This window comes from Nocardioides sp. Leaf374, from assembly GCF_916862475.1.
Lineage (GTDB): Bacteria > Actinomycetota > Actinomycetes > Propionibacteriales > Nocardioidaceae > Nocardioides > Nocardioides kribbensis.
Genome location: NZ_CAKASO010000008.1, coordinates 1 through 54,479, shown reverse-complemented (window position 1 = coordinate 54,479; position 54,479 = coordinate 1). Strand labels below are relative to the sequence as shown.

Sequence of the window (54,479 nt, the reverse complement as noted above, 5' to 3'; positions counted from 1 at the left end):
ATGCAGCTTGAGGCCGACGCAGTGTCGCCCTTCCTGAAGGTCGGCGGGACCAGCTCAATGTTTGTTTCAATCCTGACAGTCGGCGTATATAACGCGAACGCCACCGCTGTCGCCTACAAGGTGAAGATCGTCCACCCTGAGTGGGGGCCGTTACCAGAAATGCAAGCCGTTGCAGCAGGGCGCCGCGAGTCCTACAACCTCGGGGTCGGGACCCACCCAGTCAAGTCGACGGCGATTCCCGCCGGTTGGCTCCCGCACAGCGATGAGGCACCTGCATTCCTCAAGCGGCAGGCCGAATTCGTGACCATTTCCTTCGTGATGCACGATCGCTCCTGGCGAAAGACCGGGTCTGGCGTCGCAGAGCGAATCGACCTGCTCTAACGGGGTCTCTTAACGGCCGTGCGCTTGCCGTACATTGCTCGATGTGAACCCGGGGGACGCGGACTGGTGGTGGCAGTACGGCTTCGACGGGATAGCAGGAGGCGTCATCGGCGGCGCTGTCACGGCGGGAGCTGTTGTCGCTACGTTGCGACACGAGAGGGAACGGGCTGACCTCGAGGCCGCGAGGGCCGTTGCTGCCCGGCTCCACGGGATGGCGTGGCATAGCCGCGACCTGATTCGCAAAGGGCCGTCCGACGAGGCCGTCGCGGTGCTAAGTGACATGGTGCAGGTTGCCTTCGAACTGTCCTCTCGGTGCAATTCCCGCTGGCCCAAGTTCTCTAGCTTCCCGGTGAGCATGGTCGACGCGATGACCGACCGCATCACCCCGGTGCCTGGTTCGCCAACAGCGGTCGAGACCGCCACAACACTGATGGGCGTTCTTGGAGCGTGGATTGGTGACCCCAAGTTCTACGAATCCGGTTATCGGAAGCGCCTCAAAAAGGCTCGGAATGCTGCGCGCAACGCCCTCCGATGGGTCTTTGACCTCTGTGTCAGGCGCTGAAGTGCACCATGATCATCGCGCCCCACGGCACACCACGGCCTGCTTGACGTCGTAGAGCTGTCGGCCGTGCTGGTCGCGGCCCCGCTTCGCCACCCGGCCGCGGTTGGCCCAGACGCGGACGGTGCCCTCGGCGATGCCGTACTGCTCGCGGAGCTGGGAGGCGGTGAGGGCGCTGGCGTACTGCAGGTAGTCGCCCTTCACGCGGCGGTCGTAGTCGGCCGGGGTCCACCACTGGTGGCAGGCGGGGCAGGTCCAGCGGTCGTCGGCTGGGTTGCTGTCGAGGACGGGCTCGACGACGGGGGACCAGCACCACGGGTCGGGGCAGTGTGTGGCGTCGGTGGGTGCGGGGCCGTGGCAGCGGGCGCAGCGGTGGTCGGTGGTCTCGGTGTCGGCGTAGACGCGGATCAGCTTCGGTCCCTGGCAGGCGGGGCAGGGGGCGCCCTGGTCGTCGCGGTCGCCGTCGGTGAGGACGTTCTCGAGGTGGGCGTGGCAGCGGGCGAGGTCGTCGGCGAGCTCGTCGAAGGCGAAGCCGGGGTCGTGGGCGAGGCGGGTGAGGTGGGGGGCGAGGTAGTCGCGGGCGGTGGTGAGCTGGACGCGGGCGGCGGTGGGTGCGGGCTGGTCGAGGTGGTCGCGCACGTTGTGCTCCCACACGCCGAGGACCCACAGGGGGTGGAGCTCGTCGCGGTTGTCGTCGTGGATGGCCATGACGGTGGGGCAGTAGTCGCGGCGGGCCCAGGCGCAGGACGGGTGGCCGCAGGTGCGGTGTGCGCAGGTGGGGCCGGCGGTGACGAGGGGGGTGTGCATGGGGCAGTCGAGCGGGGTGCGGCAGCCGCGGGTGGTGAAGGCGTGGGCGATGCGTCGGCGGAACCCGTCGACGCGGGCGGCGGGGCCCTCGAGCATCGCGGCCTGGCTGTTGATGCCGGCGACGATGGCCTCGCCGAGGAGTCGGGCGGAGGCGCTGTAGATCCCGGCGAGGGCGGTGCGGGTGTCGCCGATGCAGGAGGCGCAGGTGAGGTCGGGGCCGCGGCCTTCGACGGTGACGTGGGTGTGGCGGCAGACCTGGCAGTGCCGCTCGGGGCAGGGCACGCAGCCGGGGCAGCCGGCGTCGTCGCAGCCGGGCTGGTGGGTGAGGAGCATGCGGGGCTGGTCGCGTCCGGTGGAGTGGCAGCGGTAGTCGCTGAGCTGGCCGGCGGGGTGGGTCAGGTGGGTGGTCGTCATGCGCTGGCGCCCTTCCGGCGGGTCTTGCGGTTGCCCTTGGTCTTGTCCCCGACGTGCCAGTGCTCGGCGTGGCACCAGTAGATGTGCTGGTTCTTCGCCTCGCCCCTGCGGCGCAGGCCTTCGAGGTGGTCCTGGGCGTCGCGCTGGGTGTAGTGCGGGATCTTGTGGGGCCACCGGCAGCCGCCGGGCCCGATCGGGGCGGCCATCAGCGGCCGGCCCGGGCGCGACGGGAGCGGGAGCGGCGGGCGCGTGCCCTGGTGCGGGCCCTGGTGCGGCGTCGGTACGCGTGCCCGTCGATCGGCAGGGGCACGGGGTGGTGGTCGTCGTAGGGGCTGAGGCTCCTGACGAAGGCCTTCCACTCCTGCCAGATGTCGCTATTCACACACCCGGCGAGGGACCACACGCTGGCGCGCTCGGCCCATGCAAGGGCCTGCCGCATCGCGGCCTGAGCGCTGCTGGCCGCGGGGATGTAGACCATCGAGTTGGCGCCGTCGAAGCCGAGCACCACCGGCTCGGCCTCGGCTCGCGCGTCGGCCGGCGGGGGCACAGGGTTGCGCCAGGCCACGGCTGCCGGGTCACGGGGTGTCGAGTCGCTCATCGGGGGTTCCTCTCCAGGGCGTCAGCCCATGGGTCGGTGGTGGGCCGGCGGGGCGGGATTGCCTGCGCCGGCGGGTGGTCGTCGGGTGGGTGAGGTGGGTCCAGGGCCGAGCCGTCGACGCACCGGTCGAGCTCGGCGAGGGTGCCGCCCCAGCGCGCGCCGCGACCGGCGACGGTGTGCAGCCAGCGGCCGAACATCAGCCCGACCAGCTCGCCGCAGCGGCGGCAGCGAAGACCCTCGTGGTCTTCCTGGGGGTCAGTCACGAGGGGCGCCAGGTGAGGGCAGTCCGGGCCGACTGAGGTGATCGAGGAGGGCGCGCACCGCAGCGCGCATCGTCACCTTGTTGGCCTCGGGCACGTCGGCCCAGGGCGCGCGAGATCGCGCCTGCGTTTGCCAGCCGGCCGAAACGGCAGCGGCCTCGTATGCGTCGTGCATGACCATGCAGGCGGCCTCAATCTCGTCCGACTGCGCTGACCGGTCGGCGCTCATCGGACGGTCGCCATCGAGAGCAGGTCGAGCGCCTTCGCGTAGGGCACCTCTAGGCGCAGGATGTGACCGCTCGACAGGCAGATGGCGGTCAGCTCGGGGGAGGTTGGCGTGCCTGGCGGCTTGGGGACCTGCTGCAGGGCGGTGACGTGCTCGGCGTTCACGGAGATGGTCTCGGTCAGTCGGACGAACATCGGGGCTCCTGGGTGTGGGTGGTGGGTCAGGCGGGTGCGGCGGCGATGCGGGTGATGTCGGAGCGGCGCTCCAGGCCGGCGACGGCGTCGTTGAGCGCTCGGTCGCCGACCACGCGGGACTCGTGGGCGACGACGTCCCTCTTCTCCTCGCGGCGGTAGCCGATGAGGACCCAGACACGGGTGGCGGGATCGCTCATCGCGTAGCACCTGACGTCGGGGGCGACGCGTCGTGCTGGCCGGCGGTCACCGCTCGGTCCCGTCGTTGCGGTAGCCGAGCAGGCGGTGCATCTGCGCGAGCAGCCGCCGGTCACCGGAGTGGGTCTCGCAGTAGCGGCCCTCCGAGACCGGGTGCGGGCAGGGGTAGCCGTCGAGGTCGGCCAGGCACGACCAGGGACCGCGGGCCGGAGGGTCCTCGTGCAACTCCTCCGCAGCGTGCTCGGCGTCGGTCATGCGGCTCACAGGTCGTCCCCGCCCCAGAACTCGACCATCTCGCGGCAGCGCGCCACGACCCGCTCGAGGGAGTTGAGGCGCCACCGGCCGAGGGCGTTGTTCGTGATCTCCGAGGCGATGGCGCCGGCAGCGTCGGCGTAGCCGCGGCGGTAGGCCCGGCGGTAGACCTCGACCACCGGGCTGGTGCGGGCGCCGTGCAGCGTCGTTGTGTGGGGCTGGTCGGTGTAGGGCCGCAGCACGCCGTCGAAGCGACGGACGGTGCGGCACCACGATCCCGACCTCACCCCGCAGTAGGCGCAGGCGATGTGGTCGAGGGCGAACTGCTCGGACTCGGTCGGCTGCGTGCGGCTCATGCCGACACCGCCCAGCCGATGAGAGGCTCCGCGACACCGACGGCGAGGAGCTCGGGCCGCTCGGTGGTCAGCTCGACGGCGGCCGCGATGACCGCGGTGGGCATGCTCGCGCCCCTCACTGGTCGACCTCGCCGTCGGTGTCGGCGTCCGTGTCGAGGTCGACGGCGCGGAGCACGACGCCGCTGCTGTGGCGCAGGCAGAGAGTGCCCGCGTCGCAGGCCGCGCAGCCGGTCGACCCGGTGTCGGGGTCGGGCTTCGTGTTGTCGTCGCGGGAGCGGGGCATCACGATGCCGCTCACGTGGGGGCTGGCCTCGGTCCAGTCGAGCATCGCGGGACGGTCAGACCCACCGAACTCCCACGACACCGCGCCGGTGGCGTGGCGGCCGACCTTGCCGACCCGGCCCAGGAAGTCGGGGTTCAGTACGATCGCCTCGGTCTTGGCCGGCTCGTGGTTCGAGACCACGTTGCGCCAGCCGCGGCCGGCGAGCGGCTCGGCCTCGACGACCTCCAAGTAGACCTTCTCCACGTCGGGGACCGCGAGGACCACGAAGGTGGCCTCCATGCCCTCGAGTGCCTCGTCGCCGGCGCCGCTGCCTGCGGGGGCGCGCACGTCGAAGTCGATGCTCAGCTCGAGGTTGCCGGGGGCGTAGTCCTCGGCGTCGATCTCCCCGGCCAGGGTCAGGACGTGGCCCAGGAGACCGCGGGCTCGACCGTGGCGGTCGGAGGCCACCACAGTGCGCTCGGGGGCGTCGGCGATGTCGGGCTCAGCGGTGTCGTAGTGGTGCTCCAAGTCCGGCACCCACGCGGTGACGAGGACGTAGCCGTCGGAGGCGATCAGCCGGACTCCGGTGGCGTACTCCTCGATCGTGACCGCCTTGTGCAGCGCGGCCGGGGCGTCCTTCTCCGTGGCCATCGCCGGCGCGACCGCGAGCCACCCGTGGGCCAGGTCGGGCCCGTCGAGGCGCATCACAGCCGCTTCCCGCCGTGCCGGTGCCCGCGCGTGCGGTTGTAGGCCACCTTGCGCTCGTACTCGCCGGCCAGGTCGACCCCGCGGCGCTCGCAGGTGTCGAGCAGCCGGATCAGGACGTCGGCCAGCTCAGACCCGAACCCTTCGGGCTTCGGCGGCGTCGTCTGACAGCGGTCGGTGCACGGCTCAGGAAGTCGGCCGTTCGTCTCGGCCCACCGGTGCAGCTCGTAGGCCGCAGCCACGTTCTGATCGGTGGCGTCAGCCAGCCCGTGGTCACGGAAGGCCTCGAGCGCTTCGGAGGCCTCGGAGTGCAGCAGCGCGATGTCGTCGCCGACGGTGCGGTCGTCGTCGTGCCAGCCGTTGTCGCGGTTCACCTCCGTCACCTCGGCCTGCATGTCGGCCAGGGCCGTGCGGATCCGGGAGCGGCCGTAGGGGCCGATCGGGAGGCCGCTCACCGGTATGCCGCCGTCACGAGCACGAGGTCGGTCGGGCCGTGGAGGTCGGGCATCAGGAGCCCGTGCTCGACCTGCAGGGTCACGACCTGGTCCTCGTGGCCGGCCCAGTCACCCAGGTCGATGCCGCGGTCGAGGGCGCGGGAGTAGCCGCAGGTGCGGAGGTCGATGCCGGAGTCGCGGCAGGCGTAGCTGTGGAGGATGTAGACGGTCTGCTCGGTGGAGTCGGCGCGGCCGAGGTGAGCGAGCGGGTGGCGGCGTGCGCCGACGAGGTGCTCGATCTGGTCGGCAGGGACGAGGTCGGTCATGGTCAGGCTCCGTTCTGGGTGGTGTGGTCGGCCTCAGCGGCGGCCTGGGTGGCAGCGCGGGCGTCGGCAGAGGTGAGGGCCTCGGCGATGGCCCGGCAGGGCTGGCAGTGGTCCTCGACGGGCAGGTCGGGCAGGTCCCGGCAGGTGGTGGGCAGCGGGTGGGCCTCGCAGGGCCAGGTGGGTCCCGTACTGAGTACGTTCTGAGGCCCCGACCCGACCCGACCCGACCCGGGGGTGGACCCTGCCGAGCTGAGTGCGGCACTCGATCCGTACTCAGTACGGCTCTGGGCGTCGTCGACCGCGGGCGCGCCCATCGACCCGGGCTTGAGCTTGCGCATGCCGGCTTCGTCGAGCGTGAGGTGCTTCTTCCGGGAGTTGCAGCCGCGGCAGGCGATCACGACGTTGTTGATCGTGTTCGCGCCGCCGGCCACGATCGGCACGACGTGGTCGTAGGTCGCCCCCGAGGGGCCGCGCTGGTTGCCCCAGCGGACCTGGCACCCGCAGTATCGGCACCGGTCGCCGTCGCGGGCGCGGATGGCCTTCACGAGGTCGGTGTCGCGCATGAGCGCGACGCGCATCCTCTCGGCCTCGCGGTCGGCGAGGATCTTGGCCTTCGGGTCGTTGTAGATCGTCCAGTCGTGGAACCGGAAGTGGGTGCGGCCGTCGTCGGTGTCCTCCTGGGCCCACAGCCCGACGTCGACGAGCTGCTGCGCGAGCTCGCGCCAGTCGGGTGACCAGCGGCCGAGGACGAACCCGGAGACCAGGCCGTCGCTCATGTGGTCGCCGGACCATGACCCGGCGACGGTCCACAGGCCGATCGCGTCGAGGTGGCCCCGCTCGAGCAGCACCTGCACCTTGCGGTGGTCGTGGAGCTTGTCGTCGATCTTGAACCACATCAGCCGGCCACCGGCCTGAGGGCCGCGCCGGAGTCGCGGCGGTTCTTCTGCCGGTCGCGGTAGCGGCGGGCCATGACGCGCTGGTACTCGCGGTAGGCCACGCAGGCGAACTCGGTGCGCTCGCCCTGGCGGTACTGGGAGTAGCCGCGCCTGCGCTCCTCCTCGGTGAGCTGGAGCGGCTCGCGCGGGCGGCCGAGCTTGTCGTGGGCCTTGGTCGAGGTCAGCACCGCGGCGAGCAGCGCGGCGTACTGGTCGGGCGCGATGTCGTCGACGTTGGCGAGCACGGCCTCGGCCGCGGTGGAGTCGCGGGTCTGGCGCACCAGGCGCGCGGCCAGCGCGCGGGTCGCGGGGGTGGGGACGACGTTGACGAAGCGGGGCCGTCGGCGGCGTGCGGGTGGGGCGGTCACGGTCGCTGCTCCTGTGGGAAGGCGGGGTCGGTCGCGGGGTCGCGGTGCCGGTTGGGGTGGGCGAGGTGGAGCAGCAGGGCGTAGACGTAGTCCCAGTGCCGGGGGCGCCAGAGGTAGGCGCGGACGTCGGCGGCGGTGAGCGCGTCGAGCCAGGCCTGCTGCTCGGGGGTGGGCTTGCTCCGGGCGTCGTTGTCGGTCTTGAGCTCGGCGACGACGAAGCCGCCGGGACCGGCGATCGCGAGGTCGGGCCAGCCCTTGCGGGTCTTCCGCGAGTCGGTCTCGTGGTGGACCTGCAGCCGCAGGTGCAGCGCGAGCTCGACGATCCGCGACTGCCACACCGCCTCGGACAGACCCGGGGCGAGCGGGAGGGGCCGGGCTGCCCAGACGGGGCCAGTCACGCCGGGTCCGGGGTGGGGCGGGTGCGGAGGTCGTCACAGAGCGCTGCGAGGCCGGCGAGGTCGGTGGCGTTGCCGATGTATTCGCCGTCGTGGGCGGCGGCCCATTCCTCGGAGACCTGCTGCGGCGGCACGCCGGCCGCGGCGGCGGCGTCGGCGACCGCGCGCACCGCGGCTGCGCGCTCGGCGGCGGCGCCGGCGGCGACGTAGCTGGCGTGGGCTCGGGGCCCGGTGCCGGCGAGCATGTCGAGGACGGCCTCGACGATGTGGTCGTCGGGCAGGGCGCCGGGGTCGCCGGTCTCGGGCGCGAGGGCGGGAGCGTTGGCGCCCACGAGGTAGCCACGTCGGTAGCCGCGCAGGTGCACGATCGCGGTCGCGGCGTCGGGCAGGCGCTTCTGGGTGACGGGGCGCCAGCGGCGCTCGGGGGTGGGGTTGCCGTCGGCGTCGACGACTTCGCCGGGGTCGAGCACCGCGGTGACGACGACGGGGCCGGGGTGGGCGCGGAGCGCGGAGATCACGCGGTTGTGGCGGGTGTTGGCGGTGGCCCACAGGTCGGGGGTGGTGTCGACGCCCTTCGGGCCGACGGTGGCGCCGGAGGCGTCGTGGCGCTCGTGGGCGGTGGCCTGGGCCTGCTCGTGGCACATCGCCCACAGCGCGGTCGCGGAGGTGAAGACCAGCAGGTTGGGCCGCTCGGCGGGCTGGGCGCTGGCCCACTGAACCGCGCCGAGCAGGCCGGTGAAGGTGCCGTCGTGCTCGACGATCTCGAAGTCGGCGCCGGGCACCGCGGCGTAGGGGTCGGGCAGGTCGGCGCCGACGGTGATCCAGAACGTGCGGGCGAACCGGCCGGAGCCGGAGGCCTGGGCAGCGGCGTAGCGCACGCCGGTCTTCTCGACGCCGGCGACGAGGAGCAGGGGCCACGGGGTCACGCCGGTGGGGCGGCGGGCGGTGTAGGTGCCGGTGCGGGCGGTGGTCATGCGGCCACCGCCGCGCGGCCGGTGAGGTGGGCGGCGAGCTGGGTGCCGACCCACTCGGTGTAGGCCGGGGGCAGGCACTCGAAGAGGCCCTCCCAGGTCTGCTCGGCCTTCGTGGCGCCCTCGCGGTCGGCGGGGGTGAAGCCGAGGAGCCGCTGCACCAGGGCCTTGCTGGGCGGGACGTACCCGCCCTTGCGGACGTACTTGGCCTCGTACTTGTCGCGGCGTGCGCCGCCGTAGGCGCCGGCGACCCACTTGTGGGCGCTGTGGTCGCAGGCCCTCGGGGAGCGCACGACGTAGTCGACGCCGCGCACCCGGATCTCCTGCTTGACGAGCCCGGGGATCGGCCAGTTGACCTCGAAGAGGCGGGGGCGCTGCAGGTGCACCTCGATGCCGTTGAGATTGTTGCAGGCGCCGGCGGTGAGGTGGGCCAGGCGGTCCTCGTGGCTGACTGCGGTGCAGGTGAAGTCGCGCGCGGAGAGGCCGAACATGCACCCGCACAGCAGGATCGGGTCGCGCAGGTCCCAGACGGCATCCTTGACGTTCTCGATGACGTAGGGGCCCTCGACGGACTCCAGCGCCTCGCGGATCGGCGGGATGGTGCGCTCCCACTTCGTGGTCTCGCCGCGGCGGGGCGCGTTGCCGCGTGTGTACCACTGGCAGGGCGGAGAGGCGTGCCGGGCGTGGTACTCGTGGCCGTGCTGGCGGATCATCGTGGCGGCGTCGCCGATGCGCAGGTGGCCGGGGTAGTAGCGGGCGTGGGCGGTGTTGATGTCGACGCCGTCGACATCCCAGCCGACCCGGCGGTAGCCGGCGTGGGCTCCGCCCTGGCAGCCGTGCGTCTCCTGCAGCCGCAGGCAGGCGGCGGGCAGAGTGGTGGTCTCGATGGTCACTGGCCGGGTCCCTTCGTGGGGGTGGTGATCTGGACGGTGCGGCGGCCGGGGGTGGTGGTGCAGTAGTCGCCGGGGTCGATGCCGAGGGCCTTGAGGACGCCGGTGCGCCAGTAGCTGGGCGCGGCTGCGGCGAGCACCTGGCGGGCGACGTCGAAGGGGTCGGGGAGCTCGCCGCCGGCGGCGGCGAGGTGGCGGCGCACAACCTCGGCGCCGAGCTGGTCGTGCTCCCACGCCTTCCGGTCGGCGCTTCTGCGGACCTCGACGACCCCGAGGCCGGGGACTGTCATGGGGAGCCGGTCGCGGTGGGCCTGGTCGATCGCGACGATCCGGTTGGCCAGGGCCTGCTCTACGGCGGCGAGATGGGTGCGGGCGGTCTTGCAGTAGTCGACGAGGTACGCCGCGCCGGCGACGTCGAGGGCAGTAAGGTCGCCGGCGACGAGCTGGTCGGCCTCGCGGGCCCAGCCCACGGCGGTCTCAACCGCGTCGGCGAGGTGGTGCACCAGGGCCGGGTCGGTGGACGGCTCGGGGACCTCCCCGGTGAGGGTGACGTCGTCGTCGGCGTACTTCGGGGGCATCACCCGGTGCCTCCTTCGTCGAGCAGGGTGAACAGGCCGGCGTCGGTGTCGGTCGCGCGGACGGCGGCGACGGGGTCGCGGCGTTGCTGCTCGGCGGCCTCGGCGGCGCGCTGGGCGGCTTCGTAGGCGGCGGCGCCCTGCCAGACCCGGATCTCGTGGGCGTGGGTCGAGGCGAGGGAGGACTGCACCCGGTCGACGGGGTACTGCTCGCGGGGGCGGCGCAGGCCGGCGGCGCGGACCCGGGCGCCGACGAGGTGCTCGTCGGTGACGGGGAACTGGTCGCGGATGTCGTTGGCCGACCAGCGCTCCCCGGACTCGTTGGCCTTCCGGATCTCGGCGTCGATCGCGAGGATCGTGCGGGGGTCGGCGGCGTGGGTGGCCTGGTCGATGCCCTCGTCGCGGGCCGCGCGGCCGGCGGCCAGCCGCTCGGCGACCGGGGCGCGCCCGTGGGCCGTCGCGGCGGTCACTGGGGGGCCCCCGGCGGGGTAGCGACCGGGTCGCGCCAGCCCATCTCGTGGCGCAGCTGGGCGAGCTCGGTGAGACGGTCGAACTCGTCGCGGTCGATCTGTCGGAACACCACGACCTCACGCCACTGCTCGCGGTCGCCGACGGCGCGGCCGAGGGTGACGTACAGCATCGGTCCGAGGTCGAGCTGCACGAACGCTGCGCACGGCACGCGCCTGGGGTCGAGGTCGCGGACCACCTCGGCGACCACGCCGGGCGTGCCGGCGATGTAGCAGTTCGTGCCCGCGACCTCGACGTAGAGCCGGTCGGGGGCAGGCGCCGTCGGGACGGTCACGGGATCACCCGACCCGGGGTGGCGCGGGTGAGCGCTGCTCGCAGCGCCTCGTAGGCGCGCTGGCTGGCCAGTGCGAGGTGGCGGCGGGTGGCTTCGGTGCGGAGCTGCTCGGGGGTCATCGACTCCCACACGGCGAGGGCACTGCGCGCGGCGTCACGCTGCTCGAGAGCGGAGTCTCGCTCGACTACGAGGGCGCGGTTCTGGGCCGCGAGGAACAGGACGTGAATCAGCAGCATCGCCGCGATGGCGAGCACGATCACGAGCGCGGGGATCACTGGGGAACCTCCGTCAGGGCGAGGTCGACCGGCATGGACTGGAGCGGGGACTCAGGCCCCCAGGTCGAGGAGGAGTCGGGGCGGGTGGCGACGGTGCGGAATCCGTCGCTGTAGGTGGTCACCAGCAGGTCCAAGGGCGTCCCGGGGCCGTCGAGGTGGCCGTGGTGCAGCGCGACGACGTGCGGGTCGGGCGTCTGGCTGGTGCGCCGCGCGGAGCGGGTGCCGGGTGCGCCCCGGCGGGTGCCGCCGCGGATCATCGGCGGGCCGCCCGTCGGGCGGCGCGGGCGCGGCGGTTGGCGGCACGCCGGCGGGCGATGGTGGCGGGGGCGACGGTGCCCTCGTACAGGTGCCTCCCGGTCGCGGTGATCGCGAGGAGCATCTTCGTGCTGGGGCTGGTGGCCTGCGCGACGTCGTCGGGGGTGACGGTGGGGATGTAGTCGGGCAGGAGGTGGGCGGGCACGTAGTGGTCGGAGCGGTCGGCGTTCATGGGTGGTGGGCCCTTTCGGGGTCGGGTGTGGGCGCGCTTCACAGACCCGGCCGGGTGTCGGCGGGTCGCGCGGGGGTGGTGGTCGAGGGGCGGGCCGGGTGCCGGGGGAGGGCCCCGGCCCGCCGTCGGACTCGCGCGCCTTCCGGGCGCGCAAGCCAGTTCGTGGAGTGGCGGTCAGGCCGCCTGGCAGTCGTCGCTCGCGGGGGTGCTGGCGACGATGCGAGCAGCAGCTTCGATCTGCTCCGGCGTGGGCGGCGCCCACGTCGAGGCGAGGGCGAGGCCGTACTCGCGGGGGCTCACGCTGAGGCCAGCTCGGGAGCGTGGCGGTTGGCGATGCGGTTCGCGGTCGTGGCGAGCTCGCTGCAAGTCACGCCGGTCACGTTGGCGATGCGCACGAGCTCGGGCCAAGTGAAGGGGAACAGTCCGTTGACGCGTCCGGAGAACGTCTTGAGCGCCATGCCGGCGCGGTCCGCTGCCTCGGCCTGGGTCAGGCCGGCCTGAGCGATCGCACCGCGCACGGCCTGGCCGATCGCTACGGCCTCGGGGTCGATGGTTGCCATGTCCTGAACGTTACGTGCCATTTTTGGCATACGCAAGATTGGGGTACGCCAGATCTGGCACGTTTCAGCGCGAATCGGCTATATTCCATGCCATGCCCGACAAGGACGAAGCGACCGAGGCCCTGCTGAAAGCCCTCGGCGAGGAGATCCGCTCCTGGCGACTGCGCCGCAAGATGACCCGCGGAGATCTCGCCGGGCAGGTCGGCATCAGCGAGACCACGATGGGCCGCATCGAGCGAGAGGGCCCCGCTGACGTGGGCGACACCTGGCGCATCGCCCGCGAGCTGGGCATCAGCTTCCCCGACCTCGTGCGTCGCGCCGAAGAAGCCGCAGCCCTGTCGGTCGAGACACCTAGCCTCGGCGCGGTCGCCAGCACCGAGCGACTCGAGGAGCCGGGGGAGTTCAACGAGTGACCGTCAACACCTACTCGCCGTGGGACGAGCTCAGCCGTCTGCCGCACATCGACCTCGTGTGGCGCCGGATGTCCGACAGGCTGGGGGAGTACCGACACCACGCCCGCGAGATCGTGCTCGACCCACGCATGCCGCGCCGTCAACAGCGGGCCGTGCTCTGCCACGAACTGCGGCACGCCGAGGCCGGCGACGTCCACACCGACTGCGGCCGCGTGAACCTCCGCCAGGAGCAGCGCGCCGACACCAACGCCGCCCGCCTGCTCATCAACATCCACGACCTCGCCGACGCCCTCGCGCTGCACGACCAGCACGTCTCCGCCAGCGCCGTCGAGCTCCGCGTCTCCGACGCCATGCTCCGCGTGCGCCTGCGCCGCCTGCACCCCAACGAGCGACTGTTCCTCACCCACCGCTTCGGCGGCACCCACTAGCCAGCCCCGAGAGGGGGCAGCGTCATGCGCGCAGCGATCTACCTCCGCATCAGCCTCGACCGCTCCGGCGAGGCCCTCGGCGTCGCCCGTCAGCTTGAAGACTGCACCGCGGCTGCTGCCGCGGCCGGGTGGGACGTGCTCGAGGTGTTCACCGACAACGACGTCTCGGCCACCAAGAGCAAACCCCGACCCGCCTACCGCCGGATGCTCACCGCCGTTGAGGCCGGCGAGATCGACGCGATCATTGCCTGGGCCCCTGACCGGCTCTACCGCCGGCTGGCCGACCTAGAGGAGCTGATCCCGCTAGTCGAACGCCACGGCACCACGATCCGCACCTGCCGCGCCGGCGACTTCGACCTCGCTACCCCGCTCGGGAAGATGATCGCCCGCATCCTCGGCGCCGTCGCGACCGGTGAGAACGACGTGAAGCGCGACCGACACATGCGCAGCGTGCAGCAGGGACGCGAGCTCGGCCGCGTCCCCGGCAGTCGTGCACGCATGTTCGGGTGGACCCGCGACGGCGAGCCGCTGCCCGACGAGGTCGCCGTCGCTCGCTGGATGGTCGCAGCGTTCGAGCGCGACCAGTCGATCTCCGGCATCGTGGCCAACCTCCGCGAGCGCGAGATCCTCACCACCGAGGGCAACACCTGGAGCCGGCAGAGCGTCCTGCGCTACCTCCGCAACCCCCGGCTGGCGGGCCACTCAACCTTGCGGGGCCAGATCGTCGGCCGCTCGTCTTGGCCGGCCATCGTGGACCCCGACGCCTGGTCGCGCTGTCGGGCGCTGCTGGACGTGCGGGTCAGCGGCCCCGGCTCGTCACGCCCCCGGGTCTCCCTGCTCGTGGGTCTCATCTATTGCGAGTGCGGGAAGCGCATGATCACCGGCAGCCGTAACGCCTCCGGCCAGGTGAAGCGGATCTACCGCTGCCAGCCGATTCCCGGAGGCCAGACCTGCCAGCGAGCCATCAGCGCCGCCGAGACCGAAGAGATCGTCGAGACCGCCGCACGCGCCCACCTGCAGCGGCCCGAGTTCCGTGCTCGGCTCGCCGAGCTGCGACAGCAGCCTGTCGGGCAGACCACCGAGATCGGCGCGCTTGAGGTTCGGATCGCCGAGCTCGAGCGGCAGCTCGATCAACCGGGCGTCCCCGTCGACGCCGTGCTGCGCGCCATCGCCCGCGCCCGCTCGCGACAGGACGCCTTGCTGGCCGAGGTCGCCGTCAGCTCGACCATCCAGGCCTCGACGTCGATCGCCGACGGCGATTGGCCCGACGACCTGCGTCGGCGCCGCGCGCTAGTCGACCTCGCAATCGAGCAGGTGACGGTCGGACCGTCGCGATCGAATGGGGGGCGATTCGACCCAGGGCGGGTGGCAGTCTCGCCGCGGAGATCGCGCTCCGACATCGCACCTGATTCAGCGGACTTCAACTAGGGAAGACGGCCCTTGCGAAGCTGAGGCCGAAAGACGTGGCCTCGATGTAGCCGCGCTCAAAGGTCGGCCGATAGACGATCGCGGCATCCGTCGGATCGACCGGTGGCGTTGCGGCCTGGAGCGCCACATACTCGGGCCTGGCTTCGACCCAGTCGTAGGCGCCGGGCCTTGCAAGGTGGCCCTCGAAACTCACTGAGACCAAGCCGAGGCGTACCCAGTTGTCCACCCACATCGCCAGCCTTCTGTCCTCCGCGGGCTCAGGCGGATCGCCCCTCCGAAAGTCGAGCACGTTTCGCATCACGGTGAGGGTTCCCCGTGAGTCCGTGATCCAGCGGAGTTCGCAGATCGGGTGTCGCTTATCGGTCTGCACTATTGCCTGGAGTTCAGGCGCCTCGTCTGGCGACAACTGTCGGATAACATCCGCGAATGCGGGGTGGGCCTCGCCGGCGGATCGCCCATCGGTTGCCGTTGCGAGCAGGTTCAGGTACATCGCCTTGAGGTCGGGCTCGTCTAGGCTGTACGACAGGCCCTGCATGGCAGGGACCGCCACTGACGGCGGGGGTTCGACGAGATCCTCCGGGGAGACGTCCGCAACCTTGTCGCTTAAGTCGCTCTGAAACTGCCCGCCCTCCTCGAAGTATTCGCGGCCACTGTCGGCGAATCGAGCGAGGGGCCGGTAGAAGGCGGTGATGATCGCCTGACGGATTTCGATCCGACGCGCGAGGTGCCGAGCCGCCTGCTGCATCTCGGGCGTCTCCGACGCAAGATCGAGGAGTCGTTCCTTAGTAGATGCCGACTCTCCGAGCGCGGACTCGGCCGCCTTCTTGGCGAGCGCTGCCGCTGGAACGATCTCTGCCCCGGTCATGCGGCGAGGGTAAAGGCTGCCTGGCCGCTTCGGCTAGGCCGCGTGTCATTGAGAAATCACATGCACATGTTCGTGCAGTCGCGCAGCAGGAAGTCGAAGCCCTGGGCGTTGCCGACGAGGTCGACGACCTGCGGCAGGTCGATCACGACGAGACGCTCGCCGGCGGCCAGGACGTTGTAGGGCGACAGGTCGCCGTGCACCAGGCCGTCCTGGACCATCGTGGCCATCGCCTCGCGCAGCTGCTCGAAGTAGGCCGCCAGCAGGCCGGGCGCGGGACGGGTGGCGGCCAGCCGGGGCGCGGTCTCCGGCCCGTCGGGCCCCTCGACGGTGATCCACTCCATGAGCAGCTCGGTGCCGTCGACCTGCACGGGGTAGGGCACCGGCAGGCCGAGGCGCCAGCAGCGCACGAGGGCGCTCCACTCCGAGACTGCCCACTCGGCTGCGGCGACCTGGCGGCCCCAGGTGCTCTTGCGCTTGAGCGCCCGCTGGTCGCGCGAGCGCCTGGTGCTGCGGCCCTCGGTGTAGGTCGCCGCGCGGTGGAAGGTGCGGTGCTCGCTGCCGCGGTAGCGCTTCGCGGCCATCACCACCCCGTCGTCGGGGAAGGCGGGGTCGGTGCGGTCGAGCAGGAAGACGTCGGCCTCCTTGCCGGTCTTCACGATGCCCAGGTCGGTGTCGACCGCGCCCTGGGAGGTCACGACCCAGGGCGGGCGGGGCTCGGGGCCCCGCGAGAGCGGCTCGACGCTCGACCAGGTCGACCAGCGCCGGCCGGGGTCGTCGGGGTCGGGCTCGTCGTAGGCGCGGAAGGCGAACGTGAACGCCGGGTCGGGGGCGGCATCGGACGGCCGGTGGTCAGGCGCGTCGTGGGACGCGGCGAGCGGCGCGTCAGAGGAGGCAGAGGAGGCGGGGGAGGAGGCGTCGGGCTGGTGGGGCATGGGTGGTGGGTGCTCCGTCGTGAGGAGGGATCTGGTCTGCGGGCAGGCCGGCGACAGTCATCGACATGTCACGCTCCTCTCGACGGTGGGCGGCGCTCGACGCGCGACGCCCGGGTCCGACCATGGTGGTGGTCGGACCCGGGCGTCGGCAACGGGTTATCCCCGGGCTGGCAGCCGGACGGGCGGCCGGGCTAGCAGACGGGCTGGCAGCCGGGTCAGCAGACGGAGTCGGTGGGCCGGGGGTTCGTCAGCCCGAAGAGCGGGCGCAGGGCGAGCCCGGCGACGGTGCCGACCACGGCCATGACCCCCCACAGCCAGCCGTGCAGGCTGAAGGAGGCGATCCCGCCGAAGTAGGCGCCGATGTTGCAGCCGAAGGCGATCCGGGCGCCGTAGCCCATGATGACGCCGCCGAGCACGGCGCCGAGGGCGAGCTTGCCGGGGATGCGGCGGTGCAGCACCCACGACCCGGCCGCGGCCGAGGCGATGAGGGCTCCGACGATGATGCCGAGGTCCATGACCGAGGTCTTCTCGGCCAGCACGCCGGCCTGGTACTTCGCGAGGTTGGCGGGGTCGGCCCAGAAGGGCCAGCTGAGCACGTCGACGCCGAGGGCGTCGAGGATCTTGGAGCCCCACAGGCCGAAGGCGAAGGTGATGCCCCAGGCGCCGCCGGAGACCAGCAGAGTGAGCGCGTTGAGACCGGCCAGCAGCAGGGCCCCGACCCACAACGGCCACGAGCCGCGCACGGCGCGGGCGGCGCCGTGGGCCACCGGCGGCGGCTCGACCGGGGGCACGACGCGGCCCCGGCCGAGGACGAAGGTGAGCCCGACGATCGCGGCCATCACCGCCAGGGAGATGGCCCAGGCGCCCAGGTAGCCCGCGCCGGTGTCGGCCAGGGAGACCGGCTCGAAGCTGGGCAGGCCGGTCCAGAAGGAGAAGGTGCGGGCGGCGAGGACCGAGCCGACGATGAAGCCGACCAGGGTGAGCACGATGGCGCTCTGGCCCGACCCGATCGCGAAGAGGGTGCCGGAGGCGCAGGAGCCGCCCAGCTGCATGCCGACCCCGAAGAGGAAGGAGCCGACGACGAGCCCGAAGCCGATGGGGGCCAGCGTGGGCGCGGGCGCCGCGTCACCGAAGGAGACCCCGGTGGCGAGGATCGGGGCGAAGAGCGTGCAGGCCACCGCGAGCATCAGCATGTGGGCGCGCAGCGCCTTGCCCTGCCTGACCGCGACCAGCTGGCGCCAGGCCGAGGTGAAGCCGAAGCGGGAGTGGAAGAGCACGAAGCCGAGGGACAGCCCCAGGCCGAAGAGGACGGCGGGGGTCTGCCCGGAGCGGGCGAAGATGACGGCGCCGAGCACCCCGGCGGCCACGAGACCGCCGAGCACGATGCCGGCCTGGGGTGCGGGGGCGTCCTGGGCGGGAGGTCCCGGCGGTGCGGAGCGGCCCACCTGGGGGCGTTGGAGGATCGACATGGTGGTGTCCAATCTAGGTCCCGGCCCCGGCGGAGCGCCGGGGCCGGGTCGGGGCGGGGTGGTGCGGGAGGGAGGAGGGCTCAGCGCGCTGCCGACGGCTCGAGCGGGAGCCCGACCGCGGTGACGGTGCCGCCGGGGAACCACGCGACCTGCGTCTCGTGGCCCTCGTGACCGGGCTGGCTGGGCATGTACGCCGCACGCGACGCGGCGTAGAGCGCCAGGGGGAGCGGGTCCTGGGCGTGCTGGCTGCGCCAGGCCGCGTAGCCGCTGGACGTCGGCGATTGGCCCGGCAGGTAGGTCGCCAGGGTGGCGCTGAAGTCGCGGGCCTCCGGGGTGCGGATGTCGAAGTCCAGCGGCACCATGGCGCCGGCGGTCGAGTCGACGACCCCCGGGGAGAGGAGCCAGGGCGCCAGCCAGGTGCCGTCGGAGCGGATCGGCTGCCGGCGCAGGGGGGTGGCGCTGACCTGCGCCAACGACCGGGCGGCGTCGGCCCACCCGCTCACGACGAGCAGCGCGTTGCGCTCGCCGGGGGCGGTCGCGGGGTCGACCACCTCGACGCCGAGGTCCTCGGCGCGGGTGGTCACGGCCGCGAGGGCCTGCTGGCTGCGGGCCGACGGGTCGTGCTCGACGGCCAGCTCCTCCACGCCGCGGGCCGCCAGGGTGTCGACCACCGCGAGCAGCGCCTCCTCGTCGGGCTGCTTCAGCCCGGCGGCGGGGCACGCCGAGGGCAGCGCCCCGGTGAGCACCTCGGCGGTCGCGGCCGCGACGCACTCGGGGCCGTCGTCGCCGGTCCACAGGGCGGTGTCGGGGGTGTCGGTGCCCGTCTCGACGGCGAAGGGCACGCGGTGCCAGCGACCGTGGGTCACCAGCACGGTGCCACTGCCCTCGGGAAGGTCGACGGTGGCCCACAGGCCGTCGGTGCCGGGTCGCGGCACCGCCTTGACCAGGGACTCCTCGCTGGTGCCGACCCAGGCCGGCTTGGTGGCGTGACCGGCGGCGCCGGGGCGTCCCGCGGCGGGGCGCTTCACGTGGAGCGCGTCGATGCGCACCAGGTTGGGACCCGGGCGGGCCGGTGCGACGGTCACGGTGAACTGCACGTCGTCGTGCCGGATCCGCTGGATCGTGGGGACGCCGGGCTCCCGCTCGCCGCCGAGGACCTGCTGGCCGTCGGTGCGGGCGGTCCAGTCCGTCACGAGGGCGCTGCCCTCGCGGGGGTCGGAGCCCGTGGGTCCCGCTCCGGCGCTGACGGCGCCGGCGACCACGAGGGCCGCCACGGCTCCGGCCGCGCCGAGGGTCAGGACCGCCCGGAGGCGGGACCGGTCGGACCGGTCCCGCCCCGGGGTGGTGTCGTCGTACGACGTCATCGTCGAGTCCTCGTCGCGTCTCAGCGGATGTCGTCGTCGGCGGTGACGAAGAGCATCGAGTGCGGCTTGGCCGGGCCCCACACGCCGTGCGGCCACTCCTCGCGGTCGAAGTCGATGCACGACTCGCCGGTGTTCTCGTCGGCGAACTCCTCGTCGATCGCCATGGTGGCGTCTTCGGCGATGTCGACCATGCAGACGCGGTGGTCGCCGTCGAGGCCCGTGCGGGCCACGAAGTAGTTCGAGTAGGCGATCCGCTTCACGTCGGTGGTCTCGTGGTAGTAGCCGTCCTCACCGAGCTCGAGGTTGTCCAGGGTGCCCCAGTGGGGGCCGCCGGGCGCCTCGAGTATGTCGACGACCGCGGGGCAGTCGCTCTCGGCGCCGCCGTTGACGGTCTCCTCGATGGTGTCGATGCTGCACTCGGGGTCGCCCCCGGAGGCCACCAGCTGCTGGATGTCGAGCTTGAGGATGAAGGGCTTGCTGCCCTGGTCGGTGCCGCTGGCCGAGCGTCCCGCGACGGCGTTGTACAGGTACTTGTCGTCGAGGCTGGTCTGGATCCAGGCGCTGTTCACGCCGCCGCCGTAGGGGTTCTGGTCGGGGGCGATCTGCTTGTTGGCGGTCGAGAGGTCGAAGACCTCGCGCCACTCGGGCTGGGCCGCCGTGATGTCGGGGCTGTAGAAGATCGCACCGCCCTGCATGGTGGAGGCGAAGGCGCCCTTGTTGCCCGGCTGGTTGGTCACCGTGGTCTCCATGACCGCGCGGTTCTCCTCGTGGTGGGCGACCTTGCCCACGCGGGGCCCGTCGGGCAGGAAGGAGACCGCCTTGAGCTTCGGCGCGTCGGGGTCGGAGATGTCCCAGGTGCGCACGGTGGGCCGGCGCAGGTACGACGAGGGCGCGGCCACCGGGTTGAGGATGATGTTGCGGGGCTCGTTGTAGTCGCTGGTGATCAGCGTGTCGAGGTCCTCGCGCACCTGGATGCCGTGCGGGTTGGCGCAGGTGGCGGCGGGCAGCTGCGGGATGTTGTCGCAGCGCTCCTTCGTCTCCGCCGTGAGCGGGGTCGCCGGCGCCTCGTAGACGGTCTCGCCGTTCTCGTTCAGCCGGACCAGCTCGCCGGGCGAGCCGGCGAAGCCGTTGCCGATGCGTGTCGTGCCGTCGCTGTAGGTGCAGGGACCGGGCACGTCCGGGCCACCCATGTAGGTGCCGTAGGCGCCGCCGTCCTTGGTCACCCAGTAGGCGTCGGGCACCGAGCCGCACAGGGTGTCGGTGGGCAGGTTGACGTGCTTGAGCTCGAGGGCGGGGAGCTGGGAGGTGTCGATGACGTAGGTGACGTCGGTGAACAGCCCGCCGGCGAAGATGTTGTTGCCCTTGTGCCAGATGTACTGCATGTGGTGGGGCTCGTTCTCGACCAGCGGGCCGACCGTGGCGGTGTTGACCACCTTGCCGTAGCTGGGGGATCCCTGGGTGGCGTCGACGACCGCGAAGAAGTCGGGGCCGATGAGGTCCTGGGTGCCGAGGAGGTCGGAGTTGACGACCTCCGGCAGCGAGGTGAGCTCCTTGCCGGTGCGGTCGAGGATGTTGTTGTCGCCGGCCCAGACCACGAGGTACTCGCGGCGCAGCCCGTCGTCGGGCACCGTGCCGCCGGAGTCCCCGCCGCCCAGACCGAGGTCGGGGATGACCTCGCCGAGGCCGAGGTCCTGCAGGACCGTGGTCGGGATGAGGTCGGACTTGAGGTTGTTGGTGAGCCAGTAGGCACGGTCGTCGGCCCCGACGATCTTCGAGGTCTGGCTGACGATCTCGGAGTTGAACAGCGACTGGATCAGGCCGTTGAGCGTCGCGATCGCCGGGGTGGCGATGTCGACGGGCTGGCCGGAGTCGCTGCCCGGCTCGTTGGTCTCGTTGGCCGAGGCGGGGGCCTGGGCGACGAGACCGGAGGACGCCAGGCCGAGGGCGGCCAGGCTCGCGCCGGCGGCGAGTCGCCACCGGCTCTGGGCCCGCTGGGTGCGGGGGCGCGTCGAGCGCGCGGGGTGGGATGTTGACACGGGGTGGAGCACCTCCCGAGAGGGGCGGCCGGGGGGCCGCCTCTGAACAAGGTCCTTGCGGTGTTGCGGGGTCCCGCTGGGGGATCTGGTCGGGTCACCTCCGAGGTCGTGGTGGGGCGGGGTGCCGTCGCGGGGAGCCCGGACGGCTGGTCGTGGGGTGGGCGGTCCGTGGTGGCCGCCGGGTCGGGGGCCTAGGCGGCGAGACCGGCGACGGTGGGGATGGCGAGCTCCTCGACCCGCTCCCAGCGGTCGTCGACGTGCACCACCGAGCGGCCGGTGCGGTGCAGCAGGCTGGCGGCGATGCCGGCGCGGTAGCCCGAGCGGCAGTGCACCCACAGCTCGCCGGCGGGCAGGCGGTGCGCGGCCCGCTCGACGTCCTGCACCGGCAGGTGCAGGGCCCCGGGCAGGTGCCCCGTCCGCCACTCGTCGCGCTGGCGCACGTCGACGACGACGCGCCGCACGCCGGCGGGGGCCGTGCGGTATCCCGCCCAGTCGGTGCGGCGGTAGCGGGCCCCCATGGCCTCGCTGCCGTCGAGCACGTGGGTGCCGACCCCCTCGACGCCGATGGCCGCGAGGTCGCTCACGGCCTCGCCGAGGCGGGCGGGGTCGTCGGTCAGCAGGACGATGTCGTCGCCCCACGGCACCAGCCAGCCGACGTACGTCGCGAGCTGCGGCCCCTGCTCCACGCTCACCGACCCGGTCAGGTGGCCCTCGGCGAAGCGGTCGCGTCCGCGCAGGTCGACGACGCAGGCCCCGGCGAGCACCGCGTCGGAGACCTGGGCCGCGGTCACCGGCCGCGCCGCCCGCCCCGCGCTGCGCCCCGCGCCGGCCCGGTTGAGCGGGGCCATGTGGCCGTAGTAGCGCGGGACCGGGCCGAAGCCTGCGACGAGGTCGGACACGAACGTCTCCTCGTCGGTGGTCAGCACGGGGTTGGTGCCCCGCTGGGAGCCGAGGGTGACGTCACCGTCACCGGCCTCGGCGGGCCGGCTGGCGCAGAACGAGCCGAAGCCGTGGGTGGGGTGGAGCAGGGTGGCGGGGTCGAGCGCGGCGAGGCGCCGGGCGCTGCGCCACTGGGCGCGGGCGAGGTCGGTGGCCAGGCGCTGGTCGACCAGGTCGGTGCGACCCACCGTGCCGTGCAGGAGGCTGCCGCCGCTGAACACGGCGCCGGCGGTGGGGCCGCCGGACCCGGCGGTGGCCGCGGTGACCAGGAAGGACTGGTGGTGGCGGGTGTGGCCGGGCGTGGCGAGCACCTCGAGGCTCATCCGGCCGACGGCGACGTGGTCGCCGTCGCGCACGCCGACCCGCTCGAAGTCCACCGCCTCGTCGGCCGAGAGCAGGTAGTCGGCGCCGTGGCGTCGGGCGAGCCCGAGGGCGCCGGAGACGTAGTCGTTGTGCACGTGGGTGTCGGCGACGACGCGGATGTCCACGCCGGCCTGCTCGGCGGCCCGCTCGACCGGGCGCAGGTCGCGCGGCGGGTCGACGACCAGCGCCGAGGCGCCGTCGTGCACCAGGTGGCACCGGTTGCCCTGGGCGGGCAGGGGGATGGTGATGACGTGCACGGGGGCCTCCAGGTGCTTAAGTCGAGTAAAGCACTAGAGATATATCAGTACAGACGTGCGCGGGTCGACCGAGCCGACGGCAGGAGTTGCCTGTCACCCCCGCCAGGGGTGCGGCTGTGCGGGGGACCGGCCGCAGGAGGAGGCCCGGCTCAGCCCAGGAAGGGGGCCGTGGCGCGCGCCAGCAGCGAGGGGCGGCGGGTGAGCCGCTCCTCGGCGTCGGCCCAGGTCGTCGCGGTCAGGCCGGCGTTGATGCCGAGCCAGCGCAGCGGCTCCGGCTCCCACGCGGGGGAGCGGTGGCCGACCCACGGCAGCGCGGTGAGGTCGGTGTCGTGGCCCAGCACCAGGTCGCGCAGGGTGCGTCCGGCGAGGTTGGTCGTGCTCAGGCCGTCACCGACGTACCCCCCGGCCCAGGCCAGGCCGCTGCGGCGGTCGAGGCCGACCGAGGCGCACCAGTCGCGGGGGATGCCGAGCGCCCCGCCCCAGGCGTGGGTGAAGCGGGTGCCGCGCAGCACCGGGAAGAGGTCGAGGAGGGCGGCGTGGAGGCCGGCGAAGACCCGGTCGTCGCGGTCGAACGACGGGTGGGTGCGCGAGCCGAGGTGGTAGGGCGCGCCGCGGCCGCCGAAGACGATCCGGTCGTCGGCGGTGCGCTGGCCGTAGACCACGAGGTGGCGGTGGTCGCTGAAGGTCTCGCGGCGCGCCAGTCCGATCTCGTCCCAGACCCCGGGGGGCAGGGGCTCGCTGGCGATCATGAGCGAGTAGACCGGGGCCAGCGTGCGTGCGTGACCCGGCAGGCGGGCGGTGTAGCCCTCGGTGGCGCGCACGACGACGTCGGCCCGCACCGTGCCGTGGGTGGTCTCGACCCGGCCGGGCCCGATCGACGTGGCCCGCGTGCGCTCGTGGATCGGCACCCCGCGACGCTCGACCGCCTCGGCCAGGCCACGCACGAGGCGTGCCGGGTGGAGCGCTGCGCAGTCCGGGGTGTAGGTCGCGGCGAGGGTCCCGCGACCCCGCAGCACGGCGTCGGCCTCGGTGGGGCCGAGCAGGCGCAGGTCGTCCTCCTCACGCCCCCAGGCGCGGGCGGCGTCGACCTCGTCGCGGGCCCGGGCGAGCTGGGGCCGGCTGCGCGCGAGCACGATGCTGCCGCCCTTGGCCAGCTGGGCGTCGACCCCCTCCTCGACGCAGGCCCGGGCGACCTCGTCGACGCTCGCGCGCATCGCGGCGTGCTGGGCCAGGGCGGCCCGCCGCGAGGACGCCGCCGCGAGCGTGGGCAGCGAGGCCGGGAAGAGCGCCGAGCACCAGCCGCCGTTGCGTCCCGAGGCGCCGAAGCCGGCGGTCTCGGCCTCCAGCACCACGATCCGCAGCGTGGGGTCGGCGCGGGCGAGGTAGAGCGCGGTCCACAGGCCCGTGAGCCCGGCGCCGACGACGGCCACGTCGGCCTCGCGGTCGCCGGGGAGCGCGGGCCGCGGTGCCCACGATCCGCCCGCGGTGGCGTGCCACAGCGACAGGTGGCGCGGGTCCGCGCTCAGCGCACACCCCAGGAGTAGGTCTGCTTGCGCAGCTCGAGGTACATGAAGGTCTCCGTGGCGACGACGCCGGGGATCGTGCGGATGCGCGTCGACAGCAGCTCCAGCAGGTGCTCGTCGGACTCGCAGACGGCCTCCACCAACAGGTCGTAGGAGCCGGCCGTGATGACGACGTAGTCGACCTCGGGCATCTCGGCCAGGGTGTCGGCCAGCGGCTCGAGCGGACCCGTGGCCTTGATGCCGATCATCGCCTGGCGCGCGAAGCCCAGCTGCAGCGGATCGGTGACCGCGACGACCTGGATGACGCCGCTCTCGGTGAGTCGCTGGACCCGCTGGCGCACGGCGGCCTCCGAGAGGCCGACGACCTTGCCGATCGCGGCGTAGGAGCGCCGGCCGTCCTGCTGCAGCTGCTCGATGATGGCCTTGGAGACGTCGTCGAGGTGGGTCGTGGGACGACCGGGCTTGCGACTCATGCCCGCAAGGTACCGCCTCAGGGGGTGCTCTCGGGCGCATGGCGGGGGGTTTGACGAACGATTTCGTTGCGAGGAGGTTTCGTCTCGACCGGATCGCTTGTCGACCCGGGGTGATCGTGGCACGATCCGAGCACTTGCTCTCGTGCCAGCCCGTGCCCCGGAAGGAGTGTCGTGAGCGTCCCGTCCCACCGACCCACCGGCCTCAGTCGCCGCTCCCTCCTGCGCGGCGGCGGCGCGCTCGCCCTCGGCGGAGCCAGCCTCGCCGCCCTCAAGCTGCCCGTCTTCGAGGTCGCGGGCGCCGCCCAGGATCCCGCCAGCTGCCGCGCCGCCGACCGCTCCGGGAGCGACCGCTCGCTCGTCATCTCCAACTGGCCGCAGTACATCGACCCCCGCAACAACAAGAACGGCACGTTCCAGGGGTTCAGCGAGCGCACCGGGATCACGGTCGACTACACCGACGACGTCAACGACAACGCCGAGTTCTACGCCAAGGTGCGCAACCAGCTCGGCACCTGCGAGCCCATCGACCGCGACATGATCATGCTGACCGACTGGATGGCGGCGCGCATGATCGGTCTGGGCTGGATCCAGCCCCTCGACCCCGAGCGGGTGCCCAACCTGCACGCCAACCTCATCGAGCCCCTGCGCGGCGTGCAGTGGGACCCCGACCTGCGCTACCACGCGCCGTGGCAGACCGGCCTGACCGGCATCGCCTACGACGCGAGCAGGACCGACGCCGTCGGCAGCTTCGAGGAGCTCCTCACCCGTCCCGACCTCAAGGGCCGCATCAGCCTGCTCTCGGAGATGCGCGACACGATGGCCTTCATGCTCAAGGTCACCGGAGCCGACCCGGGCGACTTCGACGACGACGAGTGGGCCGACGCCATCGACCGGCTGCGCCAGGTCGTGGCCGACGGCCACGTGCGCTCCTTCACCGGCAACGAGTACGTCCAGGACCTCGCCGCGGGCAACGTCGTGGCCTGCGAGGCCTGGTCGGGCGACGTCATCCAGCTGCAGTTCGACAACCCCGACATCAGGTTCGTGACGCCGGAGGAGGGGCTGGCGCTGTGGAGCGACAACATGATCGTGCCCAACCTCGCCACCCACACCGCCAACGCCGAGGCGTGGATCGACTACTACTACGAGCCGGCCGTGGCGGCGAAGCTCGCCTCCTGGGTCAACTACATCTGCCCCGTCGAGGGCGCCCGCGAGGAGATGGAGAAGATCGATCCCAGCCTCGTCGACAACGCGCTGATCTTCCCCGACGACGAGGCGCTCGCCGCGACCTTCGACTTCATGCCGCTCGACGACCAGCAGACCGCGCAGTACGAAGGGGAGTGGGCCGATGTCACAGGTGGCTGAGGGAGCAGGACCGGCGAGCGCTCCGGGCGTCGCACCCGGCGCCGACCCGGGCGGTGCGCGCAGCGCGGCGTACGACGGGCTGCGGCTGCGCAGCGTGACCAAGCGGTTCGCGACCTTCACGGCGGTCGACGACCTCGACCTCGACGTGCCGGCCGGGTCGTTCTTCGCGCTGCTGGGCCCCTCGGGCTGCGGCAAGACCACCACCCTGCGCATGGTCGCGGGCCTGGAGACGCCGACCTCGGGCAGCATCACCCTGGGCGAGCAGGACATCACCTGGGCCAAGCCCTACCGGCGTCCGGTCAACACCGTCTTCCAGAGCTACGCCCTCTTCCCCCACCTCGACATCTTCGAGAACGTCGCCTTCGGCCTGCGTCGGCGCAAGCGCAAGGACGTCAAGGAGAAGGTCGCCGAGATGCTCGACCTCGTCGAGCTGGGCAGCCAGGCCCGCAAGAAGCCGGCCCAGCTCTCCGGCGGCCAGCAGCAGCGCGTGGCCCTGGCCCGGGCGCTGATCAACGAGCCGGAGGTGCTCCTGCTCGACGAGCCGCTCGGGGCGCTCGACCTCAAGCTGCGCCGCGGCATGCAGATCGAGCTCAAGCGGATCCAGACCGAGGTCGGTCTCACCTTCGTCCACGTCACCCACGACCAGGAGGAGGCCATGACCATGGCCGACACGGTCGCGGTGATGAACGCCGGCGTCATCGAGCAGATGGGTGCGCCGGCCGAGCTCTACGAGAACCCCCGCAGCACCTTCGTCGCCAACTTCCTCGGCCAGTCCAACCTCGTCGCCGGCACCGTCGTCTCGCGCTCGGCCGACCTGACCACGGTCGACATGCACGGCATCCAGGTCTCGGTGCCGACCGCGCGCACCCACACCGATGGCGACGCCGGCTGGGTCGGCATCCGCCCCGAGAAGGTGCTGATCGGGGAGGAGGGCGCCGAGCTCGACGCGCCGGGCAACACCATCCCCGGCGGCGTCGTCACCGACGTCAGCTTCGTCGGGGTGAGCACGCAGTACCTCGTGCGGATGCCCTGGGGCCAGGAGCTCCAGGTCTTCGCCCAGAACACCGGCCGCCAGCGCCTCTTCACCACGGGTGAGCGGGTGGAGCTGTCGTGGCGCCCCGAGTACGCCTTCCTCCTCGACGCCGCCCAGGACGCCTCGGCCGGGGCGCAGCGGGACGGCGTGTGATGGCGCCCCCGACCACCCCGACCCTGGCGCCGCCCGACGCGCCGCCACCGCAGGCCGAGCTCGCCGACGCCGAGCCCGACACCGGGCGCAAGCGGGGCCTCACGGGCTACCTGCTGCTCCTGCCGGCCGCCGTCTGGCTGGCCCTCTTCTTCGTCGTGCCGTGCTACTCGCTGGCCGCCACCAGCCTCTACGACCCCAGCGGGTCGGACTTCCGCGGCTACGAGATGACCTACGCCTTCGGCAACTACGTCGACGCCGTCCAGGAGTACTGGACGCCCCTGCTGCGCGCCCTGGCGTACGGCGCCGCCGCCACGCTGATCTGCCTGGTGCTGGGCTACGTGCTCGCCTATGCCATCGCCTTCAAGGCCGGGCGGTGGAAGAACCTCATGCTGGTGCTGGTCATCGCGCCGTTCTTCACCAGCTTCCTGCTGCGCACCCTGTCGTGGAAGCTGATCCTCGCCGACGACGGCTACGTCGTCGACACGCTGCAGTTCCTCCACCTCCTCGGCGAGGACGGCCGGCTGCTGGCCACGCCGGTCGCGGTGGTGGCGGGGCTGGCCTACAACTTCCTGCCCTTCATGGTGCTGCCGCTCTACGCCAGCATCGACAAGATCGACCCCCGGCTGATCGAGGCCTCCTCCGACCTCTACGCCCACCCGGCGGTCGGCTTCCTCAAGGTCACCTGGCCGCTGTCGCTGCCCGGCGTCGTGTCGGGCACGCTGCTCACCTTCATCCCGGCCGCCGGCGACTACATCAACGCGCAGCTGCTGGGCAGCCCCAACCAGCGCGTCATCGGCAGCGTCATCCAGAGCCAGTTCACCGACGCGGGCGACTACCCCTCGGCGGCCGCGCTGTCGATGGTGCTGATGGTGCTGATCGTGGCGCTGGTGCTGGTCTACGTGCGCCGCGCCGGCACGGAGGAGCTGCTGTGAGCGCCACCCGCTCCACCACCCGCCCCGACCGCACGTCCGGCCGGAGCGCCGGCGCGGCCCGGGCGGCGCGGCCCCCGGCCGGTCGCTGGCTGCGCGAGCACCTCGTGCTGGTGCTCGGCCTGCTGGTGCTGCTCTACACCTTCGTGCCGATCGCGGTCGTCGTGCTGATGAGCTTCAACGAGGGCACCCGCAACGTCTACGCCTTCCAGTCCTTCACCCTCGACAACTGGGCGAACGTCTGCGAGGACCAGTCGATGTGCGACGCCCTGTGGGTGTCCATCCGGATCGGGGTGCTCGCCACCCTCGGCGCCACCCTGCTCGGCACGCTGGCGGCCTTCGCGCTCGTGCGCCACGACTTCCGGGGCCGCTCGGCCTCGAACCTGCTCATCTTCCTGCCGATGGCCGCACCCGAGATCGTGCTCGGCTCCTCGCTGCTGGCCCTCTTCGTGGCCGCCGGCTTCTCGGGACAGCTGGGCTTCTGGACGATCCTGATCGCCCACGTCATGTTCTGCCTGTCCTTTGTGGTCGTCACCGTGCGCTCCCGGCTGGCCGGCATGGACGACTCGCTGGAGCAGGCGGCCATGGACCTCTACGCCACCCCGGCCCAGACCTTCTGGCGCGTCACCCTGCCCCTCGTCTTCCCCGGCATCCTCGGGGCGGCGCTGCTGAGCTTCTCGCTGTCCTTCGACGACTTCATCGTCACCAACCTCAACGCCGGCACCGAGCTGACCTTCCCGATGTACGTGTGGGGTGCCAGCCAGCGCGGTGTGCCCATGCAGGTCAACGTCATCGGCACCGTGATGTTCGTGCTGTCCATCGCCGTCGTGCTGGTCGGCGAGCTCGGCAGCCGCCGCCGCTCGCGGGCGCTGTCGCGGTGAGCGTCACCTCCGTGCCGGGCCGCAGCCGCGACCCGGGAGCGGGCGCCGCGGCCTCCCTGGCGTACGCCGAGCCGCGCACCTACTGGCTCGACGACCCGGCGCGCCCCAGCCCGACGGCGTCGCTGACCGGCGAGCGCCAGGCCGACCTGGTCGTGGTGGGCGGCGGCTACACCGGGCTGTGGACCGCCCTGCTGGCCCGCCACCGCGATCCCTCCCGCTCGGTGCTCCTGCTCGAGGCCAGCACCTGCGGCGACCAGGCCAGCGGGCGCAACGGCGGCTTCGCCGCGGCCAGCCTCACCCACGGCTTCGGCAACGGCCTGGAGCGCTGGCCCGAGGAGCTGGCGCAGCTCGACCGGCTCGGGGCGGCCAACCTCGAGGAGATGGGCGCGACCATCGCCGACCTCGGCATCGACTGCGACTGGCGCCGCAGCGGGGAGCTGACCGTGGCCACCGCGCCGCACCAGGTCGAGGAGCTGCGGGCGGTGGCCGCCGAGGTCGCGGCCCACGGCGGAGACGCACGCTGGCTCGACGCGGCGCAGACCCGGGCGCTCGTCGACTCGCCGACCTACCTCGGGGCGTTGCACGACCCCACCTCGACCGCCCTCGTCGAGCCCGCGCGGCTGGCCTGGGGCCTGCGGCAGGCCTGCCTGGACGCCGGTGTCGAGGTCTGCGAGCAGAGCCGCGTCACCGGTCTGACCCGCGACGGCGCCGGGGTGCGCCTCACGGTGCGCGGCGCCGACGGGCCCGGCGCGGTGCGCGCGGGACGGGTGGCCCTGGCCACCAACGCCTTCCCGCCCCTGCTGCGGCGGCTGCGGCTGATGAGCGTGCCGGTCTACGACCACGTGCTGATGACCGAGCCGCTCTCGCCGGCCCAGAAGGCCGCGATCGGCTGGGAGGGCCGGCAGGGGGTCGGCGACGGGGCCAACCTCTTCCACTACTACCGCCTCACCCGCGACGACCGGATCCTGTGGGGCGGCTACGACGCCGTCTACCACTGGGGCAGCCGCATCGACGCCGCCCTGGAGCAGCGCGAGCGCACCCACGGGCTCCTGGCCGAGCACTTCTTCACGACCTTCCCGCAGCTGGAGGGGCTGCGCTTCACCCACCGCTGGGGCGGGGTGATCGACACCTGCACCCGCTTCGCGGCCTTCTACGGCACGGCCGTGTCGGGTCGCGTCGGCTACGCGCTGGGCTACACCGGTCTCGGGGTCGGCGCCAGCCGTTTCGGCGCCCAGGTCGTGCTCGACCTGCTGGAGGGGGCCGACACCGAGCGCACCCGGCTGCGCATGGTGCGCGAGCAGCCGCTGCCCTTCCCGCCCGAGCCGGCCCGCTCGGTGGGCATCAACCTCACCCGCTGGTCGCTGGCGCGCGCCGACGCCCGCGGCGGGCGGCGCAACCTGTGGCTGCGCGGCCTCGACCGCGCCGGTCTCGGCTTCGACTCCTGAGGCCCGCCGCCCCGCGCGGGTCGGCGGCGGGCCGCCGCCTCAGATCTGGGCCCAGGCCTTGTCGAGCACGGAGCGCAGGATCTGCTCCATCTCGTCGAAGTGCTCCTGGGTCGCGACGAGCGGGGGCGCGAGCTGGATGACGGGGTCGCCGCGGTCGTCGGCGCGGCAGTAGAGACCCTCGGCGTAGAGCGACTTGGAGACGAAGCCGTAGAGCAGGCGCTCGCTCTCGTCGTCGTCGAAGGACTCCTTGGTGGCCTGGTCCTTGACCAGCTCGATGCCGTAGAAGTAGCCGTCGCCGCGCACGTCGCCGACGATGGGCAGGTCCTTGAGCCGCTCCAGCGTGGCACGGAAGCCGGGCTCGTTGGCGCGCACGTGCTCGAGCACCCCCTCCTCCTCGAAGGCGTCGAGGTTGGCCAGCGCGACCGCGCAGGAGACCGGGTGGCCGCCGAAGGTGTAGCCGTGGGCGAACCACTCGCTGCCGTGCAGGAAGGGCTCCATCAGCCGGTCGGAGGCGATCATCGCGCCGAGCGGGGAGTAGCCCGACGTCAGGCCCTTGGCGCAGGTGATGATGTCGGGCTGGTAGCCGTAGCGCTCCGCGCCGAACATGTGGCCGAGGCGGCCGAAGGCGCAGATGACCTCGTCGGAGACCAGGAGCACGTCGTACCGGTCGCAGATCTCGCGCACGCGCTGGAAGTAGCCGGGCGGCGGCGGGAAGCAGCCGCCGGCGTTCTGCACCGGCTCGAGGAAGACCGCGGCCACCGTGTCGGGGCCCTCGTTCTCGATCGCGACCGCGATCTGGTCCGCGGCCCAGCGGCCGTAGGCCTCGAGGTCGTCGCCGCCGGGGCCCAGGGCGTGGGCGGGGGCGCGGTAGGCGTTGGTGTTGGGCACGCGGAAGGTCGAGGGCACCAGCGGCTCGAACTGCTGCTTGAGCAGCGGCAGGCCGGTGATCGACAGCGCCCCCTGCGTGGTGCCGTGGTAGGCGATCGAGCGGCTGATGACCTTGTGCTTCATCGGGCGGCCGGTCAGCTTGAAGTAGTTCTTGGCCAGCTTCCAGGCGCTCTCGACCGCCTCGCCGCCGCCGGTGGTGAAGAAGACCCGGTTGAGGTCGCCGGGGGCGTAGGACGCCACCCGCTCGGCCAGCCGGATCGCGGTGGGGTGGGCGTAGGACCACAGCGGGTGGAAGGCCAGCTCGCCGGCCTGCGTGGCCGCGGCCTCGGCCAGGTCGCGGCGGCCGTGACCGAGCTGGCTGACGAAGAGCCCGGCCAGGCCGTCGAGGTAGCGCTTGCCGTGGGCGTCGTAGAGGTGCACGCCTTCCCCGCGCACGATCACCGGCACGTCGGCGGCCTCGTAGGACCCGTGGCGCGTGAAGTGCATCCAGAGGTGGTCCTTGGCGGCCTTCTGGAGGTGGTCGTAGTCAGGGAGCATGCGCTCATCGTGCGCGCTCCGAGGCGAGGTGTGCAAGCGGAATCGACGGTGCAAGCGGCTTTTCGTGACGGAATCCGTCGAATCCCGCCCGTCGGGCGTCAGGGCGCGACCGGCCCGGCGCTCTGGTTCACTGCAGCCATGACCTCGACGGTGTTCACCGGTGGGAGCCTCTTCGACGGCCACGAGCACGTGGGCGCCGTCGACGCGGTGGTGGTGCGCGACGGCGTCGTGACCGACGTACGCCGCGCCGGGCAGGGCCGCCCGCGCCCGGAGCCCGGTCAGCAGGTGGTGGACCTCGCCGGCGGGATGCTGGCCCCGGGGTTCGTCGACGCCCACGTGCACGCCGTGCAGGGCGGTCTCGAGCGGGTGCGCTGCGACCTCTCCGACGTCGGCACGCGCGAGGGCTACGTCGCGGCGGTGGCCGCCTACGCCGACGCGCACCCCGAGCGCGCGTGGGTGCTCGGCGGGGGCTGGGCGATGGCCGCCTTCCCCGGCGGCACGCCGACCGCGGCCGACCTCGACGCGGTCGTGCCCGACCGGCCGGTGCTGCTGCCCAACCGCGACCACCACGGCGCCTGGGTCAACACCCGCGCCCTCGAGCTGGCCGGGATCACCGCGGAGACGCCCGACCCGCCCCACGGGCGCATCGAGCGCGACGCCGACGGCCGGCCCACCGGCACCCTCCACGAGGCGGCCATGGCGCTGGTCGCCGACCTCGCCCCGGCGACCACCGAGGCGGAGTACGACGCGGCGCTCCTCGCGGGGCAGTCCTACCTGCACTCGGTGGGCGTCACCGGGTGGCAGGACGCGATCGTCGGGGCCTACGCCGGCATGGACGACCCGGGGCCGGCGTACCTGAGGGCGGCGCAGCGCGGGGTGCTCACCGCCCACGTCGTGGGCGCGCTGTGGTGGGAGCGCGACCGCGGCCTCGAGCAGGTCGCCGACCTGGTCGCCCGCCGCGCCGCCTACAGCCACGGCCGCTTCCGCGCCACGAGCGTCAAGGTCATGCAGGACGGCGTGGCGGAGAACGGCTCGGCCTCCCTCACCGCGCCCTACCTCGACCGGTGCGGCCACCCCACCGACAACGCCGGGCACTCCTTCCTCGACCCCGCCGCCCTCACCGCGGCGGTCGCGGCCCTCGCGGCGGAGGGCTTCCAGGTGCACGTGCACGGCATCGGCGACCGCGGGGTGCGCGAGGCGCTCGACGCCTTCGAGGCCCTCGACGACGACCTGCGTCGCGCCGGACGGCACCACGTGGCGCACCTGCAGCTCGTGCACCCCGACGACGTGCCGCGCTTCGGCGCCCTGGGCGTCGCCGCCAACCTGCAGACGCTGTGGGCCTGCCTCGATGAGCAGATGGTCGAGCTGACGCTGCCGTTCCTCGGCCTGGAGCGGGCCGGGTGGCAGTACCCCTTCGGCTCCCTGCACCGCACGGGTGCGCGGCTCGTGGCCGGCAGCGACTGGCCGGTCTCGACGCCGCACCCGCTCGAGGCGGTGCACGTCGCGGTCAACCGCTGGGCGCGCGACGAGGCGGGCCGCGGCGGCACCGAGGCCTTCCTGCCCGAGCAGGCGCTCGACCTCGCGACCTCGCTGGCGGCCTACACCTCGGGCAGCGCGTGGGTGAACCGCCGCGACGACGTCGGCGCCGGCACGGTGGCTCCCGGCGCGGTGGCCGACCTGGTCGTGCTCGACCGCGACCCGTTCCTCGGGCCCGCCGAGGAGGTCGGGGCGACCCAGGTCAGCTCGACCTGGGTCGAGGGAGCGTGCGTCTTCGCGGTCTGAGGTCGCGGTCACGACCGATTTCGCATCGGATCGGGCGGAGGTCTACAGATTCCGTTGTCTTCTGACTAGGCTCCGGTCATGGCCGACCAGACCTTCCAGAACGTTGTCAACGGCGAGCTCGTCGCCGCCGCCTCCGGCGCCACCTACGACGTGGAGGACCCCACGACGGGGGAGGTCTACGCCGCCGCGCCGCTCTCGGACGCCGAGGACGTCGACCGCGCCTACGCCGCCGCCGACCGGGCCTTCGAGACCTGGGGCGAGACCACCCCGCAGGAGCGGATGACCGCGCTGCTGGGCATCGCCGACGCCCTCGACCGGCGCAGCGAGGAGTTCGTGCGCGTCGAGTCGCGCGACACCGGCAAGCCGCTGGGCCTGACCGCCACCGAGGAGCTCCCGGTCGGCGTCGACCACTTCCGCTTCTTCGCCGGTGCGGCGCGGCTGCTGGAGGGCAAGTCGGCGGGGGAGTACATGGCCGACCACACCTCGTGGATCCGCCGCGAGCCGATCGGCGTCATCGGCCAGGTGACGCCGTGGAACTACCCGCTGATGATGATGATCTGGAAGATCGCCCCGGCGCTGGCCGCCGGCAACACCATCGTGCTCAAGCCCAGCGACACCACCCCGGCGACCTCGGTGCTGCTCGCCGAGCTGGCCCAGGAGTTCCTGCCGCCCGGGGTGCTCAACGTCGTGTGCGGCGACCGTGACACCGGCCGGCGCCTGGTCGAGCACCCGACACCGCAGATGGTCTCGATCACGGGATCGGTGCGCGCCGGCATGGAGGTCGCGGGAGCCGCGGCCGCCGACCTGAAGAAGGTGCACCTCGAGCTCGGCGGCAAGGCCCCGGTCGTGGTCTTCGACGACGCCGACGTGGAGCGTGCCGCCGCGGCCATCGCCGAGGCCGGCTACTTCAACGCCGGTCAGGACTGCACCGCCGCCACCCGCGTGCTGGTCGCCCCCGGGGTGCACGACGAGTTCGTCGCCGCGCTCACCGAGGCCGCCCGCGGCACCCGCACCGGACTGCCCGACGACGAGGACGTGCTCTACGGCGCGCTCAACAACGCCGACCAGCTGGCCCGCGTCAGCGGCATGGTCGACCGGCTGCCCGACCACGCCACGCTCCAGACCGGCGGTGCCCGCCAGGGCGAGCGGGGCTACTTCTACGAGCCGACCGTGGTCTCGGGGCTGCGCCAGGACGACGAGCAGGTGCAGACCGAGATCTTCGGCCCGGTCATCACCGTGCAGCGCTTCTCCGACGAGGCCGAGGCCCTGCGCTGGGCCAACGGCACGAAGTACGGGCTGTCGTCCTCGGTGTGGACCGCCGACCACGCCCGGGCCCTGCGCATGTCCAAGCGCCTCGACTTCGGCGTGGTGTGGATCAACACCCACATCCCCTTCGTCTCCGAGATGCCCCACGGCGGCTTCAAGCACTCCGGCTACGGCAAGGACCTCTCGGCCTACAGCCTCGAGGACTACACCCGGGTCAAGCACGTCATGAGCTACCACGGTGAGTGACCCGGTGAGTGACCCGGTGAGTGACCCGGTGAGCGACCGCACGGGCGAGCCGACGAGCAGCCCCATGCGCATCCTCCTGGTCGGTGCCGGCGGCGTCGGCTCGGCCTTCGCGGCCATCGCCGCGCGCCGCGACTTCTTCGAGGCCCTGGTCGTCGCCGACTACGACGAGGCCAAGGCGCGGAGCGCCGCCGCGATCGACGAGCGGTACGCCGCCGCGCGCGTCGACGCCTCCGACGCGGGCTCGGTGAGCGCGCTGTGCCGCGAGTACCGGATCACCCACGTGATGAACGCGGTCGACCCGGTCTTCGACATGCCGGTCTTCGAGGGCGCCTTCGCCGCGGGGGCCGACTACCTCGACATGGCGATGTCGCTCTCGCGACCGCACCCGGAGGCGCCGCACGAGCAGTGCGGGGTGAAGCTGGGCGACGAGCAGTTCGCGGTCGCGGGGGAGTGGGAGGCCGCCGGACGGCTGGCCCTGGTCGGCATCGGCGTCGAGCCGGGCCTGTCCGACGTCTTCGCCCGCTACGCCGCCGACCACCTCTTCAGCGAGATCGACGAGCTCGGCACGCGCGACGGCGCCAACCTCGTGGTCACCGACGACGACGGCAACGAGGTCTTCGCGCCGTCGTTCTCGATGTGGACCACGATCGAGGAGTGCCTCAACCCGCCCGTCGTCTGGCAGGACGGGCAGTGGTCGACCACCGCGCCCTTCAGCGAGCCCGAGGTCTTCGACTTCCCCGAGGGCATCGGGCCGGTCGAGTGCGTCAACGTCGAGCACGAGGAGGTGCTCCTCATGCCGCGCTGGATCGACTGCCGGCGCGCGACCTTCAAGTACGGCCTGGGCGAGGAGTTCATCTCCATCCTCAAGGCCCTGCACACCCTGGGCCTCGACCGCACCGAGAAGGTGCGCGTCAAGGGCGTCGAGGTCAGCCCGCGCGACGTCGTCGCCGCGGTGCTGCCCGACCCGGCCACCGTGGGCCCGCGGATGCGCGGCAAGACCTGCGCGGGGCTGTGGGTCACCGGCCTCGGCAAGGACGGCGCGCCCCGCTCGACCTACCTCTACCACGTGGTCGACAACGCCTGGACCATGCAGGAGTACGGCCACCAGTGCGTGGTGTGGCAGACCGCGGTCAACCCCGTGGTCGCCCTCGAGCTGCTCGCCACCGGCGTGTGGCGCGGGGCCGGTGTGTTGGGCCCCGAGGCCTTCGACGCCGTACCCTTCCTCGACCTGCTCACGGCCTACGGCAGCCCGTGGGGAATGAAGGAGATGGACTCGTGACCGACACCCAGCAGCACGCCCCGACCACCCCGACCGGCCCCGCCACCAACGTGGGCCTGCCCCAGGAGCGGCGCCTGGTCACCGCGATCCCCGGCCCGGCCTCGCTCGAGCGCCTCGAGCGCAAGAAGGCCTACGTCGCCGACGGCGTGGGCACGACCCTGCCCGTCTTCGTGGTCGCCGCGGGCGGCGGCGTCCTCGTCGACGTCGACGGCAACTCCCTCATCGACCTCGGCTCGGGCATCGCGGTCACCACGGTCGGCAACGCCGCCCCCGCGGTGGTCCGCAACGTCACCGAGCAGGTCCAGGCCTTCACCCACACCTGCTTCATGGTCACGCCCTACGACGGCTACGTCGACGTCGCGCAGGCCCTCGCCGAGCTCACCCCCGGCTCGCACGCCAAGAAGTCGGCCCTGTTCAACTCCGGCGCCGAGGCCGTCGAGAACGCCGTGAAGATCGCCCGCGTCGCCACCGGCAAGGACGCCGTGGCCGTCTTCGACCACGCCTACCACGGCCGCACCAACCTCACGATGGCCATGACGGCCAAGAACATGCCCTACAAGCACGGCTTCGGGCCCTTCGCCGGCGAGGTCTACCGCGCCCCGATGTCCTACCCCTTCCGCGACGGGCTCTCGGGCCCCGAGGCGGCCGCGCGCGCCATCGACGTCATCGAGAAGCAGGTGGGCGCCACCAACCTGGCCTGCGTCGTCATCGAGCCGGTGCAGGGCGAGGGCGGCTTCGTCGTGCCGGCCCCGGGCTTCCTGCCGGCGCTCTCGCAGTGGTGCACCGACAACGACGTCGTGCTCATCGCCGACGAGATCCAGTCCGGCTTCTGCCGCACCGGCGACTGGTTCGCCAGCGACCACGAGGGCGTCGTGCCCGACCTGGTCACCACGGCCAAGGGCATCGCCGGCGGGCTGCCGCTGGCCGCCGTCACCGGCCGTGCCGAGCTGATGGACTCCGTGCACGGCGGCGGCCTCGGCGGCACCTACGGCGGCAACCCGCTGGCCTGCGCCGCCGCGCTGGGCGCCATCGAGGAGATGCGCGAGCACGACCTCGTGGGTCGCGCCCGCGACCTCGGCGCGCTCATGACCGAGCGCCTCACCGCGCTGGCCGCCGAGCACCCCGTCGTCGCCGACGTCCGCGGTCGCGGCGCCATGATGGCCATCGAGCTGTGCGAGCCCGGCACGACCACCCCCGACGCCGCCCGCACCGCCGCCGTCGCCGCGCACTGCCACCGCAACGGCGTCGTGGTGCTCACCTGCGGCACGTGGGGCAACGTCTTCCGCTTCCTGCCGCCGCTGTCGATCCCCGACGCGCTGCTGCACGAGGCCTTCGACGTCGTCGCCGAGGCCTTCGCCGCCACCGCCCCCGACGCCGAGCCCGTCACCCCGGTCGCCCCCTGACGGCGACCTCGGCCGGGCCGGTCGTGGGGCCGGTCGTGGGGCCGGTCGCGGGGTCCCGCGGCCGGCCCGGGCGCGACGGGGGAGACTGGCGCGCGTGAGTGAGCGTCGCGACATCGTCATCCTCGGCTCCACCGGCTCGATCGGCACCCAGGCCCTCGACCTCGTGCGGGCCCACCCCGACCGCTTCCGCGTGGTCGGGCTGAGCGCCGGGGGAGGCCAGCCCGAGCTGTTCGCGCAGCAGGTGGCCGAGCTGCGCCCGGCGTACAGCGGGCTGGGGGAGGAGGCCTCGGTCGAGGCCGCCGGTCTCGGGGCCGACGTCGTGCTCAACGGCATCACCGGCGCGGTCGGGCTGCGCCCCACCCTCGCCGCGCTCGAGTCGGGCTCGACGCTGGCCCTCGCCAACAAGGAGTCGCTGATCATGGCCGGCCCGCTGGTGCTGGCCGCGGCGGCCCCCGGCCAGGTGGTGCCGGTCGACTCCGAGCACTCCGCCGTCGCGCAGTGCCTGCGCGGAGGGGCGCGCGAGGAGGTGCGCCGCCTCGTGCTCACCGCCAGCGGCGGGCCCTTCCGCGGGCGCAGCCGCGAGCAGCTCGCCGAGGTCACCCCGGCCGAGGCGCTCGACCACCCGACCTGGTCGATGGGGCCGGTCATCACGATCAACTCCGCGACCCTGGTCAACAAGGGCCTCGAGGTGATCGAGGCCCACCTGCTCTTCGGCGTGCCCTACGACGACATCGAGGTCGTGGTGCACCCCACCAGCGTCGTGCACTCGATGGTGGAGTTCACCGACGGCTCCACGCTGGTGCAGGCCAGCCCGCCCACGATGATGATCCCGATCGCGCTCGGCCTGGCCTGGCCCGACCGGGTGCCCGGCGCCGCGGCCCCCGTCGACTGGTCGACGGCGCAGACGTGGCGCTTCGACCCGCTCGACGACGAGGCCTTCCCCGCCGTCGCCCTGGCCCGCGAGGCCGGTCGGCGCGGCGGCACGGCCCCCGCGGTCTACAACGCCGCCAACGAGGAGTGCGTCGCGGCCTTCCGCGACGGCCGGCTGGGCTTCACCGGGATCGTCGACGTGATCGCTGCGGTGCTGCGTGGTCACGACGTACCCTCGGAGGAGCAGCTCACCCTCGACGGCGTGCTGGCTGCCGACACCTGGGCCCGTGAGACGGCCCGCGCCACGATCCGCTCCACGAGCCGAGGAAGCCGATGACCACCGCCCTGCTCTACCTCCTCGGCGTGCTCGTCTTCGTCGTCGCGATCCTGGTCTCGATCGGTCTGCACGAGCTCGGCCACATGATCCCGGCCAAGCGCTTCGGCGGGAAGGTGACGCAGTACTTCATCGGCTTCGGCCCCACCGTGTGGAGCAAGCAGGTCGGCGAGACCGAGTACGGCGTCAAGGCCATCCCGCTCGGCGGCTACGTCAAGATCGTCGGCATGCTGCCGCCCGGCGCCGCGCAGCTGGCCGACGAGACCACCGTCGACGCCGACGGCAACACCGTGACCCGCGTGCGCAAGTCCAACACCGGCATGTTCACCCAGCTCATCTCCGACGCCCGCGCGGCGGAGTGGGAGCTGGTGCGCCCCGAGGACAGCGACCGTCTCTTCTACAAGATGGCCTCGTGGAAGAAGATCGTGGTGATGGCCGGCGGCCCCACGGTCAACATCCTCATCGCCTTCTTCCTGTTCTGGATCGTCTTCGGCACCTACGGCACCCGCACCATCGAGCCCGAGGCCGGTGCGCCGGTCGTCGACACGGTCTCGCAGTGCGTCATCCCCTACTCCGACGAGGGCCGTGAGTGCGCGGCCGACGACCCGGCCAGCCCGGCCAGCGACGCCGGCCTGCGACCCGGTGACATGATCACCTCGTTCAACGGCACGGCCGTCACCGGCTGGGACCAGCTGCGCGCGCTGATCCGCGACAACGCCGACGGCGAGGCCGTCATCGGCTACGAGCGCGACGGCCGCGAGCTCACCGGCACGACCAGCACCACGGTGGAGACCCGGCCGACCTCGGAGACCGACGAGACCCTGCGCCAGGTCGGCTTCCTGGGCGTGACGCCCACCGTCGAGCTGGTCGTCACCCGGGGCGGCCCGCTCTACACCCTCGAGCAGATGGGGGTCATGGCCAAGGACACCGTGCAGGCCCTGGTCACCCTCCCGGTCAAGGTCTACGAGGTCGGCCAGGCCATCGTCGGGGTCGAGGAGCGCGCGGCCGACAGCCCGGTCAGCATCGTCGGCGGCGGCCGGATCGCGGGCGAGGTCAGCTCGGCCGAGCAGATCCCCGGCGGCGACAAGGTCGCCTTCCTGCTCTCGCTGATCGCCGGCTTCAACTTCTTCATCGGCGTCTTCAACTTCGTGCCGCTGCTGCCCCTCGACGGCGGCCACATCGCCAGCGCCACCTGGGAGTGGATCCGTCGCGGCGCCGCCCGCCTGCGCGGTCGACCCGACCCCGGCTACGTCGACGCGGCCAAGCTCCTCCCGGTCGCCTACGTCGTCGCCTCCGCGCTGCTGGTCATGGGCGTCGTGCTCATCGTCGGCGACCTCGTCGCCCCCGTCGCCACGCCGTTCTGAGGCCGCCCTCCCGTCAACGCGGGGGCCGCGCGGGACGCGGGCGGGGCGCGCGCGTCCTGGGGGCGGCGTGCGCGTGGCGCGGGCTGTGCGTCATACGGAGGGTGGATGCGCATCCACGTCTCGCATGACGTCCGGTGTGTCGTGTGGGTGGTTGCTCGGGTCGTGGGCGGGGCGTCATACGGAGGGTGGATGCGCATCCACGTCGCGCATGACGTCCGGTGTGTCGTGTGGGTGGTCGCTCGGGTCGTGGGCGGGGCGTCATACGGAGGGTGGATGCGCATCCACGGCTCGTATGACGTCGCCACCTGGGCTCGGCGTGCGGCGCGGCCCGCGAGTCGTCCACCGCGCCGCTCCTGCGACGGCTCGTCCACAGGTCGGTGACGGCCGGCCCCGCCGACCGGCTCGACCGCCGAGGCTGGCGGCATGCCCAAGCCCCTCCCTGACGACTCCCTCGCTGCTCGCCGGGTCCGACGCCTCGCCAGACAGCAGCACCGGCGTGGTCTCGCGCCGCCAGCTCTACGCCGCGGGCGTGACCCGGTGGCAGGTGACCGGCCAGCTGCGGGCCCGCCGGTGGCAGCGCGTCGGCGACCAGTCGGTGTGCCTGCACACCGGCGAGCTGTCGCAGCAGGCCCATCACTGGGCTGCGGTCTTCCAGGGAGGCCCTCGCGCCGTGCTCGACGCATCGAGCGCGCTGGTGGCCGGCGGACTGGAGCGCTTCGAGCCCTCGCGCGTCCGGGTCTCGGTGCCGCGCGGCGCACGCGTGCGGCGCACGCCGTCCTACGACATCCGCCAGACCCGTCGCTGGGCCGCCGGCGACACCGTCGTCGCCTCCGGCCCTCCGCGCGTGAGACCGGAGGTCGCCGCCATCCGTGCCGCTCTCTGGGCGGCCAGCGAGAAGCAGGCCGTCCACCTGCTCAGCGCGACGGTCCAGCAGGGTCTGGCCACGCCCGAGATGCTGGCCGCGCAAGCGCTGCGCGTACGTCGCGACCGCCGACGACTGCTCGTGCACGAGGTGGTCAACGAGCTGCTCGACGGGGCACGGTCGCTGGGCGAGATGGACGTCGCCCGCGAGCTGGCGCGCCGGGGCATGCCTGCTCCGCAGCGCCAGGTCCTGCGTCGCGGCCCGTCCGGCCGCTTCTACCTCGACCTCTACTGGCCCGACTGGCGGCTCGTGGTCGAGGTCGACGGCATCCACCACACCTGGGCCGAGGAGGTGGTAGGTGACGCCCTCCGGCAGAACGCGCTCGCGCTCGGCGACGCCACCGTCCTGCGGCTGCCGCTGCTGGGCCTGCGCCTGCGGCCGGACGAGTTCTTCGAGCAGATCCGGGCCGCTCTCGTGCACGCCGGCTGGGGGGCTCCCGCGGCCTGAACAGGACCAGGACGCCTCCGCGCCTCGGCGCGGCCCGATCGGGGGCCCGTGTGCCCGGGTGTCATGCGTTGGGTGGATGCGCATCCACGTCTCGTATGACGTGCCGACCGGGCCCGTCGACCGGCACCGGGACGTCATGCGTTGGGTGGATGTGCATCCACGTCTCGTATGACGTGCCGACCGGGCCTCGGCGCCCGCGCCGGGACGTCATGCGTTGGGTGGATGCGCATCCACGTCTCGTATGACGTGCCGACCGGGCCCGTCGACCGGCACCCGGACGTCATGCGCTCGGTGGATGCGCATCCACGATTCGCATGACGCGCCGACCGGCTCGTGACGACACCCTCCCGGCACCCCTCCCGGCACCCCTCCCGGCACCCCTCACCGCGGCCCGCCACGCCGTACTGGGCCCCTGCGGGGTGCGCAGTAGCCTGGGGGCATGACCGAGATCAACCTGGGGATGCCGTCGGCCCCGCCGCCCGTGCTCGCCCCGCGCCGCCCCACCCGCCAGATCAAGGTCGGCTCGGTGGGGGTCGGCAGCGACTCGCCGGTCTCGGTGCAGTCGATGACCACGACGCTGACGTCCGACATCAACTCCACGCTGCAGCAGATCGCCGAGCTCACCGCGACCGGCTGCGACATCGTGCGGGTGGCCTGTCCGAGCCAGGACGACGCCGAGGCCCTGCCCGCGATCGCGCAGAAGTCGCAGATCCCGGTCATCGCCGACATCCACTTCCAGCCCAAGTACGTCTTCGCCGCGATCGACGCCGGCTGCGCCGCGGTGCGCGTCAACCCGGGCAACATCCGCAAGTTCGACGACCAGGTCAAGGAGATCGCCCGGGCCGCCAAGGACCGCGGCACGAGCATCCGCATCGGCGTCAACGCGGGCTCCCTCGACAAGCGCATCATGGACAAGTACGGCAAGGCCACGCCCGAGGCCCTCGTGGAGTCGGCGGTGTGGGAGGCCAGCCTCTTCGAGGAGCACGACTTCCACGACTTCAAGATCTCGGTGAAGCACAACGACCCCGTCGTGATGGTCCGCGCCTACGAGCTGCTCGCCGAGGCCGGTGACTGGCCGCTGCACCTCGGGGTCACCGAGGCCGGCCCGGCCTTCCAGGGCACCATCAAGTCGGCCACCGCCTTCGGGGCCCTGCTGAGCCAGGGCATCGGCGACACGATCCGCGTCTCGCTCTCGGCCCCGCCGGTCGAGGAGGTCAAGGTCGGCATCCAGATCCTGCAGTCGCTCAACCTGCGCCCGCGCAAGCTCGAGATCGTCTCGTGCCCCAGCTGTGGCCGCGCCCAGGTCGACGTCTACAAGCTCGCCGAGGAGGTCACCGCCGGTCTCGAGGGCATGGAGGTGCCGCTGCGCGTCGCCGTCATGGGCTGTGTCGTCAACGGCCCGGGCGAGGCGCGCGAGGCCGACCTCGGCGTCGCCTCCGGCAACGGCAAGGGCCAGATCTTCGTCAAGGGCGAGGTCATCAAGACCGTGCCGGAGTCGCAGATCGTGGAGACCCTCATCGAGGAGGCCATGCGCATCGCCGAGGGCATGGAGGCCGTCGACGGCGCCGCCGCCGAGGTCAGCGTCGGCTGAGTCCCGCCCACAGGGCGTGCGAGCGCCCTAGAGTGTCGGCCATGACGAGGGTCTGGCGGCTCGGGGCCGCGCTCGGGTCGGTGTCGTTGCTGCTGGGTGTGCTCCCGCGCCCCGCGGTCGCCGCCGATGGGTCGGGTCGATTGCCGGACAAGTGCGCCCGGATGAACGCCGAGGGCCAGCTCCCCACCTGCACCCGCTCCGACGGAGGGTGGGTGGCCACCTACCCCGACAGCCCGTTCACCGAGTCCGGGGGAGCCAGCGGTGCCGCGGGCCTGGTGGCCGCGCTCGTGGTGCTCGGCCTGGTCGCCGGCCTCGTCGCCGCGCTGTGGCGGGTCTCGGTGGCGCGTCGCATGGCGCGCGAGTCCGGCATGAGCGAGCGCGACGCCTCGCTGATGGCGCTGGGCAGCGACGACGGGCTCGAGGCGACCTACCTCGCGGCCAGCCTGCGCGGCAGCGCTCCGGCCGGCCCGGCCGGTCCGGCTGCCGCCGTCCCCCCGGCGTCGGACCCGCCCTCCGTCGCCGCCCGCCTGCGGACCCTCCTCGACCTGCGCGAGCAGGGCCTCATCACCGACGAGGAGTACGACGCGCGTCGCCGTGTCGTCCTCGACGACCTCTGAGTGGTCCGCGCGCCGCCGTCGCGTCGCGCGTCCCGGTCCCGCCCGCCCCTCGTCGGGGTGACACCCCGGAGGGCCGGTGGTCGTAGGCTCCAGGCGTGCTGACGACCCGCCACGGCGTGCGCCCCTTGGGGGCGGCCGACCTCCACGAGTTTCTCGCGCTCGTCGAGCTCGACCCCGTGGTCAACGTCTTCGCCGACTACCGGGCGCGCACGACCAACCTGGAGCCGCGCTGGCTGGGCGGGGAGGTGTGGGGCCGCTTCGTCGACGGTCGCCTCGTCGCCGCGTGCCACGTCGGCGCCAACCTGGTGCCGATCGGCGCCACCGCCGACGACGCCCGCGCCTTCGCGGAGCGCGCGCTGACGCGCGGCCGCAGCGTGTCGACCATCGTGGGCCCCCACGAGGCCGTCGAGGTGCTGTGGGGTCACCTCGCCTCGTCGTGGGGCCGGCCCCGCGAGACCCGGTGGCGCCAGCCCCACCTCGAGCTCGCCCGCACCCCCGACGTCGCCCCCGACCCGGGCGTACGGCGCACGACGCGCGCCGACATGGGCGAGCTCTACCCCGCGTGCGTGGCGATGTACACCGAGGAGGTGGGCGTCTCCCCCGAGCAGGGCGGCGGTGCGGAGCTCTACCGCGCCCGGGTCACGCAGCTGGTGAGCCGGGGCTGGTCCTTCGCCCGCTTCGACGACGGCCGGCTCGTCTTCAAGGCCGAGGTCGCCTGCGCCTCGCCCCACGCCGCGCAGGTGCAGGGCGTCTGGGTGCCCGCCGACCGTCGCGGCGAGGGGCTGGCCGTCGCGGGCATGGCGGCGGTCGCCGAGCTGGTGCGCGCCGAGATCGCACCGACGGTGTCGCTCTACGTCAACGAGTGGAACGAGCCCGCCCGGAGGACCTACGCCGCGGTCGGCTTCGAGGAGACCGCGCGCTTCTCGACCGTCATGTTCTGAGCCGGCCCGCTCCCCGCCCCCGCGGCCCACTAGCCTCGGGCCGTGCCCGCACCCACCGCCGCTCCGCTGCCCCTCGCCGCCAAGCTCCTCGCCGGGGCCTTCGTCACCAGCGGTGTGGTGCACCTCGTGCGACCGCAGACCTTCGAGCCGCTGATGCCCGCGTGGGTGCCGGCCCACCGCGAGGTCATCTGGGGCAGTGGCGCCGCCGAGCTGGCGTGCGCCGCGGGCATGGCGGTGCCGGCGACGCGCCGCGCCGCCGGCTGGGCCAGCGCCGCGCTCCTGGTCGGGGTCTTCCCGGGCAACGTGAAGATGGCCGCCGACGCGCGCCGCAGCCGCAGCGCGGTGCTGCGCGCCGGCACCCTGGCCCGGCTGCCGCTGCAGGCCGAGCTGGTGCGGGTGGCGCTCAAGGTCGCCCGCGGCGCCTGAGCCGCGCGGCCCGACCGGACCGGCCGGGTCGACGTACGTCAGGGCCCTGCGGTCACCGCTCTCAGGTCACCGGCCCGCTCGCACCCTGCATCGGTGGCGCCGGCCGTGGCGTCGGTGTCGCAGCGCACGAGAGCCGCTCGGCGCACCCCGTGGCTGTCGAGCAGCAGCCCGGTCGCGTCCTCCCACTGCACGAGCCCGAACCAGCCGGCCACGGTGTAGTGCTGCAGCAGGGTGCCGTCGGTGCCCCGCGCCCACACGTCCTGGGGGCCGCGGCCGTCGGCCAGCAGACCGACCGTGGCGAGACGCTCACCGCCGGGGGCGAAGGCCGTCACCCGCTCCTCGCACGAGCGCCACAGCGTCCTCGAGGGGTCCTGCAGCCGCACGACGCGGCTGCACCCGCCCCGGTAGGGGTCGCCGGTGTAGACCGCGAGCCGGTCGTCGGCGAGCGAGGCGGCGTAGCCCGGCTGCCGGCCGACGAGCTCGACCCGGTCCGCGGCCAGGTCCCAGAGCATCGTGGCGCGGGGAGGGAAGGTGGAGACGACGACCCGGGTGGCGTCGGCGTCGAGGACGTCCGCGAAGCCCTCGAACCCTCGGCGCTGCGCGATCGACGCGGTGGCGACGTCGAGGACCCGCACCCGTGACCTCTGCGCGGCGAACCGGTAGCGGGTGAGGGCGACGACGGAGCCGTCGGAGGCCAGCCGCGCGTCGTCGGTGCCGAGGTCGTCGACGAGGGTGCGGCGCCCCGACCCGTCGAGCAGCAGCACCGGTCGGCGCCCGTCGAGCTCGGTGGTGACGACGTACCCGTCGCCGGAGGCGCCGAGCAGGGAGGGGGAGCGGCCGGGCACGCGGACGGTGCGCTCACCGTCGGTGATCGTGCGTCCCGCGAGCACGGGCACCGCCGCGTCGGCGCCACGGGTCAGCGAGCCGGGCGCGACCGGCGTCGCCGCCTCGGCGGCCGCCGCGCCGGCGCCCGGCCCGACGAGGGTCGAGCACGACAGGGCGGCCAGGGCGGCCACCGCGGCTGCCGCGGCCAGCGCGGAGGGGAGTCGTCGGGTGCGGGTGCGGGTGCGGTCCATGGGTGGTCGGTCCTCCCGGGCTGGTGGCCCGGTGGGTCCGGGCTCCTGGGGGAGACGCGCGCCCGGCGTGATCGGTTGTGCCCGCTCCCGCGGGGAGCGGGTAACTGGTTCGTGCCGTCGGCGGCACCACCCCTACGCTGAGCCCATGATCCTGCGGATGTCGACCCTGTTCGTGCGCACCCTGAGGGACGATCCCGCCGACGCGGAGGTGCCCAGCCACCGCCTGCTGGTGCGCGCGGGCTACATCCGTCGCGCCGCGCCCGGCATCTACTCCTGGCTGCCGCTGGGCCTGAAGGTGCTGCGCAAGGTCGAGGCCATCGTGCGCGAGGAGATGGACGCCATCGGCGCCCAGGAGCTCAGCTTCCCCGCACTGCTGCCCCGGGAGCCCTACGAGGCCACCAACCGCTGGACCGAGTACGGCGACGGCATCTTCCGCCTGAAGGACCGCAAGGGCGCCGACTACCTGCTCGGCCCGACGCACGAGGAGATGTTCACCCTCGTCGTCAAGGACCTGTACTCCTCCTACAAGGACCTGCCCCTCTCGATCTACCAGATCCAGACCAAGTACCGCGACGAGGCCCGTCCCCGCGCCGGCCTCCTGCGCGGACGCGAGTTCACGATGAAGGACTCCTACTCCTTCGACGTCGACGACGCCGGCCTCGACGCCAGCTACCAGGCCCACCGCGACGCCTACGTGCGCATCTTCGACCGTCTCGGCTTCGAGTACGTCGTGGTCAAGGCCACCTCGGGCGCGATGGGCGGCTCCCGCTCGGAGGAGTTCCTCGCCAAGGCCGACGTGGGGGAGGACACCTACGTGCGCTGCACGCGCTGCGACTACGCCGCCAACGTGGAGGCCGTCGAGGTCCTGACCCCGCCCGCCTCCGGCTGGGAGGACGCGCCCGCCGCGCACGCCGAGGCCACCCCCGGCACCCCCACCATCGACTCGCTGGTGGCCCACCTCGACGAGGCGTTCCCCCGCGAGGACCGCCCCTGGCACGCCGCCGACACCCTGAAGAACGTGCTGGTGGTGCTCAAGCACCCCGACGGCACGCGCGAGCCGCTCGCCATCGGCCTGCCCGGCGACCGCGAGGTCGACCAGAAGCGGCTCGAGGGCCAGCTCGAGCCGATCGAGGTCGAGCCCTTCGGGGAGGCCGAGTTCGCCGCCCACCCCGCGCTGGTCAAGGGCTACATCGGCCCCGGCGTGCTGGGCGAGGAGAGCGCCTCCGGCATCCGCTACGTCCTCGACCCCCGCGTCGTCGACGGCACCCGCTGGGTCACCGGCGCCGACGTCGACGGCAGCCACGTGCTCGACCTCGTGGCCGGCCGCGACTTCACCGCCGACGGCACCATCGAGGCCGCCGAGGTGCGCGACGGCGACCTGTGCCCCGCCTGCGGCGGCACCGACGGCGGCGTGCTGGAGACCGCGCGCGGCATCGAGATGGGCCACATCTTCCAGCTCGGACGCAAGTACGCCGACGCGCTCGACCTCAAGGTGCTCGACGAGAACGGCAAGCTGGTCACGGTCACGATGGGCTCCTACGGCATCGGGTGCACCCGCGCGGTGGCCGCGATCGCCGAGGGCACCCTCGACGGGAGCGGGCTGTCCTGGCCGCGCAACGTCGCGCCCGCCGACGTCCACCTGGTCGCGGCCGGCAAGGACGAGGCGGTCCTCGCCGCGGCCGAGCGCATCGCCCACGAGCTGTCGGGCCAAGGGCTCGACGTGCTCTACGACGACCGCACCGGCAAGGTCAGCCCCGGCGTGAAGTTCAAGGACGCCGAGCTGATCGGCGTGCCGACCGTCGTGGTCGTCGGCAAGAGCCTGGCCGAGACCGGCACGGTGGAGGTGCGCGACCGCGCCTCGGGCGAGCGTGAGGACGTCGCCGCCGACCACGTCGTCGACCACCTCGTGCGGCTCGTCCGCGCCTGAGGGGAGCAGGCGCGATGGGCGGGACAGGCGGCGTCGAGGCGGTCCTCTTCGACTGGGGAGGCACGCTGACGCAGTGGCACGACGTCGACTTCCACGCCGAGTCGCTGGCCCTCGCGCGGGCGGTGGTGGAGTCGGAGCACGGCGACGACGTCCACGCCGCGCGCCTGCACGAGGCCGGCGGCGTGGTGTGGGGCCGCAGCCGCGACCACCAGCGCAGCGCCACCGTGGCCGACCTCTTCGACGAGGCCGGCCTGGCCCACGACCCCGAGCTCCTCGAGGCCTACCGCGCCTTCTGGGAGCCCCACACCGCCACCGACCCCGAGGTCCGACCGCTGCTCGAGGCGCTGCGCGCCGACGGGATCCTCGTCGGGGTGCTCTCCAACACGATCTGGCCGCGCGCCTGGCACCGCGGCTTCTTCGAGCGCGACGGCGTGCTCGACCTGCTCGACGGCGACGTCTACACCTCGGAGATCGCCTGGACCAAGCCGTCCCGCCACGCCTTCCGGGCCGCGATGGACGCCGTCGGGGCCAGCGACCCCGCCCGGTGCGTCTACGTCGGCGACCGGCTCTTCGACGACGTGTGGGGCGCCCAGCAGGCCGGTCTGCGCGCCGTCCACGTGCCGCACAGCACCATCCCCGACGAGCAGCGCGGCCACACCGAGGGCGTGCCCGACGCGGTGGTCTCGAGCATCGGCGGGGTGCTCGACGTCGTGCGCGGCTGGGCCTGACCCCGGCACCACCGCGTCGTGCGCCGGGGCGACGCGCTGCACGATCTCCTGCACGTTCCTGCATTGCACGAACGTGCAGCGTCGTGAGGCCTCTGCGCCCGGTCGTTCTGTTGCAGGATCAGCCCACCTGGCCGCGACGAACGGCGGCCCGCACGAAGGATCCCCACTCCATGGGCATGACGCTCCAGCTCCGCCGCTCCGCCGCCGTCCTCGGCCCGGGCGCGCTCCTCCTCACCACCCTGGCCCTCGGCTCGCTCGCGCCGGCCCAGGCCATGACCACCGGCGACGTCTCGCGCGACTGCGTCGTCGCCGACGCCCACGCCCACGACGAGGCGGCCGCCGCCCGCGGCGGCAAGCACGTGCGCGACCACCGGGCCATCGACGCGCTCGAGCAGGAGCGGATCGAGCGAGACTTCCAGCGCCGCCTGGAGCAGGAGAGCCTCGAGCAGGAGCGCCGCCCCGGCATCCGCGCGGTCGGTGCGACCGTGCCCGTCTACGTCCACGTCATGCGCGACGCCAACGGCGGGGGCGACGTCACCGACAGCCAGATCGCCCAGCAGATCGCGGTCATGAACACCAGCTTCAGCGGCGGCAAGTCCACCGAGGCCGCCGACACCGGCTTCCAGTTCACCCTCGCCGGAGTCGACCGCTTCAACAACACCCAGTGGCACCAGGACAAGCAGAGCGCCACCTACCGCAAGCAGACCCGCCAGGGCGGGGCCAACGCGCTGAACATCTGGCTGGTCGACTTCGACTACCTCGGCATCGCGACCTTCCCGTGGGACTACAAGCGCAACCCCGGCATCGACGGCATCCGCGTGCAGTACACCTCGCTGCCGGGCGGTGCGGCCGCCAACTACAACCTCGGCGAGACCGCCACCCACGAGGCCGGTCACTGGTTCGGGCTCTACCACACCTTCCAGGGCGGCTGCACGAGCACCAACGACGAGGTGGGCGACACCCCCGCGCAGTCGAGCTCGACCACGGGCTGCCCCGAGGGTCGCGACTCCTGCACGCTGCCGGGCCTCGACCCCATCCACAACTTCATGGACTACAGCTACGACTCCTGCTACACCATGTTCACCGCGGGCCAGGCGACCCGCAGCCAGCAGATGTGGACCGCCTACCGCGGCTGATCCACACCGGTCCGCCGAGGCCCGCCCTCGGCCCCACACGCACGGCCCCACACGCACGGCCCTCGCGCACGGCCCGTCCCGCACCGCGGGACGGGCCGTGCGTGCATGTGGCAGGTAGGTGCCGCTTGCACGGACCTGCCGTTCTGCAGGTTTGTGCAATGCAACTTCCTGAGGAACCGCGCGGCTCGCGGCGCTCCGGCGGCGCGTTGCATGATTCTGCACGTAGCGCGGGACGGACCCACACCGATCCGCGTGAGCACCGGCCACGTCCCCGGCCACGACGGTCCGCGGACTCGCGTCCTCGGGGGAGATCTCGGGACTTCCTCGACGACGCGAGTTCGCGGATCGTCGCATTTCCGGGGGCTGTCGACGGGGCGGCAGGCCCCGCCGGGCGGTCAGCAGAGGCGGCCGGCGCGTGGTCCGCGCGTGGTCCTGCGGCCGGCGGCTCAGGCGGTGCCGGGCAGCGCCTCCGGCGAGCCCCCCAGGTCCAGCAGCCCCACCGCCGTGACGCGCAGCGCGTCGACGGCCCACCGGCGTCGCGCCCCGGTGCTGCTCCCGACGAGCACGGCGTAGGCCCGCGCGCACCGTGCCTCGACGCCGCGGGCGGTGTCGACGACCGGGCCGGCCCCCTGCGCGGCCACCCCGGCGGCCGGCCCGGGCACGTCGTAGGCGACCGCGGCCCCGACCGGGTCCTCGCCGAGGGAGAGCAGGGTGCCGCTGAGGTCGTCGCGCCGCGCACGGTGTGCGGCGTAGAGCCCCTGGAGGCGCGCGTAGAGCTCGGGGGAGGCCGACGCGGAGGTGCGGGCGCCGAGCACTCCGAGGACGTAGAGGGCCGCGTGCTCGCCCTCGAGCGTGGTCTGCAGCGCCGTGACGAGCGCGGCGCGGCCGGTGCCGTCCTGCGCCGTGGTGTCGGAGGTCGCGGAGCCGCTCATGCCGCACCCCCGCGAGGCGGCGTCGCCGGGAGGACGGCCAGGCGCTGCGCGGTGCCCGCCGCCATCGCGGCCAGCGCCTGGGCCAGCTCGCCGCTCTCGGCGGCCACGGCCCAGGTCGTCAGCCGCCGCACCAGCCGCTCCTCGCCCCGTCGTACGCCGAGCAGCGCCGCACCCGCCCCGGGGGCCACGGGGGAGTCGTCCCGGGGCCCGTCGTCGGCGGGCGCACCTCCGAGCAGGTCGAGGTGGGTCGTGTGCAGTCCCGCCACGGGGCGCAGCGCCGAGCGCAGGCCCGGGTGGCGGCGCACGGTCCTCTCCGCGAGGGCGCGGGCGGCGGCGAGGTCGGCGACGACCGTCGTCACGAGGTCGTCGTCGGCGCCGGGGGTGGACGCGTTCTGCTCCCGGGCGGTGCCGGCTGCGCCCGAGCCGACCGGAGCCGGGGCCGTGCGGCTCGGCTCGCCGCCGCTGCACCCGCCGACCGCCGGCAGGACCACGGCGGCGCCGGCGAGGCCGGTCAGCACCGAGCGCCGCGACGCACCGGCCGACGCGGCCGGTCCGGTGGTGGTTCGACGGAGCGGCGCAGGCACCGCACGACCCTAGCGCGACCCGGTGCCGGGCCGTGGCCGCGCGGTCGCCCGCGATGGGCGAAGGGGTCGGTCCACGGGCTATCGTGGACCGCCCGACCCGGTGGGTCTCCACCGTGGGCCGGACGGCAGTGCACACAAGAGAAGAGGGAGGCTGCGACCCGTGAGCAGCACACGACAGGACAGCGAGCGGATCGAGGCGGAGCTCACCGGCCCCCTCGCCGCTCTCGGGCTCGACGTGGAGGCGGTGGAGATCACCCCCGCCGGCAAGCGTCGGGTCCTGCGGGTCGCGGTCGACCAGGACGGCGGGGTCACCCTCGACGACGTCGCCGAGGCCACCCGTGAGGTCAACCGGGTGCTCGACGAGTCCGACGTGATGGGCGAGCACCCCTACACCCTCGAGGTCACCTCCCGCGGCGTCGACCGCCCGCTCACGCTCCCGCGCCACTGGCGCCGCAACACCGACCGCCTGGTCAAGGTCACCCTCGCCGACGGCACGAGCATGACCGGTCGCATCACCGACACCGGCCAGGAGACCGCGACGCTCGACGTCGCGGGCCAGCAGCAGCTGGTCACCTACGCCGAGGTGGCCAAGGCGCTGGTGCAGGTGGAGTTCAACCGCCCGGGCGGCGGCCGGGCCGGTTCCGAGGAGCCCGACGGGGCCGGGGACGCCGAGGACGACACCGGGCACGACACCGAGCACGGGGACGACGAGGGGGAGGACGCCTGATGGACATCGACATGAGCATCCTGCGGATGCTGGAGCGCGAGAAGGAGATCTCCTTCGACGTGCTGGTGGAGGCGATCGAGCAGGCCCTGCTCACGGCCTACCACAAGTCCCCGGGGGCCAGCGAGCAGGCGCGGGTCGAGCTCGACCGCAAGAGCGGCCACGTCACGGTGCTCGCCGCCGAGCTCGACGACGACGGCGTCAAGGTCGGGGAGTTCGAGGACACCCCGGCCGGCTTCGGCCGGATCGCGGCGACGACCGCCAAGCAGATCATGCTCCAGCGGCTGCGTGACGCCGAGGACGACATCCGCTTCGGGGAGTTCGCCGGCAAGGAGGGCGACATCATCTCCGGGGTCGTCCAGCAGGGGCGCAACCCCGACGACGTGATGGTCGACCTGGGCAAGCTGGAGGCCCTGCTGCCGGTGGGCGAGCGGGTCCCGGGCGAGCAGTACACCCACGGCAGCCGCATCAAGTGCCTGGTGGTGTCGGTGCGCAAGGGCATGCGCGGCCCGCAGATCACGCTTTCGCGCAGCCACCCCAACCTGGTCAAGAAGCTCTTCGCCCTCGAGGTGCCCGAGATCGCCAGCGGCCAGGTCGAGATCGCCGCGATCGCGCGCGAGGCCGGTCACCGCACGAAGATGGCCGTGCACGCCCGCCCCGGCACCACCGGCATCAATCCCAAGGGGGCGTGCATCGGGCCCATGGGGCAGCGCGTGCGCAGCGTGATGGCCGAGCTGAACGGCGAGAAGATCGACATCGTCGACTGGTCGGAGGACCCCGCGACCCTCGTCGCGAGCGCCCTGTCCCCGGCCCGGGTCACCTCGGTGGAGATCGTCGACCTCGCCGCCCGCTCGGCCCGCGTGGTCGTGCCCGACTTCCAGCTCTCCCTGGCCATCGGCAAGGAGGGGCAGAACGCCCGCCTGGCCGCCCGCCTGACGGGGTGGCGCATCGACATCCGCTCCGACGAGGCGCCGACCGAGCGACCGGGCGACTGACCGGTCGGGCGACCGGCCGGACCCGGTGCCGTCGGGGCTGCGGCGGCGCCGCACCGTGGCGCCGGTTCGGAAAGGTCGGGCGTGTCGGGCTAGGATCGTCACAGTGGCTCGACCAGACAGCTCCCGCACCTCCCCGGACGACCGGCCCCTCGAGGGCCCCGTCCGGACCTGCGTGGGTTGTCGGACCCGGGCCGCGAAGCGCGAGTTGTTGCGGGTCACCGCCGGCTCGGACGCGCACGGCCGCTCGGTCGTCGTGCCCGATCCCGACGGCACCGCGCCCGGCCGGGGAGCACACCTGCACCCCACCACCGGTTGCTACGACCTCGCGGTGCGACGCAAGGCGTTCGGGCGGGCCCTCCGGCTCACCGACGGCCCGGGCAGCGCGCCGGTGGGGGAGTGGGTCGCAGCCCGCGAGCACGACGACCGATCACGATCGACCAGCAGATCCACTTCCGGATCGAACGACCAGGACTGGAGCAGCAGCTCATGAGCACTCGATGAGTTCTTTCCGATGAGTTTGCACCACCACCACCGCCTCTCGTAGACACCCGACCGGGTCGAGGGGCCGATTAGGAGAATTGTGGCCAAGACCCGCGTTCACGAGCTCGCCAAGGAGTTCGGTGTCGAGAGCAAGTTCGTTCTCGAGAAGTTCAAGGAGATGGGGGAGTTCGTCAAGTCGGCGAGCTCGACCGTCGAGCTCCCTGCGGAGATGCGTTTCCGCAAGGAGGTCGGACCCCAGCTGAAGAGCGACGGCCCCGCCGCCGCCCCCGCGCCCAGCGCCCCCGCCGCCAAGCCCGGCCCCGCCGCTGCGGCGAAGCCCGCCGCCCCGGCGCCCGCCGCTCCGGCCCAGCCGGCCGCGTCGACGCCCCCGGCCGCTGCGCCGGCCGCCGCCGCCCCGAGCGCGCCCGCCCCGTCGGGCCCGCGCCCGGGCCCCAAGCCGGCCC

The 54,479-nt window shown here is 73.1% G+C and carries 64 protein-coding genes (1 of these 64 running past the window's edge); 28 read left to right on the top strand and 36 right to left on the bottom strand.

Going from position 1 to position 54,479, the window contains the following annotated elements:
- Together LPA27_RS05745 and LPA27_RS05740 are read left to right on the top strand one after the other, a co-directional pair.
- Positions 1-381, top strand: partial view of a hypothetical protein gene (locus LPA27_RS05745; protein ID WP_228941829.1) — the final stretch only. It extends 417 nt beyond the left edge of the window; the window shows 381 of its 798 coding nt (coding positions 418-798); the start codon falls outside the window, past its left edge; it ends in the stop codon at positions 379-381.
- A 43-nt stretch (positions 382-424) separates the two neighbouring features.
- Positions 425-943: a hypothetical protein gene (locus tag LPA27_RS05740; protein ID WP_228941828.1), complete on the top strand. Its 519-nt coding sequence runs from the start codon at positions 425-427 to the stop codon at positions 941-943.
- Positions 944-955: 12 nt separating this feature from the next.
- Here LPA27_RS05740 and LPA27_RS05735 read toward each other — a convergent pair whose 3' ends face one another.
- The 24 genes from LPA27_RS05735 to LPA27_RS05625 form a co-directional block, all read right to left on the bottom strand.
- Entirely contained in the window at positions 956-2,161 is a 1,206-nt protein-coding gene (locus LPA27_RS05735) for a hypothetical protein (protein ID WP_228941827.1), read from the bottom strand.
- Complete coding sequence (locus LPA27_RS05730) at positions 2,158-2,367, bottom strand: hypothetical protein (RefSeq protein ID WP_228941826.1); 210 nt, start codon at positions 2,365-2,367, stop codon at positions 2,158-2,160. The genes LPA27_RS05735 and LPA27_RS05730 overlap by 4 nt, the downstream gene beginning before the upstream one ends.
- Positions 2,367-2,759 carry a hypothetical protein gene (locus LPA27_RS05725; protein ID WP_228941825.1) on the bottom strand — a complete coding sequence of 131 codons (393 nt, stop codon included), beginning with the start codon at positions 2,757-2,759 and terminating at the stop codon, positions 2,367-2,369. The genes LPA27_RS05730 and LPA27_RS05725 overlap by 1 nt, the downstream gene beginning before the upstream one ends.
- Positions 2,756-3,022, bottom strand: coding sequence for a hypothetical protein (locus LPA27_RS05720; protein WP_228941824.1), 267 nt, complete (start codon positions 3,020-3,022; stop codon positions 2,756-2,758). The genes LPA27_RS05725 and LPA27_RS05720 overlap by 4 nt, the downstream gene beginning before the upstream one ends.
- Before the next feature lie 222 nt (positions 3,023-3,244).
- Complete coding sequence (locus LPA27_RS05715; RefSeq protein ID WP_228941823.1) at positions 3,245-3,439, bottom strand: hypothetical protein; 195 nt, start codon at positions 3,437-3,439, stop codon at positions 3,245-3,247.
- A gap of 26 nt (positions 3,440-3,465) precedes the next feature.
- The gene (locus tag LPA27_RS05710; protein WP_228941822.1) at positions 3,466-3,636 is read right to left on the bottom strand and encodes a hypothetical protein; all 171 of its coding nucleotides are present in this window, start codon (positions 3,634-3,636) and stop codon (positions 3,466-3,468) included.
- A gap of 46 nt (positions 3,637-3,682) precedes the next feature.
- The gene (locus LPA27_RS05705) at positions 3,683-3,898 is read right to left on the bottom strand and encodes a hypothetical protein (protein ID WP_228941821.1); all 216 of its coding nucleotides are present in this window, start codon (positions 3,896-3,898) and stop codon (positions 3,683-3,685) included.
- Positions 3,895-4,242, bottom strand: coding sequence for a hypothetical protein (locus tag LPA27_RS05700; RefSeq protein ID WP_228941820.1), 348 nt, complete (start codon positions 4,240-4,242; stop codon positions 3,895-3,897). The genes LPA27_RS05705 and LPA27_RS05700 overlap by 4 nt, the downstream gene beginning before the upstream one ends.
- Positions 4,243-4,357: 115 nt before the next feature.
- Positions 4,358-5,209 (bottom strand): hypothetical protein, encoded by an 852-nt coding sequence (locus LPA27_RS05695; RefSeq protein ID WP_228941819.1) that lies wholly within the window; start codon positions 5,207-5,209, stop codon positions 4,358-4,360.
- On the bottom strand, positions 5,209-5,664 hold the full coding sequence (locus LPA27_RS05690; RefSeq protein WP_228941818.1) for a hypothetical protein: 456 nt from the start codon (positions 5,662-5,664) through the stop codon (positions 5,209-5,211). Before LPA27_RS05690 ends, LPA27_RS05695 begins: the two co-directional genes overlap by 1 nt.
- Positions 5,661-5,969: a hypothetical protein gene (locus LPA27_RS05685; protein ID WP_228941817.1), complete on the bottom strand. Its 309-nt coding sequence runs from the start codon at positions 5,967-5,969 to the stop codon at positions 5,661-5,663. The genes LPA27_RS05690 and LPA27_RS05685 overlap by 4 nt, the downstream gene beginning before the upstream one ends.
- A gap of 2 nt (positions 5,970-5,971) precedes the next feature.
- Positions 5,972-6,865, bottom strand: coding sequence for an HNH endonuclease (locus tag LPA27_RS05680; RefSeq protein WP_228941816.1), 894 nt, complete (start codon positions 6,863-6,865; stop codon positions 5,972-5,974).
- On the bottom strand, positions 6,865-7,272 hold the full coding sequence (locus LPA27_RS05675; RefSeq protein ID WP_228941885.1) for a hypothetical protein: 408 nt from the start codon (positions 7,270-7,272) through the stop codon (positions 6,865-6,867). The genes LPA27_RS05680 and LPA27_RS05675 overlap by 1 nt, the downstream gene beginning before the upstream one ends.
- Positions 7,269-7,670, bottom strand: a complete 402-nt coding sequence (locus tag LPA27_RS05670) for a VRR-NUC domain-containing protein (RefSeq protein WP_228941815.1) — start codon at positions 7,668-7,670, stop codon at positions 7,269-7,271. The genes LPA27_RS05675 and LPA27_RS05670 overlap by 4 nt, the downstream gene beginning before the upstream one ends.
- Positions 7,667-8,641, bottom strand: a complete 975-nt coding sequence (locus LPA27_RS05665) for a hypothetical protein (RefSeq protein ID WP_228941814.1) — start codon at positions 8,639-8,641, stop codon at positions 7,667-7,669. The genes LPA27_RS05670 and LPA27_RS05665 overlap by 4 nt, the downstream gene beginning before the upstream one ends.
- Entirely contained in the window at positions 8,638-9,531 is an 894-nt protein-coding gene (locus tag LPA27_RS05660) for a hypothetical protein (protein ID WP_228941813.1), read from the bottom strand. The genes LPA27_RS05665 and LPA27_RS05660 overlap by 4 nt, the downstream gene beginning before the upstream one ends.
- The gene (locus LPA27_RS05655; protein WP_228941812.1) at positions 9,528-10,109 is read right to left on the bottom strand and encodes a hypothetical protein; all 582 of its coding nucleotides are present in this window, start codon (positions 10,107-10,109) and stop codon (positions 9,528-9,530) included. The genes LPA27_RS05660 and LPA27_RS05655 overlap by 4 nt, the downstream gene beginning before the upstream one ends.
- Positions 10,106-10,573 (bottom strand): hypothetical protein, encoded by a 468-nt coding sequence (locus LPA27_RS05650; RefSeq protein ID WP_228941811.1) that lies wholly within the window; start codon positions 10,571-10,573, stop codon positions 10,106-10,108. Before LPA27_RS05650 ends, LPA27_RS05655 begins: the two co-directional genes overlap by 4 nt.
- Entirely contained in the window at positions 10,570-10,905 is a 336-nt protein-coding gene (locus LPA27_RS05645) for a hypothetical protein (RefSeq protein ID WP_228941810.1), read from the bottom strand. Before LPA27_RS05645 ends, LPA27_RS05650 begins: the two co-directional genes overlap by 4 nt.
- A complete protein-coding gene (locus LPA27_RS05640) occupies positions 10,902-11,180 on the bottom strand; it encodes a hypothetical protein (protein WP_228941809.1) in 279 nt (92 codons plus the stop codon). The genes LPA27_RS05645 and LPA27_RS05640 overlap by 4 nt, the downstream gene beginning before the upstream one ends.
- On the bottom strand, positions 11,177-11,437 hold the full coding sequence (locus tag LPA27_RS05635; protein WP_228941808.1) for a hypothetical protein: 261 nt from the start codon (positions 11,435-11,437) through the stop codon (positions 11,177-11,179). Before LPA27_RS05635 ends, LPA27_RS05640 begins: the two co-directional genes overlap by 4 nt.
- The gene (locus tag LPA27_RS05630; protein WP_228941807.1) at positions 11,434-11,667 is read right to left on the bottom strand and encodes a hypothetical protein; all 234 of its coding nucleotides are present in this window, start codon (positions 11,665-11,667) and stop codon (positions 11,434-11,436) included. The genes LPA27_RS05635 and LPA27_RS05630 overlap by 4 nt, the downstream gene beginning before the upstream one ends.
- A 174-nt stretch (positions 11,668-11,841) precedes the next feature.
- Entirely contained in the window at positions 11,842-11,967 is a 126-nt protein-coding gene (locus tag LPA27_RS19240) for a hypothetical protein (RefSeq protein WP_267477183.1), read from the bottom strand.
- Positions 11,964-12,227 carry a helix-turn-helix domain-containing protein gene (locus tag LPA27_RS05625; RefSeq protein WP_228941806.1) on the bottom strand — a complete coding sequence of 88 codons (264 nt, stop codon included), beginning with the start codon at positions 12,225-12,227 and terminating at the stop codon, positions 11,964-11,966. Before LPA27_RS05625 ends, LPA27_RS19240 begins: the two co-directional genes overlap by 4 nt.
- A gap of 92 nt (positions 12,228-12,319) precedes the next feature.
- Between LPA27_RS05625 and LPA27_RS05620 the strand changes: the two genes are divergently transcribed.
- Genes LPA27_RS05620 through LPA27_RS05610 form a run of 3 tightly spaced genes read left to right on the top strand, consistent with a single transcriptional unit; the run spans position 12,320 to position 14,496 of the window.
- Positions 12,320-12,640: a helix-turn-helix domain-containing protein gene (locus tag LPA27_RS05620; RefSeq protein WP_228941805.1), complete on the top strand. Its 321-nt coding sequence runs from the start codon at positions 12,320-12,322 to the stop codon at positions 12,638-12,640.
- On the top strand, positions 12,637-13,068 hold the full coding sequence (locus LPA27_RS05615) for an ImmA/IrrE family metallo-endopeptidase (protein ID WP_228941804.1): 432 nt from the start codon (positions 12,637-12,639) through the stop codon (positions 13,066-13,068). Before LPA27_RS05620 ends, LPA27_RS05615 begins: the two co-directional genes overlap by 4 nt.
- Before the next feature lie 24 nt (positions 13,069-13,092).
- The gene (locus tag LPA27_RS05610; RefSeq protein ID WP_228941803.1) at positions 13,093-14,496 is read left to right on the top strand and encodes a recombinase family protein; all 1,404 of its coding nucleotides are present in this window, start codon (positions 13,093-13,095) and stop codon (positions 14,494-14,496) included.
- On the opposite strand, the gene LPA27_RS05605 is transcribed toward LPA27_RS05610, so the two are convergent.
- The 8 genes from LPA27_RS05605 to LPA27_RS05570 form a co-directional block, all read right to left on the bottom strand.
- Positions 14,489-15,361 (bottom strand): DUF4393 domain-containing protein, encoded by an 873-nt coding sequence (locus LPA27_RS05605; RefSeq protein WP_228941802.1) that lies wholly within the window; start codon positions 15,359-15,361, stop codon positions 14,489-14,491. The two genes, LPA27_RS05610 and LPA27_RS05605, sit on opposite strands and share 8 nt — an antisense overlap.
- Before the next feature lie 56 nt (positions 15,362-15,417).
- Complete coding sequence (locus LPA27_RS05600) at positions 15,418-16,293, bottom strand: serine protein kinase RIO (protein ID WP_228941801.1); 876 nt, start codon at positions 16,291-16,293, stop codon at positions 15,418-15,420.
- Positions 16,294-16,508: 215 nt separating this feature from the next.
- Positions 16,509-17,762 carry a YeeE/YedE family protein gene (locus LPA27_RS05595; RefSeq protein ID WP_228941800.1) on the bottom strand — a complete coding sequence of 418 codons (1,254 nt, stop codon included), beginning with the start codon at positions 17,760-17,762 and terminating at the stop codon, positions 16,509-16,511.
- A gap of 80 nt (positions 17,763-17,842) precedes the next feature.
- Positions 17,843-19,126, bottom strand: a complete 1,284-nt coding sequence (locus tag LPA27_RS05590) for a hypothetical protein (RefSeq protein ID WP_228941799.1) — start codon at positions 19,124-19,126, stop codon at positions 17,843-17,845.
- Positions 19,127-19,146: 20 nt separating this feature from the next.
- Positions 19,147-21,162, bottom strand: coding sequence for a selenium-binding family protein (locus LPA27_RS05585; RefSeq protein WP_228941798.1), 2,016 nt, complete (start codon positions 21,160-21,162; stop codon positions 19,147-19,149).
- 191 nt (positions 21,163-21,353) lie between these two features.
- Positions 21,354-22,721 (bottom strand): rhodanese-like domain-containing protein, encoded by a 1,368-nt coding sequence (locus LPA27_RS19235; RefSeq protein WP_267477182.1) that lies wholly within the window; start codon positions 22,719-22,721, stop codon positions 21,354-21,356.
- A 149-nt stretch (positions 22,722-22,870) separates the two neighbouring features.
- Entirely contained in the window at positions 22,871-24,151 is a 1,281-nt protein-coding gene (locus LPA27_RS05575) for an NAD(P)/FAD-dependent oxidoreductase (protein WP_228941797.1), read from the bottom strand.
- Positions 24,152-24,243: 92 nt separating this feature from the next.
- Positions 24,244-24,717 (bottom strand): Lrp/AsnC family transcriptional regulator, encoded by a 474-nt coding sequence (locus tag LPA27_RS05570; RefSeq protein ID WP_056904588.1) that lies wholly within the window; start codon positions 24,715-24,717, stop codon positions 24,244-24,246.
- A gap of 171 nt (positions 24,718-24,888) precedes the next feature.
- On the opposite strand from LPA27_RS05570, the gene LPA27_RS05565 reads away from it, so the two are divergent.
- The 5 genes from LPA27_RS05565 to LPA27_RS05545 are packed head-to-tail and all read left to right on the top strand — an operon-like array spanning position 24,889 to position 30,520.
- Positions 24,889-26,079 (top strand): polyamine ABC transporter substrate-binding protein, encoded by a 1,191-nt coding sequence (locus LPA27_RS05565; RefSeq protein ID WP_228941796.1) that lies wholly within the window; start codon positions 24,889-24,891, stop codon positions 26,077-26,079.
- On the top strand, positions 26,072-27,265 hold the full coding sequence (locus LPA27_RS05560; RefSeq protein ID WP_228941795.1) for an ABC transporter ATP-binding protein: 1,194 nt from the start codon (positions 26,072-26,074) through the stop codon (positions 27,263-27,265). Before LPA27_RS05565 ends, LPA27_RS05560 begins: the two co-directional genes overlap by 8 nt.
- Positions 27,265-28,197, top strand: a complete 933-nt coding sequence (locus LPA27_RS05555; protein WP_228941794.1) for an ABC transporter permease — start codon at positions 27,265-27,267, stop codon at positions 28,195-28,197. Before LPA27_RS05560 ends, LPA27_RS05555 begins: the two co-directional genes overlap by 1 nt.
- Complete coding sequence (locus LPA27_RS05550) at positions 28,194-29,075, top strand: ABC transporter permease (protein ID WP_228941793.1); 882 nt, start codon at positions 28,194-28,196, stop codon at positions 29,073-29,075. Before LPA27_RS05555 ends, LPA27_RS05550 begins: the two co-directional genes overlap by 4 nt.
- On the top strand, positions 29,072-30,520 hold the full coding sequence (locus LPA27_RS05545; protein WP_228941792.1) for an NAD(P)/FAD-dependent oxidoreductase: 1,449 nt from the start codon (positions 29,072-29,074) through the stop codon (positions 30,518-30,520). The genes LPA27_RS05550 and LPA27_RS05545 overlap by 4 nt, the downstream gene beginning before the upstream one ends.
- 39 nt (positions 30,521-30,559) lie before the next feature.
- On the opposite strand, the gene LPA27_RS05540 is transcribed toward LPA27_RS05545, so the two are convergent.
- Complete coding sequence (locus tag LPA27_RS05540; RefSeq protein ID WP_056862401.1) at positions 30,560-31,945, bottom strand: aspartate aminotransferase family protein; 1,386 nt, start codon at positions 31,943-31,945, stop codon at positions 30,560-30,562.
- A gap of 138 nt (positions 31,946-32,083) precedes the next feature.
- Here LPA27_RS05540 and LPA27_RS05535 point away from each other — a divergent pair, with 138 nt between their 5' ends.
- From LPA27_RS05535 to LPA27_RS05485, 11 genes are all read left to right on the top strand, one after another.
- Entirely contained in the window at positions 32,084-33,727 is a 1,644-nt protein-coding gene (locus tag LPA27_RS05535) for an amidohydrolase (RefSeq protein WP_228941791.1), read from the top strand.
- A gap of 78 nt (positions 33,728-33,805) precedes the next feature.
- Positions 33,806-35,239, top strand: a complete 1,434-nt coding sequence (locus LPA27_RS05530; protein ID WP_056862403.1) for a gamma-aminobutyraldehyde dehydrogenase — start codon at positions 33,806-33,808, stop codon at positions 35,237-35,239.
- A 64-nt stretch (positions 35,240-35,303) separates the two neighbouring features.
- Complete coding sequence (locus LPA27_RS05525; RefSeq protein ID WP_228941790.1) at positions 35,304-36,518, top strand: saccharopine dehydrogenase family protein; 1,215 nt, start codon at positions 35,304-35,306, stop codon at positions 36,516-36,518.
- A complete protein-coding gene (gabT, locus tag LPA27_RS05520; protein WP_228941789.1) occupies positions 36,515-37,921 on the top strand; it encodes a 4-aminobutyrate--2-oxoglutarate transaminase in 1,407 nt (468 codons plus the stop codon). The genes LPA27_RS05525 and gabT overlap by 4 nt, the downstream gene beginning before the upstream one ends.
- Before the next feature lie 94 nt (positions 37,922-38,015).
- Positions 38,016-39,128: a 1-deoxy-D-xylulose-5-phosphate reductoisomerase gene (gene dxr / locus LPA27_RS05515; RefSeq protein ID WP_228941788.1), complete on the top strand. Its 1,113-nt coding sequence runs from the start codon at positions 38,016-38,018 to the stop codon at positions 39,126-39,128.
- Positions 39,125-40,489 carry a M50 family metallopeptidase gene (locus LPA27_RS05510; protein ID WP_228941787.1) on the top strand — a complete coding sequence of 455 codons (1,365 nt, stop codon included), beginning with the start codon at positions 39,125-39,127 and terminating at the stop codon, positions 40,487-40,489. Before dxr ends, LPA27_RS05510 begins: the two co-directional genes overlap by 4 nt.
- Positions 40,490-40,985: 496 nt before the next feature.
- Positions 40,986-41,858, top strand: a complete 873-nt coding sequence (locus LPA27_RS05505) for a DUF559 domain-containing protein (RefSeq protein ID WP_228941786.1) — start codon at positions 40,986-40,988, stop codon at positions 41,856-41,858.
- 439 nt (positions 41,859-42,297) lie between these two features.
- On the top strand, positions 42,298-43,449 hold the full coding sequence (gene ispG, locus LPA27_RS05500; protein WP_056862409.1) for a flavodoxin-dependent (E)-4-hydroxy-3-methylbut-2-enyl-diphosphate synthase: 1,152 nt from the start codon (positions 42,298-42,300) through the stop codon (positions 43,447-43,449).
- Between the two features lie 41 nt (positions 43,450-43,490).
- Complete coding sequence (locus tag LPA27_RS05495; RefSeq protein ID WP_156697691.1) at positions 43,491-44,066, top strand: SHOCT domain-containing protein; 576 nt, start codon at positions 43,491-43,493, stop codon at positions 44,064-44,066.
- 95 nt (positions 44,067-44,161) lie between these two features.
- The gene (locus LPA27_RS05490; protein ID WP_156697692.1) at positions 44,162-45,007 is read left to right on the top strand and encodes a GNAT family N-acetyltransferase; all 846 of its coding nucleotides are present in this window, start codon (positions 44,162-44,164) and stop codon (positions 45,005-45,007) included.
- A 42-nt stretch (positions 45,008-45,049) separates the two neighbouring features.
- On the top strand, positions 45,050-45,433 hold the full coding sequence (locus tag LPA27_RS05485) for a DoxX family protein (protein ID WP_228941785.1): 384 nt from the start codon (positions 45,050-45,052) through the stop codon (positions 45,431-45,433).
- 38 nt (positions 45,434-45,471) lie between these two features.
- Here LPA27_RS05485 and LPA27_RS05480 read toward each other — a convergent pair whose 3' ends face one another.
- Positions 45,472-46,509, bottom strand: coding sequence for a hypothetical protein (locus tag LPA27_RS05480; RefSeq protein WP_228941784.1), 1,038 nt, complete (start codon positions 46,507-46,509; stop codon positions 45,472-45,474).
- Between the two features lie 145 nt (positions 46,510-46,654).
- Here LPA27_RS05480 and LPA27_RS05475 point away from each other — a divergent pair, with 145 nt between their 5' ends.
- The 3 genes from LPA27_RS05475 to LPA27_RS05465 all read left to right on the top strand — a co-directional run bounded on the left by LPA27_RS05475 (position 46,655) and on the right by LPA27_RS05465 (position 50,300).
- Positions 46,655-48,436: a proline--tRNA ligase gene (locus LPA27_RS05475; RefSeq protein ID WP_228941783.1), complete on the top strand. Its 1,782-nt coding sequence runs from the start codon at positions 46,655-46,657 to the stop codon at positions 48,434-48,436.
- Between the two features lie 14 nt (positions 48,437-48,450).
- Entirely contained in the window at positions 48,451-49,164 is a 714-nt protein-coding gene (locus LPA27_RS05470) for an HAD family hydrolase (RefSeq protein WP_228941782.1), read from the top strand.
- Positions 49,165-49,334: 170 nt separating this feature from the next.
- A complete protein-coding gene (locus tag LPA27_RS05465) occupies positions 49,335-50,300 on the top strand; it encodes a zinc metalloprotease (protein ID WP_228941781.1) in 966 nt (321 codons plus the stop codon).
- Between the two features lie 446 nt (positions 50,301-50,746).
- On the opposite strand, the gene LPA27_RS05460 is transcribed toward LPA27_RS05465, so the two are convergent.
- Together LPA27_RS05460 and LPA27_RS05455 are read right to left on the bottom strand one after the other, a co-directional pair.
- Positions 50,747-51,232, bottom strand: a complete 486-nt coding sequence (locus tag LPA27_RS05460; protein WP_056904579.1) for a DUF4439 domain-containing protein — start codon at positions 51,230-51,232, stop codon at positions 50,747-50,749.
- Positions 51,229-51,816 carry a hypothetical protein gene (locus tag LPA27_RS05455; protein WP_228941780.1) on the bottom strand — a complete coding sequence of 196 codons (588 nt, stop codon included), beginning with the start codon at positions 51,814-51,816 and terminating at the stop codon, positions 51,229-51,231. The genes LPA27_RS05460 and LPA27_RS05455 overlap by 4 nt, the downstream gene beginning before the upstream one ends.
- 160 nt (positions 51,817-51,976) lie before the next feature.
- Between LPA27_RS05455 and rimP the strand changes: the two genes are divergently transcribed.
- The 4 genes from rimP to LPA27_RS05435 all read left to right on the top strand — a co-directional run.
- A complete protein-coding gene (rimP, locus tag LPA27_RS05450; RefSeq protein ID WP_228941779.1) occupies positions 51,977-52,543 on the top strand; it encodes a ribosome maturation factor RimP in 567 nt (188 codons plus the stop codon).
- On the top strand, positions 52,543-53,535 hold the full coding sequence (gene nusA, locus LPA27_RS05445) for a transcription termination factor NusA (RefSeq protein ID WP_228941778.1): 993 nt from the start codon (positions 52,543-52,545) through the stop codon (positions 53,533-53,535). The genes rimP and nusA overlap by 1 nt, the downstream gene beginning before the upstream one ends.
- A gap of 25 nt (positions 53,536-53,560) precedes the next feature.
- Positions 53,561-54,025, top strand: a complete 465-nt coding sequence (locus LPA27_RS05440; RefSeq protein ID WP_324251244.1) for a YlxR family protein — start codon at positions 53,561-53,563, stop codon at positions 54,023-54,025.
- A 90-nt stretch (positions 54,026-54,115) separates the two neighbouring features.
- Positions 54,116-54,479: translation initiation factor IF-2 N-terminal domain-containing protein (locus LPA27_RS05435; RefSeq protein ID WP_228941777.1), on the top strand; the 364-nt coding region annotated here is incomplete at its 3' end.

What these genes read in the sequence shown, in the direction of transcription:
- LPA27_RS05735 (WP_228941827.1), bottom strand. Translation starts at nt 2,161, where the DNA reads ATGACGACCACCCACCTGACCCACCCCGCCGGCCAGCTCAGCGACTAC.
- LPA27_RS05730 (WP_228941826.1), bottom strand. Translation starts at nt 2,367, where the DNA reads ATGGCCGCCCCGATCGGGCCCGGCGGCTGCCGGTGGCCCCACAAGATC.
- LPA27_RS05725 (WP_228941825.1), bottom strand. Translation starts at nt 2,759, where the DNA reads ATGAGCGACTCGACACCCCGTGACCCGGCAGCCGTGGCCTGGCGCAAC.
- LPA27_RS05715 (WP_228941823.1), bottom strand. Translation starts at nt 3,439, where the DNA reads ATGTTCGTCCGACTGACCGAGACCATCTCCGTGAACGCCGAGCACGTC.
- LPA27_RS05710 (WP_228941822.1), bottom strand. Translation starts at nt 3,636, where the DNA reads ATGAGCGATCCCGCCACCCGTGTCTGGGTCCTCATCGGCTACCGCCGC.
- LPA27_RS05700 (WP_228941820.1), bottom strand. Translation starts at nt 4,242, where the DNA reads ATGAGCCGCACGCAGCCGACCGAGTCCGAGCAGTTCGCCCTCGACCAC.
- LPA27_RS05695 (WP_228941819.1), bottom strand. Translation starts at nt 5,209, where the DNA reads ATGCGCCTCGACGGGCCCGACCTGGCCCACGGGTGGCTCGCGGTCGCG.
- LPA27_RS05685 (WP_228941817.1), bottom strand. Translation starts at nt 5,969, where the DNA reads ATGACCGACCTCGTCCCTGCCGACCAGATCGAGCACCTCGTCGGCGCA.
- LPA27_RS05680 (WP_228941816.1), bottom strand. Translation starts at nt 6,865, where the DNA reads ATGTGGTTCAAGATCGACGACAAGCTCCACGACCACCGCAAGGTGCAG.
- LPA27_RS05665 (WP_228941814.1), bottom strand. Translation starts at nt 8,641, where the DNA reads ATGACCACCGCCCGCACCGGCACCTACACCGCCCGCCGCCCCACCGGC.
- LPA27_RS05635 (WP_228941808.1), bottom strand. Translation starts at nt 11,437, where the DNA reads ATGATCCGCGGCGGCACCCGCCGGGGCGCACCCGGCACCCGCTCCGCG.
- LPA27_RS05630 (WP_228941807.1), bottom strand. Translation starts at nt 11,667, where the DNA reads ATGAACGCCGACCGCTCCGACCACTACGTGCCCGCCCACCTCCTGCCC.
- LPA27_RS05625 (WP_228941806.1), bottom strand. Translation starts at nt 12,227, where the DNA reads ATGGCAACCATCGACCCCGAGGCCGTAGCGATCGGCCAGGCCGTGCGC.
- LPA27_RS05620 (WP_228941805.1), top strand. Translation starts at nt 12,320, where the DNA reads ATGCCCGACAAGGACGAAGCGACCGAGGCCCTGCTGAAAGCCCTCGGC.
- LPA27_RS05610 (WP_228941803.1), top strand. Translation starts at nt 13,093, where the DNA reads ATGCGCGCAGCGATCTACCTCCGCATCAGCCTCGACCGCTCCGGCGAG.
- LPA27_RS05605 (WP_228941802.1), bottom strand. Translation starts at nt 15,361, where the DNA reads ATGACCGGGGCAGAGATCGTTCCAGCGGCAGCGCTCGCCAAGAAGGCG.
- LPA27_RS05600 (WP_228941801.1), bottom strand. Translation starts at nt 16,293, where the DNA reads ATGCCCCACCAGCCCGACGCCTCCTCCCCCGCCTCCTCTGCCTCCTCT.
- LPA27_RS05595 (WP_228941800.1), bottom strand. Translation starts at nt 17,762, where the DNA reads ATGTCGATCCTCCAACGCCCCCAGGTGGGCCGCTCCGCACCGCCGGGA.
- LPA27_RS05590 (WP_228941799.1), bottom strand. Translation starts at nt 19,126, where the DNA reads ATGACGTCGTACGACGACACCACCCCGGGGCGGGACCGGTCCGACCGG.
- LPA27_RS05570 (WP_056904588.1), bottom strand. Translation starts at nt 24,717, where the DNA reads ATGAGTCGCAAGCCCGGTCGTCCCACGACCCACCTCGACGACGTCTCC.
- LPA27_RS05555 (WP_228941794.1), top strand. Translation starts at nt 27,265, where the DNA reads ATGGCGCCCCCGACCACCCCGACCCTGGCGCCGCCCGACGCGCCGCCA.
- LPA27_RS05540 (WP_056862401.1), bottom strand. Translation starts at nt 31,945, where the DNA reads ATGCTCCCTGACTACGACCACCTCCAGAAGGCCGCCAAGGACCACCTC.
- LPA27_RS05535 (WP_228941791.1), top strand. Translation starts at nt 32,084, where the DNA reads ATGACCTCGACGGTGTTCACCGGTGGGAGCCTCTTCGACGGCCACGAG.
- LPA27_RS05530 (WP_056862403.1), top strand. Translation starts at nt 33,806, where the DNA reads ATGGCCGACCAGACCTTCCAGAACGTTGTCAACGGCGAGCTCGTCGCC.
- LPA27_RS05525 (WP_228941790.1), top strand. Translation starts at nt 35,304, where the DNA reads ATGCGCATCCTCCTGGTCGGTGCCGGCGGCGTCGGCTCGGCCTTCGCG.
- LPA27_RS05510 (WP_228941787.1), top strand. Translation starts at nt 39,125, where the DNA reads ATGACCACCGCCCTGCTCTACCTCCTCGGCGTGCTCGTCTTCGTCGTC.
- ispG (WP_056862409.1), top strand. Translation starts at nt 42,298, where the DNA reads ATGACCGAGATCAACCTGGGGATGCCGTCGGCCCCGCCGCCCGTGCTC.
- LPA27_RS05495 (WP_156697691.1), top strand. Translation starts at nt 43,491, where the DNA reads ATGACGAGGGTCTGGCGGCTCGGGGCCGCGCTCGGGTCGGTGTCGTTG.
- LPA27_RS05480 (WP_228941784.1), bottom strand. Translation starts at nt 46,509, where the DNA reads ATGGACCGCACCCGCACCCGCACCCGACGACTCCCCTCCGCGCTGGCC.
- LPA27_RS05475 (WP_228941783.1), top strand. Translation starts at nt 46,655, where the DNA reads ATGATCCTGCGGATGTCGACCCTGTTCGTGCGCACCCTGAGGGACGAT.
- LPA27_RS05470 (WP_228941782.1), top strand. Translation starts at nt 48,451, where the DNA reads ATGGGCGGGACAGGCGGCGTCGAGGCGGTCCTCTTCGACTGGGGAGGC.
- LPA27_RS05465 (WP_228941781.1), top strand. Translation starts at nt 49,335, where the DNA reads ATGGGCATGACGCTCCAGCTCCGCCGCTCCGCCGCCGTCCTCGGCCCG.
- LPA27_RS05460 (WP_056904579.1), bottom strand. Translation starts at nt 51,232, where the DNA reads ATGAGCGGCTCCGCGACCTCCGACACCACGGCGCAGGACGGCACCGGC.
- nusA (WP_228941778.1), top strand. Translation starts at nt 52,543, where the DNA reads ATGGACATCGACATGAGCATCCTGCGGATGCTGGAGCGCGAGAAGGAG.